The 57671-nt window shown below is 59.7% G+C and carries 49 protein-coding genes and 2 pseudogenes (1 of these 51 running past the window's edge); 29 read left to right on the top strand and 22 right to left on the bottom strand.

Annotated features, from left to right (window positions below; translation table 11 throughout):
• From J2X71_RS36420 to J2X71_RS36405, 4 genes and pseudogenes are all read left to right on the top strand, one after another.
• A protein-coding gene (locus tag J2X71_RS36420; protein WP_310390235.1) for a trifunctional glycosyltransferase/class I SAM-dependent methyltransferase/polysaccharide deacetylase crosses the window boundary here: on the top strand, positions 1 to 2306 show its 3' portion. Its footprint begins 706 nt before the window's first position; 2306 of the gene's 3012 nt are visible here — the last part of the coding sequence; its start codon lies off the left edge, out of view; it ends in the stop codon at positions 2304 to 2306.
• A gap of 6 nt (positions 2307 to 2312) precedes the next feature.
• The gene (locus J2X71_RS36415) at positions 2313 to 3398 is read left to right on the top strand and encodes a glycosyltransferase family 2 protein (protein ID WP_310390234.1); all 1086 of its coding nucleotides are present in this window, start codon (positions 2313 to 2315) and stop codon (positions 3396 to 3398) included.
• Positions 3395 to 5137, top strand: coding sequence for an ABC transporter ATP-binding protein (locus J2X71_RS36410; protein WP_310390232.1), 1743 nt, complete (start codon positions 3395 to 3397; stop codon positions 5135 to 5137). Before J2X71_RS36415 ends, J2X71_RS36410 begins: the two co-directional genes overlap by 4 nt.
• A 10-nt stretch (positions 5138 to 5147) precedes the next feature.
• Positions 5148 to 6292, top strand: a pseudogene (locus J2X71_RS36405) (glycosyltransferase family 2 protein).
• Here the strand turns inward: J2X71_RS36405 and J2X71_RS36400 are convergent.
• Entirely contained in the window at positions 6289 to 7203 is a 915-nt protein-coding gene (locus J2X71_RS36400; RefSeq protein ID WP_310390230.1) for a DMT family transporter, read from the bottom strand. The pseudogene J2X71_RS36405 and the gene J2X71_RS36400 overlap by 4 nt on opposite strands.
• 297 nt (positions 7204 to 7500) lie before the next feature.
• On the opposite strand from J2X71_RS36400, the gene J2X71_RS36395 reads away from it, so the two are divergent.
• Complete coding sequence (locus tag J2X71_RS36395) at positions 7501 to 8703, top strand: ROK family transcriptional regulator (RefSeq protein WP_310390228.1); 1203 nt, start codon at positions 7501 to 7503, stop codon at positions 8701 to 8703.
• Positions 8704 to 8803: 100 nt separating this feature from the next.
• On the opposite strand, the gene J2X71_RS36390 is transcribed toward J2X71_RS36395, so the two are convergent.
• On the bottom strand, positions 8804 to 9715 hold the full coding sequence (locus J2X71_RS36390; RefSeq protein WP_310390226.1) for a DMT family transporter: 912 nt from the start codon (positions 9713 to 9715) through the stop codon (positions 8804 to 8806).
• Positions 9716 to 9992: 277 nt separating this feature from the next.
• On the opposite strand from J2X71_RS36390, the gene J2X71_RS36385 reads away from it, so the two are divergent.
• A complete protein-coding gene (locus J2X71_RS36385) occupies positions 9993 to 10733 on the top strand; it encodes an AraC family transcriptional regulator (protein ID WP_310390255.1) in 741 nt (246 codons plus the stop codon).
• Between the two features lie 216 nt (positions 10734 to 10949).
• Here J2X71_RS36385 and J2X71_RS36380 read toward each other — a convergent pair whose 3' ends face one another.
• Together J2X71_RS36380 and J2X71_RS36375 are read right to left on the bottom strand one after the other, a co-directional pair.
• Positions 10950 to 11951, bottom strand: a complete 1002-nt coding sequence (locus tag J2X71_RS36380; RefSeq protein WP_310390224.1) for an NADP-dependent oxidoreductase — start codon at positions 11949 to 11951, stop codon at positions 10950 to 10952.
• A 49-nt stretch (positions 11952 to 12000) separates the two neighbouring features.
• Positions 12001 to 12816: an oxidoreductase gene (locus J2X71_RS36375; protein ID WP_310390222.1), complete on the bottom strand. Its 816-nt coding sequence runs from the start codon at positions 12814 to 12816 to the stop codon at positions 12001 to 12003.
• An 85-nt stretch (positions 12817 to 12901) separates the two neighbouring features.
• Between J2X71_RS36375 and J2X71_RS36370 the strand changes: the two genes are divergently transcribed.
• Entirely contained in the window at positions 12902 to 13363 is a 462-nt protein-coding gene (locus J2X71_RS36370; protein WP_310390219.1) for a helix-turn-helix domain-containing protein, read from the top strand.
• Positions 13364 to 13489: 126 nt separating this feature from the next.
• Here the strand turns inward: J2X71_RS36370 and J2X71_RS36365 are convergent, their stop codons facing one another.
• The 8 genes from J2X71_RS36365 to J2X71_RS36330 form a co-directional block, all read right to left on the bottom strand.
• Entirely contained in the window at positions 13490 to 15511 is a 2022-nt protein-coding gene (locus J2X71_RS36365; RefSeq protein ID WP_310390216.1) for a beta-N-acetylhexosaminidase, read from the bottom strand.
• Positions 15512 to 15541: 30 nt separating this feature from the next.
• Positions 15542 to 16012 carry a GNAT family N-acetyltransferase gene (locus J2X71_RS36360; protein ID WP_310390215.1) on the bottom strand — a complete coding sequence of 157 codons (471 nt, stop codon included), beginning with the start codon at positions 16010 to 16012 and terminating at the stop codon, positions 15542 to 15544.
• A 14-nt stretch (positions 16013 to 16026) separates the two neighbouring features.
• Positions 16027 to 16953 carry an ABC transporter ATP-binding protein gene (locus J2X71_RS36355; RefSeq protein ID WP_310390213.1) on the bottom strand — a complete coding sequence of 309 codons (927 nt, stop codon included), beginning with the start codon at positions 16951 to 16953 and terminating at the stop codon, positions 16027 to 16029.
• Positions 16950 to 17765, bottom strand: coding sequence for an ABC transporter ATP-binding protein (locus J2X71_RS36350; RefSeq protein WP_310390211.1), 816 nt, complete (start codon positions 17763 to 17765; stop codon positions 16950 to 16952). Before J2X71_RS36350 ends, J2X71_RS36355 begins: the two co-directional genes overlap by 4 nt.
• Positions 17762 to 18664: an ABC transporter permease gene (locus J2X71_RS36345; protein WP_310390209.1), complete on the bottom strand. Its 903-nt coding sequence runs from the start codon at positions 18662 to 18664 to the stop codon at positions 17762 to 17764. Before J2X71_RS36345 ends, J2X71_RS36350 begins: the two co-directional genes overlap by 4 nt.
• Complete coding sequence (locus tag J2X71_RS36340) at positions 18664 to 19644, bottom strand: ABC transporter permease (RefSeq protein WP_310390206.1); 981 nt, start codon at positions 19642 to 19644, stop codon at positions 18664 to 18666. The genes J2X71_RS36345 and J2X71_RS36340 overlap by 1 nt, the downstream gene beginning before the upstream one ends.
• A gap of 19 nt (positions 19645 to 19663) precedes the next feature.
• Positions 19664 to 21358, bottom strand: a complete 1695-nt coding sequence (locus J2X71_RS36335) for an ABC transporter substrate-binding protein (RefSeq protein WP_310390204.1) — start codon at positions 21356 to 21358, stop codon at positions 19664 to 19666.
• 368 nt (positions 21359 to 21726) lie between these two features.
• Positions 21727 to 22194, bottom strand: coding sequence for an Lrp/AsnC family transcriptional regulator (locus tag J2X71_RS36330; RefSeq protein ID WP_007823392.1), 468 nt, complete (start codon positions 22192 to 22194; stop codon positions 21727 to 21729).
• Between the two features lie 132 nt (positions 22195 to 22326).
• Here J2X71_RS36330 and J2X71_RS36325 point away from each other — a divergent pair, with 132 nt between their 5' ends.
• The 6 genes from J2X71_RS36325 (at position 22327) to J2X71_RS36300 (ending at position 26333) form a co-directional block, all read left to right on the top strand.
• Positions 22327 to 22743 (top strand): DUF2000 domain-containing protein, encoded by a 417-nt coding sequence (locus J2X71_RS36325; RefSeq protein ID WP_310390200.1) that lies wholly within the window; start codon positions 22327 to 22329, stop codon positions 22741 to 22743.
• Positions 22744 to 22849: 106 nt separating this feature from the next.
• On the top strand, positions 22850 to 23479 hold the full coding sequence (locus tag J2X71_RS36320; protein ID WP_310390198.1) for a glutathione S-transferase family protein: 630 nt from the start codon (positions 22850 to 22852) through the stop codon (positions 23477 to 23479).
• Positions 23480 to 23588: 109 nt separating this feature from the next.
• Positions 23589 to 24176, top strand: a complete 588-nt coding sequence (locus J2X71_RS36315; protein WP_405049796.1) for a GXWXG domain-containing protein — start codon at positions 23589 to 23591, stop codon at positions 24174 to 24176.
• Positions 24177 to 24180: 4 nt separating this feature from the next.
• Positions 24181 to 24549, top strand: coding sequence for a cytochrome c family protein (locus J2X71_RS36310; RefSeq protein WP_310390196.1), 369 nt, complete (start codon positions 24181 to 24183; stop codon positions 24547 to 24549).
• 190 nt (positions 24550 to 24739) lie between these two features.
• Entirely contained in the window at positions 24740 to 25186 is a 447-nt protein-coding gene (locus tag J2X71_RS36305) for an SRPBCC domain-containing protein (RefSeq protein WP_113320024.1), read from the top strand.
• Between the two features lie 88 nt (positions 25187 to 25274).
• Positions 25275 to 26333, top strand: coding sequence for an adenylate/guanylate cyclase domain-containing protein (locus J2X71_RS36300; RefSeq protein ID WP_310390193.1), 1059 nt, complete (start codon positions 25275 to 25277; stop codon positions 26331 to 26333).
• Between the two features lie 66 nt (positions 26334 to 26399).
• Here the strand turns inward: J2X71_RS36300 and J2X71_RS36295 are convergent, their stop codons facing one another.
• The 3 genes from J2X71_RS36295 to J2X71_RS36285 all read right to left on the bottom strand — a co-directional run bounded on the left by J2X71_RS36295 (position 26400) and on the right by J2X71_RS36285 (position 37133).
• Positions 26400 to 34895 carry a GH36-type glycosyl hydrolase domain-containing protein gene (locus J2X71_RS36295; protein WP_310390192.1) on the bottom strand — a complete coding sequence of 2832 codons (8496 nt, stop codon included), beginning with the start codon at positions 34893 to 34895 and terminating at the stop codon, positions 26400 to 26402.
• Between the two features lie 341 nt (positions 34896 to 35236).
• Complete coding sequence (gene hmpA / locus J2X71_RS36290; RefSeq protein ID WP_310390190.1) at positions 35237 to 36451, bottom strand: NO-inducible flavohemoprotein; 1215 nt, start codon at positions 36449 to 36451, stop codon at positions 35237 to 35239.
• Positions 36444 to 37133: a DUF1971 domain-containing protein gene (locus J2X71_RS36285; protein WP_310390188.1), complete on the bottom strand. Its 690-nt coding sequence runs from the start codon at positions 37131 to 37133 to the stop codon at positions 36444 to 36446. Before J2X71_RS36285 ends, hmpA begins: the two co-directional genes overlap by 8 nt.
• A gap of 103 nt (positions 37134 to 37236) precedes the next feature.
• Between J2X71_RS36285 and J2X71_RS36280 the strand changes: the two genes are divergently transcribed.
• Positions 37237 to 37656, top strand: a complete 420-nt coding sequence (locus J2X71_RS36280) for an Rrf2 family transcriptional regulator (RefSeq protein ID WP_310390186.1) — start codon at positions 37237 to 37239, stop codon at positions 37654 to 37656.
• A gap of 29 nt (positions 37657 to 37685) precedes the next feature.
• On the opposite strand, the gene J2X71_RS36275 is transcribed toward J2X71_RS36280, so the two are convergent.
• Positions 37686 to 38705 carry a LacI family DNA-binding transcriptional regulator gene (locus J2X71_RS36275; RefSeq protein WP_310390185.1) on the bottom strand — a complete coding sequence of 340 codons (1020 nt, stop codon included), beginning with the start codon at positions 38703 to 38705 and terminating at the stop codon, positions 37686 to 37688.
• Between the two features lie 142 nt (positions 38706 to 38847).
• On the opposite strand from J2X71_RS36275, the gene J2X71_RS36270 reads away from it, so the two are divergent.
• The 5 genes from J2X71_RS36270 to J2X71_RS36250 all read left to right on the top strand — a co-directional run bounded on the left by J2X71_RS36270 (position 38848) and on the right by J2X71_RS36250 (position 45263).
• On the top strand, positions 38848 to 41181 hold the full coding sequence (locus tag J2X71_RS36270) for a family 78 glycoside hydrolase catalytic domain (RefSeq protein WP_405049795.1): 2334 nt from the start codon (positions 38848 to 38850) through the stop codon (positions 41179 to 41181).
• Between the two features lie 69 nt (positions 41182 to 41250).
• Positions 41251 to 42531 carry an ABC transporter substrate-binding protein gene (locus J2X71_RS36265; protein WP_405049794.1) on the top strand — a complete coding sequence of 427 codons (1281 nt, stop codon included), beginning with the start codon at positions 41251 to 41253 and terminating at the stop codon, positions 42529 to 42531.
• Between the two features lie 63 nt (positions 42532 to 42594).
• Positions 42595 to 43458: a carbohydrate ABC transporter permease gene (locus J2X71_RS36260; protein ID WP_007823368.1), complete on the top strand. Its 864-nt coding sequence runs from the start codon at positions 42595 to 42597 to the stop codon at positions 43456 to 43458.
• Positions 43455 to 44279, top strand: a complete 825-nt coding sequence (locus J2X71_RS36255; RefSeq protein ID WP_310390181.1) for a carbohydrate ABC transporter permease — start codon at positions 43455 to 43457, stop codon at positions 44277 to 44279. Before J2X71_RS36260 ends, J2X71_RS36255 begins: the two co-directional genes overlap by 4 nt.
• 3 nt (positions 44280 to 44282) lie before the next feature.
• Positions 44283 to 45263: an ABC transporter ATP-binding protein gene (locus J2X71_RS36250; protein WP_007823364.1), complete on the top strand. Its 981-nt coding sequence runs from the start codon at positions 44283 to 44285 to the stop codon at positions 45261 to 45263.
• A gap of 3 nt (positions 45264 to 45266) precedes the next feature.
• Here J2X71_RS36250 and J2X71_RS36245 read toward each other — a convergent pair whose 3' ends face one another.
• Both J2X71_RS36245 and J2X71_RS36240 read right to left on the bottom strand, forming a co-directional pair.
• Entirely contained in the window at positions 45267 to 45551 is a 285-nt protein-coding gene (locus tag J2X71_RS36245; RefSeq protein WP_310390178.1) for an acylphosphatase, read from the bottom strand.
• Positions 45552 to 45756: 205 nt separating this feature from the next.
• Positions 45757 to 46665 (bottom strand): helix-turn-helix domain-containing protein, encoded by a 909-nt coding sequence (locus tag J2X71_RS36240; protein ID WP_310390249.1) that lies wholly within the window; start codon positions 46663 to 46665, stop codon positions 45757 to 45759.
• Positions 46666 to 46755: 90 nt separating this feature from the next.
• Between J2X71_RS36240 and J2X71_RS36235 the strand changes: the two genes are divergently transcribed.
• The 7 genes from J2X71_RS36235 (at position 46756) to J2X71_RS36205 (ending at position 53768) form a co-directional block, all read left to right on the top strand.
• Positions 46756 to 48030, top strand: a complete 1275-nt coding sequence (locus tag J2X71_RS36235) for an ABC transporter substrate-binding protein (RefSeq protein ID WP_310390176.1) — start codon at positions 46756 to 46758, stop codon at positions 48028 to 48030.
• Positions 48031 to 48110: 80 nt separating this feature from the next.
• Positions 48111 to 48971 carry a sugar ABC transporter permease gene (locus tag J2X71_RS36230; protein WP_310390174.1) on the top strand — a complete coding sequence of 287 codons (861 nt, stop codon included), beginning with the start codon at positions 48111 to 48113 and terminating at the stop codon, positions 48969 to 48971.
• Positions 48968 to 49804: a carbohydrate ABC transporter permease gene (locus J2X71_RS36225; protein WP_310390172.1), complete on the top strand. Its 837-nt coding sequence runs from the start codon at positions 48968 to 48970 to the stop codon at positions 49802 to 49804. Before J2X71_RS36230 ends, J2X71_RS36225 begins: the two co-directional genes overlap by 4 nt.
• Before the next feature lie 11 nt (positions 49805 to 49815).
• Positions 49816 to 50898 (top strand): sn-glycerol-3-phosphate ABC transporter ATP-binding protein UgpC, encoded by a 1083-nt coding sequence (locus tag J2X71_RS36220; protein WP_310390170.1) that lies wholly within the window; start codon positions 49816 to 49818, stop codon positions 50896 to 50898.
• 36 nt (positions 50899 to 50934) lie between these two features.
• Complete coding sequence (locus J2X71_RS36215; RefSeq protein ID WP_310390168.1) at positions 50935 to 52938, top strand: aldo/keto reductase; 2004 nt, start codon at positions 50935 to 50937, stop codon at positions 52936 to 52938.
• A gap of 170 nt (positions 52939 to 53108) precedes the next feature.
• Positions 53109 to 53327 carry a hypothetical protein gene (locus tag J2X71_RS36210; protein ID WP_310390166.1) on the top strand — a complete coding sequence of 73 codons (219 nt, stop codon included), beginning with the start codon at positions 53109 to 53111 and terminating at the stop codon, positions 53325 to 53327.
• A 66-nt stretch (positions 53328 to 53393) separates the two neighbouring features.
• Complete coding sequence (locus tag J2X71_RS36205; RefSeq protein WP_310390164.1) at positions 53394 to 53768, top strand: hypothetical protein; 375 nt, start codon at positions 53394 to 53396, stop codon at positions 53766 to 53768.
• 33 nt (positions 53769 to 53801) lie between these two features.
• Here the strand turns inward: J2X71_RS36205 and J2X71_RS36200 are convergent.
• The 3 genes and pseudogenes from J2X71_RS36200 to J2X71_RS36190 form a co-directional block, all read right to left on the bottom strand.
• Positions 53802 to 54011: pseudogene (locus J2X71_RS36200) on the bottom strand (DUF2934 domain-containing protein); the annotation flags it as partial.
• Between the two features lie 42 nt (positions 54012 to 54053).
• A complete protein-coding gene (locus J2X71_RS36195; protein WP_310390161.1) occupies positions 54054 to 54236 on the bottom strand; it encodes a hypothetical protein in 183 nt (60 codons plus the stop codon).
• A gap of 133 nt (positions 54237 to 54369) precedes the next feature.
• Positions 54370 to 55140: a siderophore-interacting protein gene (locus tag J2X71_RS36190; RefSeq protein ID WP_310390247.1), complete on the bottom strand. Its 771-nt coding sequence runs from the start codon at positions 55138 to 55140 to the stop codon at positions 54370 to 54372.
• A 317-nt stretch (positions 55141 to 55457) separates the two neighbouring features.
• Between J2X71_RS36190 and J2X71_RS36185 the strand changes: the two genes are divergently transcribed.
• From J2X71_RS36185 to J2X71_RS36175, 3 genes are all read left to right on the top strand, one after another.
• Positions 55458 to 55721, top strand: a complete 264-nt coding sequence (locus tag J2X71_RS36185) for a DUF982 domain-containing protein (protein ID WP_310390159.1) — start codon at positions 55458 to 55460, stop codon at positions 55719 to 55721.
• Positions 55722 to 55815: 94 nt separating this feature from the next.
• On the top strand, positions 55816 to 56745 hold the full coding sequence (locus J2X71_RS36180) for a lytic transglycosylase domain-containing protein (protein ID WP_310390245.1): 930 nt from the start codon (positions 55816 to 55818) through the stop codon (positions 56743 to 56745).
• A gap of 96 nt (positions 56746 to 56841) precedes the next feature.
• Positions 56842 to 57009: a hypothetical protein gene (locus tag J2X71_RS36175; RefSeq protein ID WP_310390157.1), complete on the top strand. Its 168-nt coding sequence runs from the start codon at positions 56842 to 56844 to the stop codon at positions 57007 to 57009.
• Between the two features lie 30 nt (positions 57010 to 57039).
• Here the strand turns inward: J2X71_RS36175 and J2X71_RS36170 are convergent.
• A partial coding sequence (locus J2X71_RS36170) for a siderophore-interacting protein (RefSeq protein ID WP_310390154.1) occupies positions 57040 to 57671 on the bottom strand: 632 nt, incomplete at its 5' end.

Here is a 57671-nt window from a genome sequence, read left to right as displayed (position 1 = left end):
TGCGCATGAACGGGAATCGGTCGGCGAACGATGAGCATGCACTGTGGATGGCGCCGGCTATCGCGCAATTGCGAATGCTCGCCTGGGCCGCTTCAGCAAACCTATGTGTGGGAGCCGATTTAGCCGCGCTAGCAGAGCTTCTTCCGGAATTTCCCAACGCCGCGGGTTATGAAAGCTTACTAGCCGCGGTGATATTGCATGGATTGCAAACAGGGCTGGCAGTTGCGCATGCCGCCGATCTTCTTGATGTGCAGGAGCGCTGGAAACCAGCATTTTTCGACATTGTCCGACTGATTGAGCAGCACTCGCTGGCCGGGACCGGGCGGCGGCTGAAAGAACTCGTTGTCTGGTCGGTCTCGGCGGCGGATATGTCGCGCTCCTTCGTACTTGAGCATCTGCAAGTGGCTGTCGTCGATACGGACAAGCTGATGCCTGTAGCCAAGGTGGACGAGGCCGATACGCTGTTGCTGCGGGTCTTTTCCGCAGGGCGACATGTCGGGACCTATGTCGGCCCCCTGTGGGGAGACCTCTCTGTTCGCGCTCAACTTAGGCTCATCATCGATGAGCTGGGGGCCGGAGATCACGTGCTCGCGCCTTCGACCTTTTCTTATGCCAGCTCCTGGGCAGTCGAAGCCGTTCGCAACGCCAGGGCTTTGGGCAAAATCGTCTGGCAGCGGCGGGGGCGCCGGCGGCAGCTCAATCAGCTCTCCTACGCGATACGCCGGAACGTGCTCATCAACTCTGCGGCGAAGGTGTCTGGCGACAATGACGCGCGCTTCTTGGAGGTGCATTCATTCTATAAGCGGAAATTCGCCGGGCCAGTTGCCAAGACGCGCGACGCGCCTCCCGAAACGGCAGACACGCTGCCGGTTCTGCCGGAAGTCGCAACGAAAGAGGAATATTGGGAACGCGTTTTTGAACGCCCGGACCCGTGGAACTATCTCTCTGTCTACGAGCAGGTTAAATATGAGCAGACACTGAGCCTTGTTCCCGAGGGGGTTGGTAGAGCGCTCGAGCTCGCCTGCGCGGAAGGGATATTCACAGCAAAGCTTGCACACAAGGTCGGTTTGCTGACGGCAACGGATATTTCCCGTCGCGCCATTGAAAGGGCATCCGAGAGATGTCGGGACTGCCAGAACGTGGAGTTTCGCGTTCTGGATTTCGTTGAGAGCGAACTTCCGCCCGAGCAGGATTTGATCGTCTGCTCGGAAGTCCTGTACTACATGGACGATGAGAGGATCCTGGAACAGGTCTGCCGGAAGATTGCGGCGGCCCTGAAACCGGGCGGCGGCCTTGTCACCGCGCATGCGCATATCCGTCGCGACGAACCCGACCGAACCGGTTTCGACTGGAATAACCCGTTTGGCGTGGGCACGATCAGGAAGGTTCTGTCGAACCTGCCTGATCTGGTGCTAGAAGAAACGATCGAGACCGAACTCTACGCGGTCCATCGGTTCGCAAAGCGCAAGATCGCAATACCGACCCTGCGGATCGAAACCCATGGCGTCCCTCTCGATGCCGATGTGGCCAAGCACATCATCTGGGGGCCGGCCGGCGTCGATCGCGGGGCGGCATGGACGAACGAGGTCACGACTTCGGTTCCTGTACTCATGTATCATAGAATTGCGCTCGACGGGCCGGACGCACTCCGTCGATTTCGAGTCGCGCCGGAGGTCTTCCGCAAGCAGATGCAGTTTCTCCGGCGGGAAGGCTATTATACTCTGACGGCTCAGGGCCTGGCAGCACTGTTGCGCGATGGAAAACCCATCCAGGGACGTCCCGTCGTCCTGACCTTTGACGACGCCTATCTGGATTTTCTCACCGACGCCTTCCCTATTCTGGCTGAGAATGGGTTCGGCGCGGACGTTTTCGTGGTGACAGACAAGGTCGGCGGCCGGTCGGATTGGGATGCCGCCTACGGCGAACCAGCCCCGCTGATGTCCTGGGCCGATATCCGAATCCTGCACCGGGAAGGAATTTGCTTCGGATCTCATCTGGCGTCGCACAGGCCCGCAAGCTCGCTCGACAACGCTACATTGCTGGGCGAAGCCGCTGTATCGCGTAATACGCTCGAAAACCAGCTGAAAGAGGCTGTCACGTCCATCGCCCTACCCTTCGGCTGCACCGATTTCCGCGTCCCCAGCATCCTTGCTCACACCGGTTACGAGATCGGCTTTTCGACAAAGGCTTCAAGGGTGAGCTCCGCCGACCCTGCACTTTTCCTGCCGCGCCTTGAAGTTCGCGGCGACCTTCCGCTTACGGCCTTTGCCGAACTGATGGGCCAACCCGATGCGTTCATTGGATAGCAAGCGATGAGCGCGTCCTTCCTCCCTTTGGTCACGGTCGTCATTCCGGCTTATAATGCCGAGAAAACGCTTATTGACACGCTTGAGAGTGTATCGAACCAGACCTATGAACGCCTAGAAATCCTCGTAGTGGATGATGGCTCACGTGACAAGACCTGCGAGCTGGCAAGTGAATATCGCTTCAGGGATCCGCGTGTCAGGGTTCTGCGTCAGGAAAATGGAGGCGTTGCGCGTGCCCGCAACCACGGGATCCGAAAGGCGACCGGAAGCTATATTGCTCCGATCGACGCTGACGATCTCTGGCACCCCCGCAAGATCGAACTGCAGGTCCAAGCATTGGGAAATTTTCCGGAAGGACGAGCGGTCGCCTACAACTGGTATGCGGCAATCGACGCTGATGATGTGATATTCAGCCATTCGAAACCCGTGCTGTACAAAGGCGACGTGTTCGAAATCATGGTTTTGGAAAACTTTATCGGCAACGGCAGTACGCCGCTCATGCCTCGTGCGGATGTCCTGGCATGCGGTGGCTATGATCCGGCACTGCGTGATCAAAAGGCGGAGGGATGCGAAGATCTGAAGCTTTATCTCGCACTCGCCGAGAAGCTGCCCTTCGCTGTGGTTCCTGATTTTCTGACCGGATACCGGTTCAGTCAGGGGAACATGTCGAGCAATGCGTATTGCATGTTGAAATCTCATGCCCTGGTGATGGCAGAGGTCAAGACACGCTACCCACACCTTGCCGCCACCGCCAGCGCTGCGGAATTCAACACGGCGCGATGGTATTTCAACAGGACAATTGCTAGCGGAGACCAAGACCAGGTCAGAAAACTGGCGCCGATGATTGCCAGACGGTTCCCTCTAAAACTCGCTGTCCATGCTGCTCGCCTCCTCTGGCGCGCGGCTAAACGTCGAGCGCGGCGATTAGCAAATCGATTGCCAAGGCGTCCAACACCGTCTGCCCGGCCGATAACAGACGGGACTATGAAGATCGCATTTCCTGAAAATGGTACATCGTTCCATGATCATGTTGAAGGAGTTGCTGCCGGACGAGCTGGTGGGTTCACCACGCCGCGGGCGGGTGATGCGTGACGACTATGCGAAGATCCGTTTCCGGCAGGCCGACAGGCGCCTTCGACCAGGTCGTCGCGGCCCGTTTCCGAGAGCTTCTACAACTCGTTCCAGCGCTTCGGATGAAGACCGCGGTGATGATCGTGATCGGCATCCTGAGCGGCCTAATGGAAATGGTCGGAATCACCCTTCTTGTCAGCCTCGTTTTCCTTCTTGGCCAGCAGAGTCCTGCTTCCGAAGTGGCAGTCAGTTGGCTTCCCGCATTTTTTGGTAAGTTCGATTCCGCGATCTCGAAGCCGATGTTGGTCACCATCCTCGTCTGTGCCATTGTCCTCAGGATCGTGCTGGGCTTTGCCAACTCCATTATCGCGGGGACCGTCAGCCATCAGATCAGCAATCGCATCCGGCACCGTCTTTATTCAAAAATCCTGACGATCCCGTTCCAGCGCTTTCAGGATTACGAGCGTAGCGACGTGATGAATGTAATCGCCGCTGAATCCTATTCCGTCGCTTCGGCGCATGCGAGCTTGGTTCGCGTCGGGATCAATCTCGGGACCATCATTATCTTCGGCGCTGGAATGTTGGTCATGGCATGGCCGATTGCGCTGCTCGGACTCGTCTTCGGAATTGTCCACAACCTGACGCTCGGCCTGTTTGCCAATGCTTATCGGCGTGTCGGCGAGACCGCTCTTTCGGCAGTGGAGGATTTGGCGCAATTAACATGGACCACCCTGCAGACGTTAAAGGCGGTTAAAAGCTTCGGCCTGGAAACACGCTACGAGAGGATTTTTGAATCCCTTTCCAAAGATGTCGGGCAAGCTATGTCCCGCTCCGACCGTTTGGACGCGGCAACGTCGCTACTGAGCGAGGCGCTGACATTCGGTGTGATTGTAACAATCATTCTGTCTTCGCAGTTTCTTCCGGTGGATTTCCGCGCAGCATTATCGGCCACCGTCCTTCTCTACAGGCTTCAGCCGCATATCAAGGAGTTCGACTCCCAGATTCTTCGCCTTCATGCCATGGAAGCCTCCTTGCAAAACGTTCTCAAGATAATTTCCGAAGCGGACGATGCCCGACAAGCTTCTGACGGGGAAGAGTTGCGACATCTGCAAGGCGAGATTGCTTTCCACGATGTTTCCTTCTTTTATGAGCCCAGTAGCGTTCCCGCTGTCAGCCATGTCAGCTTCTCGATTAAAGTCGGCGAGACGACCGCGCTGATCGGCCCAAGCGGCTCTGGCAAGACGACGATCCTCAACATGGTTCTCGACCTCATCCAGCCGACGGAGGGTCGCATCACTCTCGACGGCAAGGATCTTTCGACCATCGAACGATCAAGTTGGTTGCGGCAGTTGGCCGTGTCGGGCCAGGATGTTGAACTTATGGAGGGCTCGGTCCTCGACAATATCCGCTTCCGTCGCGAGATTTCCGAAGAAGATGTTCGTTGGGCAGCCGATATGGCCTGCGCGACTGAGTTTATAGAGAAATTACCTTATGGCTACGACGAATGGCTGGGCGATGAAGCAATAAGACTTTCGGGTGGCCAGCGGCAGCGCATCGGACTGGCGCGGGCGCTTGCCGGCCGACCTGAAATCCTGCTCCTGGACGAAGCCACCAACGCGCTTGACGAGGCGACCGAGGCGCGGGTGCTCTCCCTTCTGCTCAAGGAGTATCAGAGCCGGACACTGATTATCGTCAGCCATAGATCGTCCGTTGCTAGCCTGATGAAGCGTCAGATCTGTCTCGTCCCGCCAGCAGCATAAGGAATAATCAATGGATCGAGGAGACGCTTTTTATTCCACCCAGCCCTTGGTTTCGGTGGTCATTCCGGCCTTCAACGCTTCCGCGTATATTGAGCGCACGCTTCGATCCGCTGCACGCCAGACCTATACCGCCCTGGAGATCATTGTCGTCAATGACGGCTCCACGGATGACACGGCACAACTGGTCGAGCAGATAGCCATCACGGATTCACGCATCCGCCTCCTGTCCACACCAAACCGCGGTGTCGCTGCCGCAAGGAATACCGGAATCGAAGCATCATCAGGTCGATTTGTAGCATTCCTCGACGCCGACGATCTCTGGCACCCGACGAAAATCGAGAAGCAGGTCAACGCTCTCAATCGCTTATCGCCGCGATGGGCTGCGGTCTATGTGCTGCGTTATATCATCGATCAGGACGACGAGATCATTGGGCTCGGCGGATCCAAAATCGCAAGGGGTTATATCTATGCCCGGCATCTGAATTTCAAATATATAGGTAACGGAAGCGCGCTGCTCGTCCGACGGGACGTTACGCCTGAGATCGGTGGGTTTGATAGCTCATACGCAGCAGCAGGTATTGGAGGCTGCGAAGACGTCGATTTCGAACTCAGGCTTGCCGCACGTTATTGCATGGAAGTCGTTCCCGAACGCCTTGTGGGATACAGAAAATATCCCGGCAACATGTCGTCAAATTACACGCGAATGGCTCAAGGTCTTTTGGAAGTAATCAAGCGCTCGATCGCCGCAATCCGCGGCTTCCCAGATACGCAGCCAGAAGCGCTATCGCGCTCACTCAAAAATATGCATTCCGGCAGTACAGAAAGGCGGGGAATCTGCATCTGTCAATGGTGACCGCTTGGGCGATTTTTCAAAACCCGCGTTTTATGCTCAGTTTCGTAAGGCAAGCCATCCTACTTGTCATGAAGCAGCGCCATGCTCCCAAGCCAGGAATGGCGCGTGGTATGTTGAACAAATTAAAATTCGACGAACAAATCATCCTTTCGCCTGTTGAGGGCGCGGAAGAGACCCCCTCCTCACGACGTCATCTGATGCGACTGACTGCTGTGGATGCCAGGCTGAGTTCAATCCGTGAGAGCGATGAGCGGGCAGATTTCCCCAGCGGTGAAATCACCACAAGACCGTGTGACCCCTAATGGCCATCGGGTGGAACGTCGGCTTTGGGCGTGACGTCCACGATGTTCTTGCGATGGAAGATGAAGAGGCCTGCGAGAACGATGATGACGGAGCCGATCAAAATCTGGCTGTCCGGCAGCTCGCCGAAGAAAATATAGCCAAGCACGATTGCCCATAAGAGCAGGCTGTATTGCAGCGGTGCAAGCAGGGAGGCTGGGGCAAGCTTCAGCGCGCGCGTGATCATCATATGGGCGCTGCCCGCGACGATGCCTAGCGCCAGCATCGCTACGAAGTCGAGGATGGACATGGCCCGCCAGTCACCCACGCTTAGAACTAGACCCGTGACGAGGGCGCCGACCGTCTGCCATGTCACAAGCGTGGCGTCACCAGTTTGGCGCAGCCGACGGCCGAGGATCAGCGTCAGCGCGAAGGAAAGGCTGCCGATCAGGCCGAAGATCGACGGCCAGGATAACATGGCCGTCGAAGGTCTCAGCGCTATCACGACGCCGATGAAGCCTATGATGACGGCGAGCCAGCGGCGCCAGCCGATCGTTTCACCGAGGAAGAAGTGCGAAAGGGCGGCTACATAGATGGGGCCGGCCATGTAGAAGGTCATGACGTCGGCGAGCGGAAGGTAGGCGACCGCGGCATAGAAAAATGCGACATCCCCCGTCGTCAGGATCACCCGCAGGATCTGCAAGGGCACACGCTCGACCTGAAATAGCGAGCGAGGTCCTTGCCCGGCAATCATCGGTGCAAGGATCAGAAAGGAGCCGAGCGAACGGATCACCAGGACCTGACCGACCGCAAAGCTCGCCACCAGCCATTTGCCCATGGCATCATTGAGCGAAAACAGGAAATCGCCGAGAAGCATCAGCAGCACGCCAAGGAGTACCGTGTTTCCTGCGGTGCGGCTGATGCGCAAATTCATGATTCGTCCCAATTGGTTAGGCTTTCCACCTGCCATAGAACTTCATCCTGGCGCCGTCGATTGCTGGCAGGCGACTTTCATGACCGATCTCCTATCATGCCGGGGAATTCGACACCTGTCCGACGCCGTCAACAGCATCGATCTCCGCGACACAGCCGTTAAAGTGATACTTTAAGAACCGGCGAAACAATCGGTATCAATTGTCGGCGCGATCACATTGAAAAGACTGGACACTTCTCCCCTTCCCCACATGGTCGTCTTGTGGCAATGGTGATACTCAACCTCCATAAAGACATCATGAAAGCGATTTCAGGCACCAATCTCGAGCAGGCCAAGTCACACAACAGGCGTGTCGTGATTGAGGCTATCCGTACCAACGGTCCGCTGTCGCGCGCCGCGATCGCCCGTATGACCGCGCTGACGGCGCAGACAGTCTCGAACATCGTCGAGGAATTGCAGCGTTCTCACCTGCTCGTGCCAGCAAAAGCGCAGAAGCTTGCGCGTGGTCAGCCGATCATTCCCTACTCGATCAACCCGCACGGTGCCTATTCGGTCGGCCTCGAACTTGGCCGCCAGCGTGCCAGCGGTGTGCTGACCGATCTCTCGGGCGCCGTCTGTGCGCGCATCGAGCGTCACGTCGAACATCCCGATCCCGAACAGGCGATGCCTGTCCTCGGTTCTATTGTCGAGGATCTGCAGCAAGCTTTCTCCTTCGATCGCAACAGGCTGCTCGGTGTCGGCATGGCCCTACCCGGCCGCTATGCGGAAGGAGGGGTCACATCGCTCAGCCCGCAGAACCTGCCCGGTTGGCAGGACTTCCCAGTCGGTTATGAGCTGGAACGGCGCGTCAAAGTGCCGGTGCTTGTCGAGAATGACGCAACGGCGGCTGCCATCGGCGAGCGCCTGCATGGTGTTGCCCGCGGCTTCAGCAGCTTCGTCTATCTTTTTCTTGCCGGCGGCGGCGGCATCGGCGCCGGCATGTTTCTCGATGGGCACCTCTACAAAGGCAGCCGGCAGAATGCCGGCGAGATTGGCCACATCATCGTTGAGCCGCATGGCCGGCTCTGCAGCTGCGGCAAGCGCGGGTGCCTCGATCGCTACGTATCGCCGACTGTCGCATATGAATTCATGGGCATTGCGAATGCTGAAGAGCTTTTGCCAGATGAACTCGATGCGCTGATCGCCAAAGGCGGCGACGGTCTGGATGCCTGGCTGGACCAGGCCGTCCAGCCGCTGCGGCAGACCGTCGATTTTCTGGAACTGGCCTTTGATCCGCAGACCATCGTGCTGGGGGGCAGCATATCGACATCGCTGATGCAGCGGCTCGCCGAGCGGCTGGAGCCGCTGCACATTCCGATCGACCCCAGCCAGAAGCGGACCATTCCTCGCGTCATGATCGGCATGACCGGCAAGGATACGGCAATTCTCGGCGCCGCCGCCCTGCCGATATTTTCCGAAACCAATCCGCGCTTCGATGTTCTGCAAAAGCCCCTCGGCTGAGCCGAGGCTCATTGGTCAGGTCACCGCCACAGCTCCGTTCGAAAAGAAGATGTTTACGCGGCGGTCATCGAAAGTATCGATGACCGCCCTATCGGCGCCCTCAGGAGGCAGACGGCCTCGCATCGGCTTGGTGCGGGGGACGGGCCAGAGGTCGCGCAAAGATGACCACGTTCCCGAGAAGCGTCAGCGCCAGGCCGATGAGGCCTAGACCGCTCCAGTGGTAACCCTCGAAAACAGTCGATAGCGACAGGGCGACGATTGGGAACAGGACGGTGGCATAGGCAGCGCGTGAGGAGCCGATGCGCGATACCAGCATGAGATAGGTGGTGAAGCCGATCACCGATCCGATCGCCGCGAGATAGAGCAGTGCGGCAAGATAGGTGATGTTGGGCGGCGCCACGATCGGCGTTTTCGTCACGGCAATGAGGAAGAGGAGGATGATCGCGCCATAGGTCATGCCCCAGGTATTGGCGATAAGCGGTGAGATTCCGGCAGCACTGTTTCGACGCGATGCCATATTGCCCAGCGAGAAGAACAGCGTGCCAAGCGCCGCGAGCCCGATCCCTTTCAACGTACCCATATCGAAATCGACGACAACGTCCTGTCCGAAAAGGAGGAGAAGGCCGATTGCTCCGAGCGCGGCTGCGAGAAGCGTGCGGCCTGTAATGCGGTCGCCGAAGAAGAGGCGCGCATTGACGGCATTGTAGATCGTTGCGAGCGAGAAGATCACGGAGATTAGCCCGGACGGGATCGAGGCGGCTGCGCTGTAGAAGCATATGAAATTGAGGCTGAACAGGCAGAGCGCTTGCGCAAGAATGAAAGGCTGATCGCGCAAGGCAGGGAGCCTGAGCCGCCGCATGACAGCCAGGATGGTGACAAGGATCACTGCTGCGACCGCAAATCTGTAAAAGACCGAGACCAAGACCGACACGGGGCCGACCTGCATCGCAATGGCGATCCATGTCGTCCCCCATATAAGGACGGTCGCGATGAAGAGAGCGGCATTTGCCATGGAGTGATCCTCGTTTTCCCGACCGATAGGCGAACCGCGAGCAGGCCTCTTGCAGATTCTTGCTATGAAATCGATCTGCCTAGACTTCCGGCTCGCCATGCGGGTCGTCCGCCGGTATTATTCACACGGCATGGTCAGGTGTGGGGAAGAATTGGTGAAATATAATCACCCCTCGGTTTTCAGGTTTTTGTCCGCATCTCCCACTGCGCGGATGTCACAGTCTATCGATTTGGGGTTCGGGCGATCAGCTGCCATCTGGAGCAATGCACACGACAGGATGAGCTATCAGCGGCCGAACGGTCATACGTTCAGTCTTTATCTGAGGGGTGGCGCGGGAACGCGTCGCCTGGATGGCAGCCCCACCGCGCGCGGTCGGCCGGGAGTCCTGTGCATCATGCCACAGGAGCACTCGTCCGAATGGGAAATCTCCGACTTCTCCCAATTCGTCCATCTGTATGTTCCCGATGATCAGATGCGCCGGATGTTTGCGGAGACGTTTGACCGCGATGCTCGGCTTATGGCCCTTCCCGAAGTGACCTTCGCAGATGCACCCGCCTTGGCGCGTACGCTTCTTCAGATGACGAAAGCGATGGTGGCGGGCAGTCATCTGCAGGCTGAAGAAGCGATGACACAGACGATCAACGATTTCTTCGTTGATCCGCGTTATGGAGGGATGCGTCCCTGCACGATCAGCGGTGGGCTCGCTCCTCATGTGCGGCGCCGGAGTCTGGAGTACATCGAGGCCCATCTCGATGAGGCAATCCGCTTGCAGGATCTGGCGGCGATCGGGCAGCTCAGCGCCTTTCATTTTCAGCGGATGTTCCGAGCAAGTTATGGTGTGTCCCCGCATGGCTGGGTGGCCCACCGGCGTGTCGAGCGCGCCAAATCGATGCTGTGCGGCACGGACCCAATCGTGCAGATCGCTTCGGCCTGCGGTTTCAGCAGCCAGAGCCACATGACACGGGCATTTAAGCTGGGCACAGGCGTCACACCCTCTGCCTACCGGCAACGACAGTGAAGTCCCTTCGCTTGACAAGTGTTTGTTCGTTGTGGCGAGACGGCAGCCTTGATCTCTGACGGATAACGCCGGCGCTGGTACTTCCGCTGTTTTCGGCCGGGTACCCATAGCTATCGACGCGGATGCCTGCGCACTTCTTTTTTCCGAAACCAATCCGCGCCTCGACGCCTGCAAAAGCCGCTCGGCTAAACCGAGCGCTCTTCGGCCTTCCAGACCTCACTTCACCGCGATTACGACCTTGCCTTTCGCGCGGCCCGTTTCCACATAGTCCAGCGCCTCGTTGGTCTTCTCGAACTCGAAGGCCCGGTCGATGACGGGGCGGATGGCGCCTGCCTCGATCAGCGAGGTGATCTTGCCGAGCTGAGCGCCGTTTGCGGTCATGAAGAGGAAAGAATAGCCGATCCCCCGGTGTTTTGCTTTCCGCCTGATGCCGAAGCTCAAAAGGCGCATGACTTGCCGCAGCAGCCAGCCCGAGCCGTTCTCCTTGGCGAAATCGGGATCGGGCGGACCTGATATCGAGATCAGCCTGCCGCCCGGCTTCAGAACGGCGAGCGATTTTTCCAGCGTATTCTTGCCGAGGCTGTTCAGCACGACGTCATAGCCCGTCAGCACCTTTTCGAAGTCGTCCTTCTTGTAATCGACCACCACGTCAGCGCCGAGGCTTTTCACCAGATCGATGTTTGCCGTGCTAGTGGTCGTCGCAACATGGGCGCCGAGATGTTTGGCAAGCTGGATGGCAACCGTGCCGACGCCGCCGGAGCCCGCATGGATCAGTATTCTCTGTCCCTTCTGCAGTTTGGCACGCTCGACCAGAACCTGCCATGCGGTCAGCGCCACCAGCGGAATCGACGCGGCCTCTTCCATGTTGAGATTGGCAGGCTTCAGCGCGACATCGGCCGCATCGATGGCGATATACTCGGCAAACGTCCCGATGCGATCCTGGCCAGGCCGCGCATAGACCTCGTCGCCCGGCTTGAACTGCCGGACATTCGCCCCGACCCGGACCACGACGCCCGCGACATCATTGCCGAGCACCAGCGGAAGCCGATAGGGCAGGATGAGCTTGAATTCCCCGTCCCGGATCTTGGCATCCAGCAGGTTCACGCTGGCAGCATGGATCTCGACCATCACGTCGTTTTCACCCAGTTGCGGTTCGGGGCTGTGGCCGAGCCTGAGGGCGCCGCCTTTCTTGTAGCGATCGATCAGCAATGCTTTCATTGGACGAACTTTCGTTTCTGTGGTGAGCCGGCACAGCGACAAGGCAGGCTCAGTCGGGAAGCTTGTTGAATTTCCGGAGGTTCCTGTCGACGAAGGACTCGGGCAGAAAGCGGCGGATAAAGCGCACCTGTCCCGCGGCCTTTCCGGCCGTGTAGCGTCTCTTTGGCGATGGCGCATTGGCGGCTCGGACGACAGTTGCGGCCACCACCTCGGGTGCATCGCCCTTCGAGATGATTTCGCGCATCAGCTTTTCGGCGTCGGCGCGTACCGCATCATAGATGGCAAGCGGCCGGTCCGGCCGCGTGATGTTCTCCTCGAAGGAGGTACGGGTGACGCCCGGTTCGACGAGCACCACACGGATGCCTTGCGTGCGCACCTCGTGGTCGAGGGATTCCGAGTAGCCTTCGACCGCGTGCTTGGTCGCCGCGTAGAGCGCGTTAAAGGGAGCCGGGATCAGCCCGAGGATCGAGCTTAGGTTGACGATCCGGCCGCTGCGTTGCCGCCGCATCACCGGCAGTACCGCATTCGTCATCCGTATGGTGCCGAAGACGTTGACGTCGAATACGGATTTCGCCTGTGCCGTCGTCGATTCCTCGGCGCCACCAAGCAGGCCGATCCCGGCATTGTTGACGAGAAGATCGATCCGCCCTGCCCGGCTCAGAACCTCGTCAACGACGCCCTGCACGGATTGATCGTCGATGACATCGCAGATCAGCATCGTGATCCCGTCGGCGGTATCGGGCATCGACCTTCGGCTGGTGCCGAACACACGGTAACCGTCGCGCCGCAGCGCTTTCGCCGTCACCAGCCCGATGCCGGAGGACGCCCCGGTGACCAGGGCAATGCCGCGTTCTCTCTTGCTCATCTCTGCCTTTGTTTTGTCATGGAACATCGATACGCATTCTGTTACTATTAAATTGATAGCAAGTCACTACTAAAAAGATATCGACATGAAAAAACTCTCGGATCAGCCCTGCCTTATCGCCCGCAGCCTGGCGCTCGTGGGCGATGCGTGGAGCATGCTGATCATGCGCGACGCCCATGCCGGGTTGACCCGCTTTGATGATTTTCGAAAAAGCCTCGGCATTGCCCCGACGATGCTGACGGGGCGGCTGTCATCGCTGACGGAGGAAGGGCTGCTGGAAAAACGTCGCTATTCCGAGCGCCCGCCGCGCGACGAATATGTGCTGACAGAGGCCGGCCGCGACTTTTTACCAGTTCTGTTTGCGATCGGCGCATGGGGCCGCAAGCACCGCGGCGGCGGCGAAGTCACCCGCTTCTTCGATGCTGAAACCGGAACCGAGATCGATCCCGTCACCATCGATCGCGCAACCGGCGCTCCTGTTGGAACCCGCCCCATTCGCATTGCCGAACCCGGTTTCGCCGCTCCACCGCAGGATCAACAGGACTGACTGCCGGCGCAGGCTTGCTTCGGTGGGTCTGCGACGCTCAAGCTCGCAGCTTGAGAGCAATGTCCGTATCCATTGCCATCACCGTCTCCGGTGATGGCAAAAATGATCCTCAATCCTAACCCGAGCTTACGACTGCTGCAGCCCGTAGAGCAGCGGCATCAGCCCAGCGAGCGCCCTGAAACGCTCCCACGACTTGGACGACGGTTTCGTCCAGCCCGTTTCGGCAAGCGCGGACAGGCGCGGAAAGACCAGCCGATCGAAGACGGCGCGATCGGTCATCGGTTCGGACCAGATGCAGGCCTGAATGCCGCGAAGTTTCTGCTTCTGGGTTTCCGTCCAGCCGCCGACCGGGTCGAACGTGTAGATCTTCTCAGCATCCGACGTGCCGGCCCAACTGGCGCCCGGCTCATCCCAGTCGGGCCGCAGCGCCATGTCGAGATAATAGACCTGCCCCGGGCAGACGACGATCTCATAGCCACGATTGGCAAGTTCGGCCGCGACTTCGACATTGCGCCAGCTGCAAAGATAGCTCTTCGATTTGTCGATGACGTCGCCATGCGCCGCTTCTTCCCAGCCGCCGGTAATGCAGCCCTTGGAGGCGAGGAAGTTCTGAATGCGCTTCAGGAACTCTGCCTGCAGGAAGGCCGCACCCGAACCATGGATATCATCAGCGCCATGCGTATTGGTGATGACGTTCAGGCGCTTGGCATGCACATCGGCAACCTCATCACCGGCGAGGGAACGCAGCTCCAAGAGCGCCTCCGGCGAGCCCGACCATGCGCCGAGCGGTACTTCGTCGGCGCCGATGTGGATGGTCTTGAAGGGGAAAAGCTCTATGAGTTCCGAAAAGATCGTTTCGATGACCTCATAGGTCTTTTCGCGGGCGGGATTGATGCAATTGTCCGGAAAGCCCTGAACCGAATAGTAGCTGCCGGCCTCTTGCGGATCGCGCAGTTCCGGTATGGCCTGCAGCATGGCGTAGCAATGGCCGGGTATGTCGATCTCCGGCACGATTTCGATGCCGAACCCTTGTGCGTAGGCGACAATCTCGCGAATGGCAGCCTTGGTATAGTAGCCGCCGGTGCGGGCCGGGCTGGAGCCGAGCAGCGGCGGCAGGGCAAGACCGTGACCGCGCCACGCACCGATTTCGGTCAGTGCCGGATAGGCATCGATCTCGACGCGCCAGGCTTCGTCATCGGAGAGGTGCCAATGGAAACGGTTGAGCTTGTTCCAAGCTAGCACCGCCATCAACTTCTTGATTTCTGCCTCGCTATAGAACTGGCGGGCAACATCGAGATGCAGCCCGCGCCAGCCCATCGACGGCTCATCCACAATCTCGCCCGAGGCGGGGAACTGGAAGGTTCTCGGATGCAGGCGCGCACCGCGCCAGATCTGCCCGAGCGTCACAAGGCCGTAGAGAAAGCCGGCGCGACTGCTCGCCTCGATGGTGATCGCCTCGCCTTCGAAGCTCAGCCGATAGGCTTCGGGGCCGAAACCGGCAGTCTTCTTCAAGCTGACGCTTGAAGCGCCTTCCGCGGCAGTGCGGATGATGCCTTCGACAGCGAAGAGATGGTCGACCAGCGCCTTGAAGCTGTCGGCAGCCGCTTTTGCGTCCGGATCGTCGGCCTGCAGCGAAAACCCGGCCGGCAAGGGCTGGCGCGAGCCGACGGCGACGTGGTTCGGCCAGGGAATGATTGAAACCTGAACGGGCACAGTGGCAGGTACCGGAAAGATCTCCGCGCCACGCTTCAATGGTGCATTGCTGTTGGAAGACCGCGTCGGCTCGAGCCCAAGCGAAACTGTGCTGCCGTCGGCAAAGGCCAGATAGGCGCTCGTTGCACCATCCGTCCAATGACGGAACTGCCAGCTCAATGCATGGACGGAAATCGTCCAGGTCTCGCCCCTATCGAGAACGAAGCCTTCCGGAGGATGAAATTCGGTGAAATTTGACAGCCTTTTTGAAACCGTCGCACCCTCGACGCGACCGGCGGGATCGACCCGCCCGGGGCCGCTGACGCAGAGTGAGAAGCCGGATAGCGGCTCGGCGTTGAGGTTCTTGAGCTGCAGGACATAGGAAAAATCCTTGCCCTCGGCCGGCGGATTCCAGACTGTTTCGAGCCGCAGGGCCTGAGGTCGCGGTGTGGACATGATCGTTTCTTTCTATTCGTATTGTCGAAATCAGGACTTCAGCATGCCGGCATAGATGCCGGGAGCGGAATCGGGGATCGCAGTTGCGCCGACGGCTTTTTCGTAGAAGGTGGACGGGCCGACATCCCCGATGATCGCGTAGCCATAGCCCATGGTTTTCAGGTCATTGAGGCTCGCAAAGAGCAGCGCCCTGCCGATGCCAAGCCCGCGCAGGCTCTCGTCGACACCGGTCGGTCCGAAGAAGTCGGGTGCGGTCGCCTCGTGGCAGGAAAAGCCGACGAGCTTGCCTTCGCGCGTGGCGATGAAACAGGTCGGCGGTTGGCGCGTCATCGCAACCGTTGCCTCGCTTGCCCAGGCTTCGCCGAAATGCTCGTCGATCCAGCGGACAATCAGCTTCAGTTCGGGCGGCAGTGCCCGGCGGATGGTGACACCTGCCTTTGCCATGGCGTCGGGTGACTTTGTGTCCTGCGGAAGGGTCGACAGGTTGACGAGATAATCCATGAAAAGACGTCCTGTTAGCTCTGCGCGCCGAGCGCGCGCATGAAATGATTGGGACCGATTTGCTCGATCACGGTGGATTCCGGGCGGCTGAGTGACCGGACGCGCTCTGCCTGTTCAAGGAAGCGCGCGCTGCCGCCGGTTACGAAGGGCCGTCCGCCGTCAGGCACTGCGGAGAGCAGCAGCTGGGTATAGGGATGACGCGGACTGGAGAGCACCGTTTCGGTGTCGCCCCATTCGACCATTTGACCGGCAAACATCACAACAATTTCCTCGGCCACGTGGGCCGCCGTCGCGATATCATGGGTGATATAGAGCATCGCCAGCTCGTTCTCCTGCTTCACCCGGGCGAGCAGATCGAGAATATCCTTGCGGATGGAAACATCGAGCATCGAGGTCGGCTCGTCGGCGACAAGCACGCTCGGCGACACCGCAAGCGCCCGGGCAATGTTGACGCGCTGCCGCTGGCCGCCCGACAGCTCATGCGGAAACTTCTGTTTCGACACGGCCGGGTCTAGGCCGACGCTTTCCAGCAATCCCGTAATGCCATTCTCAAGGGCGGTCCGCCACGTGTTCTGGCTGTGAAGCTGCAGCGGCCGGGAAAGATGATGGCTGACGGTGAAGGCGGGGTTGAGCGAGGAGAACGGATCCTGAAAGACCATCTGCACGTCCCTGCGATAAAGACGCTCATCTTTTGCCGTTCCCTGAGCGGTCAGATCCTGCCCGTGAAAGAACAGCTTGCCGCCGGTCGGCCGATCGAGACGCGCGATGATGCGGGCGCAGGTCGTCTTGCCGCAGCCGGATTCGCCAACAAGTGCCAGCGCGCGGCCGGGAAAGAGCGAGAAGGAGACGCCCTTCAGCGCATGCACCGGGCCGAACTGGCACCTGATCTCCTCAAGCCGTATGACGGCTCCGGCCGGGGACAGGTGTGCCTCGGACTTCATGCCAATGCTCCTGAAAGATGGGGCTTGCTCGGAAGCTGGGGAATGGCGTTCCAGAGCTTGCGCGTATAGTCGTGTAGCGGCGCCTGGCTGACCTGCCTGACATCGCCGACTTCGACCAGTTCGCCCTTCAGCATGATGCCGATACGCTGGCAAAGCTGCGCCATCAGATGCAGGTCGTGGGTGATGAACAGTACCGAGAAACCGTAAGTCCGCTGCAGATCGACGACCTGTTCGAGGATCTCGCGCTGCACGACGACATCGAGTGCCGTCGTCGGCTCGTCCATGATGATGAGCTCCGGCCTCAGCGCCAGGCAGATGGCGATGACGATGCGCTGGCGCATGCCGCCGGAAAACTGGTGCGGATAATCGCTGATGCGCTGCGGCGGTATGCCGACGAGCCGGAACATCTCCTCGCCGCGCGCCCGTGACTCCTGGCGCGAGCAGCCGGTGTGCCGGTAGAGCACATCGTGGAACTGTGCCTCAACGCGCATCAAAGGATTGAGCGAGTTCATGGCGCTCTGAAAGACCATGCCGATGCGCTTCCAGCGGATTCTCTGCAGCTCCCGCTCCGGCATTTTGAGAAGATCGCGCCCGTCCATCCGGATGCTGCCGCCGCTGATCCAGGCCGGGGCCTTGGAAAGCCGCGTGATGGCATAGGCGATGGTGCTCTTACCGCAGCCGGATTCACCCGCCAGCCCGAAGATCTCGCCTCGACCGATACTGAACGACACGTCCTTGACGGCGCGGAACTCGCCCTTGTCGAGCAGGTAGTCGACGTTGAGCTTTTCGATTTCCAGCAGATTGTCGCTCATCGGCCGGCCCCCAGTTGACGGTTGCGGGCACGGGTCAGGCGGAACCAGCGCGACAGCGCCGGCCCAGAGCGAAGCTGCGGATTGGCGATCTCGTCGAAGGTGAAATTGAGGAGTGCGAGGCCAAGGCCCGTCACGGCAATGCCGACCGCCGGGACACCGACATCCCACCAGGCGCCGACCATGATCGCCGAAGCGTTCTGGGCATTATAGAGCATGGTGCCCCAGGACACTTTCAGCGGATCGCCGAAGCCGAGATATTCGAGCGTCGTCTGCGCGACGATCGCATAGATGATGCTGCCGACGAGGTTGATACCGATCAGCGGTGCGAGGTTCGGCAGGATCTCCACGAAGATGATCCGCCAGGCGGGCTCGCCGATCATTTTCGACGCTGTGACGAAATCGCGATTGCGCAGCGCCATCGTCTGCGACCGTGTCATACGGGCACCCCATGGCCACGAGGTCAGGGCGATGATCGTCATGATTGTCATCGGCCCGACCGTGCCGGCAAAAGAAGCAAGCAGGATCAAGAGCGGCATATTCGGAACAACGAGCACCGCGTTCGTTGCGAGATCGAGGGCGGCATCCGTCTTGCCGCCGAAATAGCCCGCGACGAGGCCGATGGCGGTGCCGATTACGGTGATTGCGATGCCCGTTGCAAAACCGACGGTGAGCGAACTGCGCGCACCCCAGACGAACTGGCGATAGACGTCGCGGCCCATCTTCGTCGTGCCGAGCACATGCTCGATGGACGGAGGCTGGTGAGAGCGGCCGACACGGGCGCCGGGTTCGCCGGGCGCAATGATCGGTGCAGATAGCGCCATGAGCCAGAGAGCGACTACAATGATGAGGCCGGCGACGGCCTTCTTCTGGCGAAGGATGGATCTCAGCGTGAAGCCCATTACACAGCATCCCGCAGTCGGGGGTCGATAAACCCGTAAATGATGTCGACGAGGAAGTTGGCCCCGAGCGTTGCGAGCGTCATCAGAAGCAGCTGCCCCTGGATGACCGGATAATCGCGGGCAATGCTCGCCGTATAGAGCGTCAGGCCGAGCCCCGGATAATTGAAGACGATCTCGGTCACGATCGAACCGCCGAAAACAGCGCCAAGCATGAGGGCGAGGTTTGTCAGGACAGGAAGCATGGCGTTGCGCGCGCCATAGCCGAACATCACGTTAAGATGACTGAGACCCTTGGCGCGGGCCATCGTTACATAGTCCTCGCCGAGGATCGAGATCATCGACGAACGCATGGTCGTCTGGAATTCACCGATCAGGAAAGGCGACAGCGTCAGTACCGGCAGGATGGCATGCATGAAGACGCTGCCGGCAAAGGTGAAGTTGAACGCAGGATCGAGATTCGGGTCATAGGCGTAACCGACCGGAAACCAGCGCAGCGAGACGCCGAAGACGAAAAGCGTCGTCAGCGCGATGATGACAGGCGGCACCGAGATCATGATGACCGATAGCGGCGAGACGATCGTGTCGAAGCGGCCACCGCGGCGCCATGCCGAGACCGCGCCAAGCACGACGCCGATGCAGAGCGAAAAGATGATGGCGGTCACGACGAGGAAAATGGTCCAGATCGTCGAGCGGGCAAGAACCTGAACGACGGTCTGGGGATAGTATTTGACCGAGACGCCGAGATCGAAACTCGCAAGCCCCTTCAGATAATCGACGAATTGCAGAAGCATCGGCTGATCGACGGCACCGAAGCGAACCTTGATCGCCTCGACGGCTGCGGGTGTGGCCCGCGGGCCGAGCTGAGCGACCATCGCATCGACGGGTGTCCCCGGCATGAGCCGGGGAAGAATGAAATTCATCACGATGGCGAACGCCAGGGCGACCGCATAGACGCCGAGGCGCCGTCCGGAAACACGCATATCCCTTCCCTCGCCGGTCTTATTGGACCGGCTTCAGGCGCAGGAGATGCATAAGGCGCATCCGGTTGTTGTCATGATCTTCCGGGTTCATGACCGGATCCTTGTCGGTCACCCAGCCGGTGAAACGCTTGCTCGAAAACTGATACCAGGTCGGACCGTTGAAGACAGGCACGACTGGGAAGTCATCGGCAACCAGCAGCTGGATATCGTTGAAGATCTTCTTGTGATCATCTTCCGACGTCGCCTTCAGATACTGATCGAAAAGCGCATCGAGTTTCGGGTTCGAGTAGCGCGAGGGAGCACCAGTGATGCGCCCGCCATAGGCGGTCGAGAGGTTCTGGTAATAGCCGCGGAAAGGTGTGGCGCCATCGGCGCGCGAGTTCATGACGACCTCGAAGCTGCCATCGAGAATCTGCTTGCGCCATTGTTCGTATTCGGGAGTGGCAACCGAGGCATCGATGCCGGCCGCGCGCAGGCCTTCAACGGCGATCTGCACGGCGTCGATCCAGTCCGTCCAGCCGTTTGGGACGATGATCGGAAAAGTGATCGGCTTGCCGCTGGGGCTCGTGCGGAAACCGTCCGCACCCTTCTTGTAACCGGCATCGTCGAGGATCTTGTTGGCCTTGTCGGTATCCAGGCCCATGAAGGCATCCTTGTCGCCTTCAGCCGCCTTGTTGCTCCAGCCTTCAAAACGCGGCGGCAGACCGGAGGCGTGCTCGTTGACAACCGGATAACCGAAGCCCGCAATATCGACCATCGACTTGCGGTCCATGGCAAGGCTGAAGGCGTGGCGGAAGTTGAGGTCCTTATAGGCTTCCAGATTGCCCTCATCCTTGGTCTTGAAGTTCATCTGGAAGGCAACGGTCTCGGCCGGAGGCTGCCAATAGCCGTTATGTTCGGCGTCGAGCGCCACGAATGTCTTGTCGATCTCGGGAATGAAGGAGCCGATCCAGTCCATATTGCCCTCGGGCAGGATCGCGAGCATCTGGTCGTTGCCGGAAATCTGCGGCAGGCGCAGGCAATCGACATGCAAAGAGGCTGCATCCCAATAGTTCGGGTTGCGGCACTGCTCATAAACCTGCGGTGTGAAGCGGCGCACTTCCGTCATCGGACCGGAGCCAACCGGCTTCTCGTTTTTGAATGCCACGGGATCGGAAACATCCTTCCAGACATGCTCGGGAACGACGGCGAGGTCGGCCAGCGATTCCGGGAAGTCGGAATTGACGGCCTTGAGCTTGATCGTCACCTCAGTCGGCGAAGGCGCCTCGACGGATGCCACGGTTTCGCCGACACCAACGGTATCGAGCGCGGCATTCTTCAGCATCAGATCGATCGTATATTTGACGTCCGCCGATGTCAGCGGCTGGCCGTCCGACCATTTCACGCCCGGGCGCAGTTCATAGGTGATCGACTTCATGTCGTCGGAAAACTTGTAGTTCGTGGCAAGGCGCCAGACCGGCTTGCCACCGTCCTGTGCGTTGAAGATGACGAGCGGCTCATAGATGAAATCCATGGTGCTCTGCCGGCGGCCGGCAAGATCGAACGGATTGAAGTTCTGCACCCAACTCGTCTGCTCTTCGATATGCATCGTCAGTACGGCTTCGGCGGCCGAAACAGCCGATGCACCAAACGCCATCACCACCGTCAAGGCGGTCGCCGCCGCCCAGCCGGCACGCGCGGAAACATTGCGGATTACGCTCTTATCCAGTCCCATTTTACGTTCCCTTGCTTGTTATTTTTTAGATTCAATCAAATTGATTTAATCAAGCTAACGCGAGATTTCCGATCCGGTCAATCGGGTGGAAACTAAAATTTCGGCTCCAGCATCTGAACTTGATCGCGTCGACGCAGATGCCGACAGATTGCTTGCCAACCGCGGCTTTGTCGGGAAAACTGAATTGTCATACTTATTGTGCGTCGCGAAAAGCCTGGCGCAAGCGCCGTCCGCCAGACTGAATTCGTTAAGGCGTGACTATTTGATCCAGCCTATGTTGAAGCCATGACGGCCTACTTTTCAGCACGATCAGCCGTCCAGCATCTGCTGGGCGGCTATTTCACCGATTATCGGTTCAGGTAAACCTCTTAAAGACCTACCGGAAAACCTTCGAACGGCTTGATTTCCTTGAGAACGAAGGTGGTCTGCATTTCCTTGATACGCGGCAGACGGCGCACGACGGACATCGCGAAATCGGCATAGGAATCGAGATCGGGAGAGACGACCTGCAACAGAAAATCTGAGTCTCCGGCAATGCTGTAGCAGGCAACAACCTCCCGCAGCCGTGCAACTTCGGCGGCAAAGGCGTCCGCCTCCGCCTCGTTATGGCCATCGATCTTCACTCGGATGAAGGCAAGGACCCCAAGCCCGAGTTTGCGCCGATTGAGATCGGCCCGGTAACCCCGGATCACACCCGTCTCTTCGAGCTGACGTACCTTTCGCCAACAAGGAGACGTCGACATGCCGACGCGCTCGGACAGTTCCTGATTTGTCAGCCGCCCCTCAGCCTGTAGGCTTGAAAGAATTTTCAGCTCAACTGGCTCAAATGTCGTCATCGGTAATATCTACCCAAAAATCACATCAACCGGGTGAAACCTACCAAATATCCACGCCGAACGGCAATAGTAGATAGGATCCTTCTGCCGGGATCGCTTAGGCTGTGGCCATCGCAATCTCAGGTCTTTTCCATGCTCTCAGATATCCGCATTGCCATTGTCGTCGATCCCAAACTCCCGCCAGCTCTTATTGCAAATACCGTCAGCGCCATCGGCATAGGCATGGGCGCCAAGATGCCCCTTCTCGGCGCCGAAAGGCTTAGCGACCACACCGGAAGGACCACCGATATCATCTCCAACCGACCAGTGCCGATTCTGCAGGCCGACGGACAGACGATCCACCAGATCATGTTGAAGGCGCTGAACCAGCCGGAGGAACATGCCATCGTACCGTTTCCCGCTTTTGCGCGGTCACTGCATGATTATGCTGATTATCAGCGCAGTTTCCCGGACAGGGACTTGAGCGAAGAAGAGATCGATGGATTAGGCCTTGCAGGGCCAGCGAAATGGGTGAGGTCGCTGACCGGTTCCCTTAAATTACTGCGCTAGATCGGCGAGCAAGCACAACAAAGGGCTTTGTTGTCGCCGGGACATGTTTGGTGGTGCAAAGTGACGTCTTAATCGATACCCAAGGCCGACTGGTTTGGAGTAGATCATGAGCGTCCTTCGAGTTCTTGGCAGGCAATCATCCATCAACGTTCGCAAGGTGCTCTGGACCTGCGAAGAGATCGGCATCGATTACGTGCAGGAGGATTGGGGAACGGGGTTTGCCTCGACCAGGACACCGGAATTCCTCGCACTCAATCCGAATGGTCTCGTGCCGGTCATCGAAAGCGATGACGGCATCTTGTGGGAATCCAACACGATCTGCCGTTATCTCGCGTCCAGACACAGCCGCGACGATCTCCTACCGTCGTCCCCCTGGAGGCGGGCACTGGCCGAGCGATGGATGGATTGGCAGGCAACAGAGCTGAACAGTGCCTGGCGCGGCGCGTTCCAGGGTCTTGTGCGCAAAGACGCCGCCTATGCGGCCCCCTCAATCATTGCCGCTAGCGCCAGGGATTGGAACGGTACGATGGAAGTCCTGGAAAATACCCTCTCGACGGGCGGACCTTTCGTGACGGGAGATCACTTCACGCTGGCCGATATTTTGATCGGCCTGTCGGTCAATCGCTGGCTTCGCACACCGATCGAACGACCCGCGCTGTCGGCGGTCACAGCCTATTTCGATCGCCTCAAGGAACGACCGTCCTTCCGGCGAGGCGGTTACGATGCGCTGCCGTGAACTCTGGTGTTTAACCGCATGCTCGCAGTGTCGGCGTTAGTGGCGAGCCACGGCGGTTAAGAGCAGATATCCAGCATCGACTTTGAAGGTTCCGCACAGAGATATCCAATTGGGTCTCGGAATCTTCGCCGGCAATCGCTACTTCATTCCTGATGTGATCGTGGGAGAAGGTGAACCCGTGCAAGCGGACCTGCAAAAAGATATGACGGCCTGGTTCCAGTCGCTGGAGCCCGTCAAGCCCGTTGAGATGGTCGGATTGTGGCGAGGCGGCGGCGTTCCATCGGGGCATCCGCTCGATGGCGTCCTCGAAAACCTGCGATGGTTCGGCAAACGCTTTCATCCTGACATGCGGGCCGACGCCCTACTCTTCCAGTGGCATCCGGGACGGCTCGTGGCCATCGATCCGCGCTTCGTCCCTATCGGGCTTGCGATCAAGCTGGCGCCATTCGGACGGACCGCCCTCGCCCAAACCACGTTTTCGTATTTTCATAAGGTATTCCGCGCGCGAGGCACGACAGCCGCACTGGAGGTTCGGACATTCGAGCACATCGCAAGCGCTGCAATGGTCTACAACGAGCAGCCGATCGTCGACCACTTCAGACGGGTGGATGAAAATACGCTGGCTGGGATGATGTGCCTGCGCGGCGACGAAAGGCGGTTTTTCTTCAAACTCACGAAGATGGACGCGCAAGGTTAGCGCGATGTTGAGAACAATCGCATGGGCAATTACGGCAGCTTCGGTTGCGGGCAACGGTTTCGCGGCTGATGCGGATCGTGGCGCGAGAATTTACCGGGCCTGTTCTTCATGTCACATTATCGATGACACCAGGAGTACATTCGGCCCCTCCCTGAAGGGTGTTGTGGGACGGCGGGCAGCTATCATAGACGATTATGCCTACTCTCCCGCCCTGAAGAAAGCCGGCGAAGACGGGCTTGTGTGGAACGAGCATGAACTTGCGGAATTTCTGACAAGCCCGAGCAGAAAAATCCCCGGCACAAAGATGCGCTTCTGGGGACTCTGGAGCTTCGAAATCGACGACCTTATCGCCTTCCTGAAGGCAAATCCGTAGTAGCGCGGCGGCGGAAGGCGGTAGGCATATATGAGCTCTGTCGCCTCCTCCACGTGAATTCGCAGGATGAGCGCCCTTCGCAATTCAAGCGCTCGTAACACATGACACCCTTGCTGCGGGTGATCTTCCCTCTAGTTCAGTATACCGCGCCGCGCGCTCGGTCGGCGCGGACCAAACTTGGGAGAAAGCGATGCAAGAGGCCCTCGTCGTTCGCCGCGAAACGCATCTTTCAGCGCCGCCCGCGGCCGTGTTCGCCCTGCTGACGGATCCGGAAAAGATCCTCCGCTGGATGGGCACGGAAGCAGAGATCGAGCCGCAGCCCGGAGGGCTCTATCTCGTCAACGTTACCGGCGCACGTTTCGCTCGCGGCTCTTTCCGCGAAGTGGTGCCGGTCCACCGCCTGGCCTATAGTTTCGGCTGGGATGGGAGCGAAGTGGTGCCGCCGGGCTCCAGCCTAGTCGAGATTGATCTGATCGAACAGCCTGATGGAACGCTCCTGCGTCTGACGCATACCGGCTTGCCCAATGCCGAGCAATGCGCCGGCCATGCCGAGGGCTGGGCTCACTACCTTGGTCGGCTGAGCACCGTGGCGGCCGGACGCGACCCGGGACCCGATCCCTTCTATGGCAGGAAATGACCAAGATTCTCATTTGAAAGAGAAGCCGAATTCACGAGGAAGGCTACGTCTGGCTGACATCAGGTGACCGCTATGGCATGATCGAGGCATGGATTTGCCCGCCCACCTCGCCTGGCTGATCGATGAGGCCGGCGCCTCGTCCGGTCCCGAACACTTCATAGCCGAGCTTGGCCGCCAGTTGCTTGCCGATGGCCTGCCGCTCGCCGGCGGAGCCCTCACCCTTGCCGTTCCACATCCGATCATTGCGCGTCGCACCTGGTTGTGGCGGGCCGAGAGCGGCACCGTCATCGAGGCGCTCGACTTTGCCGGCAGCTCGCTCAACAAGGCTGCGGGCGACTGGCTTGCCGGGCTTGGGCCAGTATATGAAGGAAAGATCGGCAGAGGCTCCGACAGTCCGATATTGGGCTGGGCTGGATCCCGCTCGTTCGATCCGAACGAGGCGGACCGGCTGCACCAGGCAGCGCGCTTTGCATTAGCACCCTTGGCGGCTCTGACCGCACGAACCGCGCTAACAACCCTTCTAGAGGCCTACCTCGGTAAACGCAGTGCCGCGCAGGTGCAGGCCGGAGCACTCGGCCGCAGCAGCGGTGAAACCATTCGCGCCGCTTTGCTCTGTGCTGACCTGCGCGATTTCACGGCCCTCTCCGAAGAAACCGAGCCCTCTCTCATGATCACCACCCTCGATGCCTGGTTCGATCGTGTTGCAGGCGCGGTACACGCTTTTGGGGGTGAGGTGCTGAAGTTCATTGGTGACGGTGTTCTGGCGATCTTTCCCGTTACCGGAACGCCTGGTGAAGCTTGCGAAGCGTCGCTACGCGCCGTCGCGGCCGCCCGTGCCGGCATGGCCCATCTCGACATCGCGCGGCAGGCACAAGGCCTGCCGCCGCTACCCTTCGGCGTGGCGCTGCATTTCGGCGAAATGCTCTGGGGCAATATCGGTGCGGCCGACCGGCTGGACTTCACCGCCATCGGCCCCGCGGTCAATCTGGTCAGCCGGCTGGAAGGGCTCTGCAAGTCCCTTGGTCATCGTGTGCTGATATCAGGTACGCTCGCTGCGGAGGTTTCGACGCAACTGGTTCCCCTGGGTGAACACCGGTTGCGAGGCATCGCCGACCCCTGCGCGGTCTTCACTCTGCCAACGGATTGAACGACGCGCAGATCGGGGCAATCGCCGGGGCAGTGACACCAGTCAATCTGCCCCGGCAGTGAGTTCTCATTTGGCCGCCAACAAATATCCCTCGCTCAAATCATCGAGCGCCGTGCCGTTGATCGTCACAGAGCAGCGGTCCGCATCCACCTTCGAAACGGAAACCTGATATTTCCCGCTCGGCAGATCGAGCTCAGCGGAGAACCCGTTCCATCCGGCCGGCAGGGCCGGCTTGACATGCAGGCGGCCGTTCTCCGAGCGGATGCCGAGGATGCCCTCGACTGCCACACGGTAGAGCCAGCCGGCCGAACCGGTGTACCAGCTCCAGCCGCCGCGGCCCTTGAGCGCACCCTCGCCATAGACGTCGCCGGCGATCACATAGGGCTCGATGCGATAGACGTCCGCAGACGATTTATCGAGCGAATGGTTGATCGGATTCAGCATTTCGAAGGCGCGCCAAGCGTCTTCGGCCCGACCCATGCGGGCGAGAGCCAGCACTGCCCAAGTGGCAGCATGGGTATACTGGCCGCCGTTTTCGCGAACGCCAGGCGGATAGGCCTTGATCACACCAGGATCGTTGACCGACTTGACGAAGGGCGGCGTCAAGAGACGGATGAACTTGCCCTCTTCATCGACGAGCTTGCCAAGGACCGCCGTCATCGCCATGTCGCTGCGTTCCGGATTGCCCTCGCCCGAAAGTACGCTCCAGGATTGGGCGATCGAGTCGATCTTGTCCTCTTCGGACTGGCTGGAGCCGAGTGGCGCACCGTTATCATAGTAGCCACGGCGATAATATTCGCCGTCCCAGCCGGCCGTTTCGATCGCTTCCTTGAGCTTGCCAAGATGCGTCGTCCAGTGGCTGACACGTTTAGTATCTCCGCGCGCCTCGGCATAGGCGATGAAGCGGCGCAGTGCGCCGGCCAGGAACCAGCCGAGCCAGACGCTCTCGCCGCGGCCGGCCATACCGACCCGATCCATCTTGTCACACCAGTCACCGCTCATCATCAGCGGCAGGCCGTTGACCCCGGTACGCTTGATCGCGAGATCGAGGCCGAGGGCGGCATGCTCGTAGAGCGATGCGGTCGTGTCCGAGATACGCGGCTGCAGGAATGCGTCGTACTGACCAGGGCTGAGCTGCGCGCCTTCGACGAAGGGCAGCATCTCGTCCATGATCGCAGCATCACCAGTCGCCGTGCAATATTGATCGACCGCATAGGCGAGCCAGACCGGATCGTCGGAGATGTTCGTGCGCACACCGGCGCCGCTGTCAGCCAGCCACCAGTGCTGGAAGTCGCCTTCCGGGAACTGGCGTCGGCCGGTATTGAGGATCTGCTTGCGGGCGATCTCCGGTGAGTGCAGCAGGAAGGCCAGCGAATCCTGCAGCTGGTCGCGCAGGTTCCACGCGCCGCTCGACTGGTAGAAGGCGGTGCGGGCCATGATACGGCAGCCATAGGTCTGATAAGGCAGCCAGCTGTTGACCATGAAGTCGAGGCGCTGATCCGGCGTAGAAACACGCGTCTTGCCGGTAAAGTTCTTCCAGAAGTCGCGGGTCTGACCAAGAACAGCTTCGAAGCTGACCGAGCGGATCTCAGCAATCAGAGCAGCGGCGTCTTCTTGCGAGGCAGCATCGCCCATATAGAAGCAGATGTCGCGTACCTCGCCAGGCCCGATCGTCAGATCGAAGGCCATGGCGGCTGCCGGATCGCCATCGAGATCCAACGCGTTGGAGAGACGCGAGCCCGCCGAGACGGTGCGCGGCTGCTGGATCGTTCCGTGCCGGCCGATGAATTCGCGACGGCTGGTGGAAACGCTCGACGGCGTTTCGCTTGCCGCAAAGGCTGCGACACGCGTCCCGAAGCTCACGCTGAACGGATTGCTCGCGAAGACCGCCCCACTCGCGCTGTCATAGCTGGAGATGATGAAGGGCTTGCTCTTCGTCGGGTTGTTGCCGAGGATCCATTCGGCATAGCCATAAAGGCGCAGCTTGCGTGCCTCGCCCGCATCGTTGCGGATGCGCAGCTGCGTCAGCTTGACCGACTTTTCCATATGCAGGGTCTGCGTGACCTCCAGGGCGATGTCATCCTGGACCGTCGAGAAGACCGAGTAGCCGAGGCCATGGCGGGCTTCGAAGCGCGTGTCGGAGCGCTGCGCCAGAGACGCATAGGGCACGATGACCGAGCCGCGATCGAGGTCCTTCAGGTAGAAGGCTTCGCCCGGCCGGTTGGTGACCATGTCATTGGTCCAGGGCGTCAGCTGGTGATCGCGGGAGTTCTGGCTCCAGGTAAAGGCGACACCTTCGGCCGAAACATGGAAGCCGAAACTATCATTGGCCATGATGTTGATCCACGGCTGCGGCGTCTGCTCGCCGCCCGACAGGCGCACGACATATTCGCTGCCCTCGGCCGCAAAGCCGCCATAGCCGTTCCAGAAGGCGAGATCGGTGCCATCGGCCTCTACCGGCTCAGCAGTACCGCGGACCATCCTCGGCACCAGGGTCGAATCGCCCCACTGGCCGAGCAGCGCCGGTGATCCGGCAACGGAACGAGCCTTCTGCAGCTGGTCGATGAGACTGCCGTCGCGGCCACGCAGAACAACGCGCGAGGCAGCGATGATGGCGCCATATGCTTCCGGTGTCGTCAGGTCCTTGCGCAGTACATAGATGTTGCGCTGGATGCCGGCAATTTCGCTTGCATGGCGCGCCGCATCGCAGAGCTGGTCGATCGTGCGCTGCATTTCCGCAGCCGCCTCGCCGGCACGCTCGTTGAAGATCACGAGATCGACCTCGACGCCGCGCGATTGCAGGAGACCCTGAGCCCGCAGCAGTTCCTTGACGAGATCGGTGCCGAGTTCGTCGGTGATGCGCAGCGTCATCAGCGGCGCATCGCCTGATAGCGTTGTACCCCAGAGAACGGACTGCGACTTAAGACCCTCGCGAACCGCCTTGCTGTCGGCGCGCAGCGCCATGTCGGGATAGATGATGTAGCGCGCGAACCGTTGATAGGCGGCGGCCTCCTTCGAGTTGACGCCGATCTGGCGCAGCTGGCTCTGCGTCCTCGTCCAGGCCTGAACGAGGCCCTGGGCAAAGCTTTCCGGCTGGCGATAGTGCTCCAGCGCCGTTTCGAGTTCGGCGCGTTCGGCGGCCGCAATGGTCCAGAAAGTCACGCTGACCTTTTCGCCGGCCGGCACGCGAAGCGTACGGCGCAGCGACACACAGGCATCCATGGTGAAGCCGTCCGTGCCCGACAGCTTGGCATCCGGATCGAACGCAGCGGCTTCGGTCAGGGTACGGCCCCGGCCGAGGAAGCGCATACGGTCAGTCTCATATTGCGTCGGGGCATTTTCGCCTGACGTATCGACGATAAGCTGCGCGATGGTGACATCGGGATCGGTCAGGCCGCGTTTCTGGCGTTCGACGACGATCGCGTCGCCGGCAGCGGCAATCTCGGTCTTCAGGAACATGCGGGCAAAGACCGGATGGCCGGTATCGACGACATCGAGTGTCGCGACCGGTTCCATATAGGAGGTCACTTCGATGACGCGATCTTCAGTGCCGGTATTGGTGATCGTCAGACGGCGGCCTTCCGCATCGTGATCGCTCGCGACGAAGACTTCCATCTCGCTCGTCAGCTCACCGACGGTCTTGACGAATTCGGCCTTGTCGTCGCTGAAGCTGACGCGCACGTGTTCGTTGGCGATCGAGCGCGGCTCAGCCGTCGCAGACCACCATTCGTTGGATTCTGTATCCCGCAGGAAGATGAAGGAACCCCAGCGATCCTCGGTCGGATCGGCCCGCCACCGGTTGACGGAAAGGTTCTTCCAGCGGCTGTAGCCGGAACCCGTCGCCGTCAGCATGGTCGAATAGCGACCGTTGGACAGCAGCAGCAATTCGCGTTCGCGCGATGCCGGGTCTTCCAGGCGACGCACTTCCGGACGCATGAGGTCGCCCTGGATGGTGGCAGGCGCATCGGTTTCATGCTTGGCCGCCATGACAGGGATGTCGCGCGGTGCCTTTTCCTGCAGCAGCAGCTCGGCTGCCTCGATGACAGGATCAGCATGGAAAAGCTCACGCAGCATTCCATCGAAGGCGACGTTGGCGACGGCTGCGATCGACATGCCGTGATGGTGCGCATAGTAGTTATAGACCACGGCGCACTGCTTGCCCTCAGGCACGCGGTTCGGCGTGAAGTCGACGGCATCATGGAAGCCATACATGCCAAGCGCGCCGACAGCCCTCAGCCTGTTGAGGTTTTCGAGTGCGGCGACCGGGTGATACTGGCTCGCCAGCAGCGAAGCGTAAGGCGCAATGACGGCGTTCTGACCGAGACCGCGCTTCAGGCCGAGCGTCGGCACGCCAAAATTGCTGTACTGATAGTTCATCTGGTGGTCGCGGGCATTGAAGGCCGCTTCCGAAATGCCCCACGGCGTGCCGAGCTTGCGGGCATAGTTCATCTGTTCGAGAACGATCAGGTTGTTTGTCTGGTTGAGAATACCTCCGCTGCGCTCCTGCATGACGAGCGGCGGCATCAGATATTCGAACATCGAACCGGACCAGGAAACCAGCGCCCCGCGCGGGCCAACCGGGACGACGTGACGACCAAGCTTGTACCAATGCTCCGTCGGCAGGTCGCCCTTGGCGATGGAAAACAGGCTGGTCAGGCGTGCTTCCGAGGCAAGCAGGTCGTAGCAGGCCGCATCGACTTCTTCCGTCTCGACCCGGAAGCCGATCGACAGTAGCCGGCGCTCGGGCCGATAGAGGAAACTGAAATCCATGTCGAAAGCGATTTCGCGGGCGCGATTGCCGACGTGGATCAGCCGTTCGCTGATGGCATCCACCTGCGAAGGATCGAAAGCCTTGTCGGTGAGATGAAGCTCGCAGGTTGCCACGAGCTTTTCCGCCCATTGGACGATCTCGTCGCTTTGCGCCGTCTTGACCTCTCGGTCGAGGCTGCCGGCAAGTTCGCGGATTTCGCGGGCCTGTCCGGCAAATCGCTCGATCAGGCCTGAGGAGAATTCCTTCTCCCGCTTGCCGGTGGCAACCGCTGTTTCGAGATCGGCGATCCGGCCATCGAGCCGATCGTGAAGGGATAGGACAGACTTGTCTTCTTCCCGAAGCTCGTTCAGCACCTCGCGAAGAATGGCCGCGACATCGCCAATGCCATCGAGATCGGTGTGAATGTGGGCAAGCGGAGCCTGCGCCCAGATCCGGCAGGCTGACGATACCGCAATCAGATGGCCGGCAAAATTACCGCTGTCGACCGATGACACATATCGGCGACCGAGCGGCTTCAGCGTATCGGTATGATACCAGTTGAAGAGATGGCCGCGATATTTCTCGAGCCTGTCGACGGTTTCGATCGTCTGCTCGATGCGCTTGACCGCATCCTCGAAGGAAATCCAACCGAAGCGGCGCGCCGAAATCACCGACAGAAGGTAGACGCCGATATTGGTCGGCGAGGTACGCATGGCGACGACGGCATGCGGCGTCTGCTGGACATTGTCCGGCGGCAGGTAATGCTGACCGGGAACCACGAAGTGGTCGAAATAGCGCCATGTACGCCTTGCGATCTTGCGCAATTCGTTGCGGACATTGTCGGGCACATCGAGCCGGTCCTCGGTTTCCGCCGTCTGGCTGACCGTCCAGGCGATAGCCGGCGAGAGGACCCACAAAATAACGAAGGGAAGGCCGACCATCCAGGCGCTGTCGCCGGAGGAAATGACGAAAAGCAATGCCAGGACGGCGAGCACCGGAGCCCGCCACATGACTTTGTAATGGCCGAGGATGGTCGTCTGAGCCATGGCCTGGGCGCTTGCGGCGGTGCGCCACTGCAGCATCAGCTTGCGGCTGACGAACAGGCGGTAGAGCGAGCGGATAATGGCGTCAGCCATGACGCAGGCGGTGTCGGCGATGAAGACGATGCGCATCGCCACCTGGGCGTTGGCATTCTCGATATCTTTCCAGACAGTATGCAGATGGGCCTGCAGGATAATATCGCTGGTGCGCGGGATGATGCCGTTGATCAGCGACAGGGTCGGTGCGACGAACAGGCTGAAGATCAAGAGGATCTGCCAGATGAGCGCACCGAGCGGGTCCATCCAGTACCAGCCGAGCACGGATGCCAGGAACCAGGCGATCGGCGTCAGCGAGCGACGCAGGTTGTCGAACATCTTCCAGCAGCCGAGCGCAGTGACGCCACGGCGATCGTCGAAGATGTAAGGCAGAAGCTGCCAGTCGCCACGCGCCCAGCGATGCTGGCGCGAGACTTCCACTTCGTAGCGGATCGGAAAGTCCTCGACCAGTTCACAGTCCGTCACCAGTGCGCAACGCGCCATCGAGCCTTCAAGCAGGTCGTGGCTGAGAACCGAGTTTTCCTTGATCCGTCCCTTCAGCGACGCTTCGAAGGCATCGACGTGATAGAGACCTTTGCCGGTGAAGGTGCCTTCGCCGGTAATGTCCTGATAGACGTCGGAGACGGCAAAGACATAGGGGTCGAGGCCGCGGTTGACCGAGAAGACGCGCTGGAAGGTCGATGCATCCTTGCCTGTCGTCAGCGACGGCGTCACACGGGGCTGAAGCACGCCGTAGCCATCGACCACCCGCTGTTTCCTGGCGTCGAAGACCGGGCGATTGATCGGATGATGCAGCTTGCCGACAAGCTTGGTCACGGTGTCTCGGACGACGCGCGTGTCGCTGTCGAGCGTCATGACATATTTCACGTCCTGCGGCACGACATCGGCGCCTGGCAGGAAACTCGTGTTCGGCTCGCCGCGCAGCAGCATGTTGAGCTCATGCAGCTTGCCGCGCTTGCGCTCCCAGCCCATCCAGGCGCCTTCGGCGGGATTATACTGGCGGCGGCGATGCAGCAGATAGAAGCGCTGCTTGCCGTCCTCGGCGTAACGTGCCTCCAGATTGGCGATCTTGCTCAGCGCATAGTCGAGCACTTCGAGATCGCGGGCATTCTGTTCTTCCTGCGCGTCCGGCCAATCGCTCAAAAGCGCGTAGTAGATTTCGCCGCGCGCATTGGCGAGATAATGGACCTCAAGATTGCGAACGAGTTCATCGACATGTTCGCGCTTGCCGATCAGGCAAGGGATGGTGACGAGCGTGCGGGCTTCCGCAGGCAGTCCCTTCTTGAATTCATAGCCGACAAGACGGTCGGGCGTGATGAAGAAGGTGGCGAAGAAGTTGAAGAGGCCCGTCGCGCCTTCGGATGCTGGAAGCGCGAACATCAGCAACAGCACGATCGTCGCAAAAAGCGGCATGCCGGCATCGACAAAAATCGCATCGGTGATGACCAGCGCCAGCAGCGTCAGCAAGAGAACAGGCACGGCGATCGCCAGCCAGTTCAGCTCGCGGATTACGCGCATGAACCGCAGGCCAAGCGTCGGCCGGAAGCCGATCTCAGACTCCAGCGCCGGACGCCCGTTGCCGACGAAATAATAGCCGACATTGCCGGCAGAGGAAGATGGATCCTGGCTTCCTGCCTTTGCGCGGTCAGCCAGGCGCACGGCCGCCTCGGCGATATCCATTTCCGTCTTGTCGGAGCGCTTGGCAAGCTTTTCGATCTGGCGGCGGTAGCTGTTGCGGGAGCCGGAATCGAGCTCGGCATAATCCGTCTGCTGCCAGAGCAGCTTGTCGATCGTGCTGACCTCTTCGACCCATTCGGACCAGTCGGTGTCGTTGATCTCACGCAGGCTCTTGATGATGCTGCCCATCAGCGTATTGGCCGCGCCAAGACGCACCTGCTCGGCCGACATCACCGTTTCGGCATCGGTCCCCTTTGCCGCGAGCTTGGCCTCGAGCCAGCTCAGCGCAGCTTCGGTCGGCTCCAGCGCGTTACGCAGGCGATAATGCAGCTGGGTGACGAAGGTCGTATCATCGAGATTGGCAACCAGCGTCTCCAGGAAACCGGCGGACCCGGCATCACCGAGCGCAATCGCCTGGGTGGCCGCTGCATTGGCGCTGGTGCGCATTTCGCGGCTCTTGTCGACATGCGTCGCAACATGGCGAAGGTTGTCGATGAGCACGTAACGGACGAGCGATGGCAGCGCCCAGAGTTCGCCGATGCGCAGCGTCTCCCTGTCCTGGAAGCCTTCCGTGACCGCGGCCATACCAGAATTGCTGATATTGCTATGCGCATGCGCCATGTAGAGCCAGGCAAGCGCCAGCGTGCGCGGCACTTCCGTTCCGTCAAGCTTGATCTTGCGCAGTTCGCGATAGAATTTCTTCGGAAAGTCACGACGGACTTCCTGGATGGCTTCCTCGACGATGTAGTGGTTGTCGAGCAGCCATTCGGTCGCCGGTGTGATGCTCTCGCCCGCATCGACATCCGCTGCAGCAGCGCGATAGACCCTAAGGATCTCGGCTTCGTTCTCCCGGTGACGCTGGAAGAAATCGAAATTCTTAAAGCTCGCCACGTCAAGGGCGCGGTTTTCCGCAAACTGCGCGGCCTTTACCCTCAACTGATCATTCGACAGGAGAGCGGCGCGGATACCGAAATCGGGATCGGCGGCAGTTGCATGAACATTCGCGCCCGAAGCGCCCGTAATATTTTGAGAGGACATAGTGTTTTCTCTTCTACTGGGTTCGTGTCCAGCCGATGCATTCTTGCGGAACTGGATGCGAGAAGGGGCACGAGCGTTTCGAATTGGGCATCTTCATTGCTTTTGAGCGGGAGTTTACATTCAAACGTGGATTGTTCGAAATGGCGGATAGTGGTCAATAGCGGCCGCAAAATGAACGGACGATTAATCGAACCGTTGGCCGGGTAAAATGAACCCCTATCGCCATGCCGCCGCGTCCATCACCGCCTCCGAAAAATGCAATCGACCAGGCGGAGCCACGGTGGCTTCGCCTGGTCGAATATCTGTTCGTGCTGTGGATTTAGGCTGGCAGCCGGACGCTTCTAGGCCGCCAGCGATTCATCGGCCGGGCCGAAGAACTCATAGTGGATGCGATCGCTGGAAACGCCAAGCGCCCGCAGGTTACTGACCATCGATCGCAAGAAGGGCTTTGGACCGCAAATGTAGAAGTTTGCCGTATCGATCGGCGTATTTGCTTCCAGCCATCCTCTGGTGATGAAACCATCCTCGTCGTGAGAAAAACCGGCAACATCCCTGGCTGCGGGCTCGCTGTAGAAGGTGCTGACCGATACCCTACCGTGCCGCTGGGCAAGCGAGCGGACATGCTTGTCCATCGCATGCGTCGAGCTGTTCATGGCTCCGTGAACGAAATGGGCATCGACGTCAGGATAATCGCCAGCAATCGCTTCCAGCATGCTGACCATCGGCGTGAGGCCTACGCCGCCTGACAACAGGACCATTTCGCTGGTCGGCTCCTCAGGCAGGTAGAAGTCTCCGGCAGGCGGCGTGACCTTCAACACCGTGCCGACCGCGACGTGATCGTGCAGATAGCGCGAGGCGCCCTTGCCGTTCTCCTCCCGCTTGACCGAGATGCGATAGAAGCCCTGGTTCGGGCCGGACGAGATCGAATAATTCCGCTTCATCCGGTTGCCATCGGGCAGGCTGAGATCGAAAGTCAGATACTGGCCGGCACGATGAAGCGCGACGCCTTGCCCGTCGACCGGACGCAGGACAAACGATGTCACCACATCGCTTTCCTTGATTTTTTCGGCAACCCTGAATTCGCGCCAGCCGTTCCAGCCCCCTGCCCGCTTTTCAAGCTCGGCTCGTATCTGCTCCTCTCTTTCGATCAGGGTGTCAGCAAGGAACCAGTAGGCTTCTCCCCAGGCATTGATCAGCTCCTCAGACACCGCCTCACCCAATACCTCGCGGATTGCTGCCAGCAGTGATTTGGCGACGTAGGGATAATGTTCGGAGAGGATATGAAAACCGATGTGCTTATGCGCGATCCTTTCGATGACGGGTAAAAGAGGCGCGAGGTTATCGATGTTCTGCGCATAGCCGACGATTGCCGCCGCCAGCGCGTGAACTTGAGAGCCATTTTCGCCGTGGTTCGCCTGATTGAAGAGCGCCTTGATGTGCTCGTCCTTGAAGAGCAGCCCGTACATCGTCTTCGTTATGTCGCTCGCATGGGCGGCAACCGCCGGAGCACTCTGCTTCACCAGTTCGATGGTGCGTGCCGAAAGTGGATTAGGCATGTTCTTTCCTTTCAATGCTATCAATATGGAGAGGGTCCCGATCGAAGAATTCGATCTGAAATCGAACAGGGCCGTGGAGCTCCAGGTGATGCTCCACCTCCGGCAGGACCCGGCCGATGTGATCGGGGCTTAAGGGGCTCACCGTCCGCCCTGTCACCAGGCGGATGCTGCCCGTCAGAACGCGGATGAGTGCCCAGGCGCCGGATTTGACCCGATGATTTTCGAGAAGTGCATTTGGCACAGTCGTTTCATCGAAGATCTTTGTCGTCTTGTATGGCTTCAGAGGTGGCGGTGCAGACTTTTCGGCCCGTAACTCAAGCATCTTCCCGGTCAGCGCCAGGTTCAGCCGCGAGGCAATCCGCCCCGCCTTGATCTGCATTTCCTGCGCGACCGCGAGCGGCAGCATCTCGTCTGTCGTCTCGCGCCAGATCGCAAGCCAGCGCTCAAACATGGCAGGTTCTATCTTGTCCGAATGGATCAGGTGGATCGCGACCGGATTGCCCTTGTATTTGCCAGTCGTGAGCATTAGCGAAGACCAGAATTCAGTCAGTCGCTGCAAATGCTCCGGCCAATCCGCCACGACGGTGAAAACCGGGCCAAGCATCGGATCGCGCCGGACTTTCTCATAGAACCGCTCCAACACCGGCAGAATTTGGCTCTCTTCCAACTCGGCCGCATCCATCGCGTCACTCCATAATCATGCATCTCGAATGCATGTATACGCAGCCAATAAAAGATGCTATTGAAATGCATCATTTCTTTTTGGGCGTTTTGACGCAGGTGCCATGAAGCTTACACGGTACACCGACTATGCGATCCGCGTGATGATTTACCTCGGATCACACGAGGGAGAAATCTGTTCGATCAAGGAGGTCGCTGAGGCCTATGAAATTTCCCAGAACCATCTGATGAAGGTGGTTCAGGATTTGGCAAAAGCCGGTTTCGTGGAATCGATCAGGGGTAGAAACGGCGGAATCCGGCTCGGCCGTCCGGCCGCCTCCATCAATCTTGGTCGCCTGCTCAGACATACTGAGGGCCTTGACGATATTCTCGAATGCTCTTCCTGTTCCATCAGAGCCGGCTGCGGCATGCCGCCCATCCTGCGAGAGGCGACGGCCGCTTTTGTCGGCGTCTTCGATCGGTATAGCGTCGCCGACATCATAGAACGGAAAGACGTGCTGAGAACTCTCTTTGCCGCAGCATAGGCTGTAGACTGCCGAAAGGCTGTCAGCTTTCAGGTGCTTCCGCGCATCTCGACATGCGGCTCGATCAACAGATGACGAGCCTCTTCGCGGCCATCAATCCTGCCGAGCAGCGTCTCTGCCGCGGTTCTGCCGAGTGCCGCGGCGTTCTGGTCCACGCTGGTCAGGCCGACGAGCGGAATGGCCGCCATCGGCGAATTGTCGTAGCCGATGATGGCGAGGTCCTCCGGAACCCGGATGCCGCTCATACGCGCCGCATTGATGAGGGGCACGGCATCGAGATCGGACCAGACGAAGACCGCACGGGGGCGGTCCTCTAAGGCCAGGAAATCATTGATTGCCACCCGACGGTCAGCGCCTACCAACGGCAGGCGGATGATGCGGCCCTCCAGCCCCTCCGCCTTCATGCCATCCAGATAACCCTTCTCGCGCTGAAGAGCGACGATGGTCGGCGGCGAGTCGCCGAGGTCGTAGCCGAGCATTGCGATGTCTCGATAACCCCGCTGTAAGGCGGCTTGGACTGCCAGATAGGCGCCTCTGTGGTCATCGGAATTGACCGTGTCGTAGGTCTGGGCATGCGGCTCATGATGGGCAATCACCACAATCGGGATTTGCCGCGCATAGAGCTCAAGGATTTTGCCCGATATTCGCGGAGCGATGATCAACACGCCATCCATGCGGTTATCGATCATCGATTCGATCATCGATGCCTCGATCGGACTTGTAGAGCGGCCGATCCCGATCAGCGCCTTGAAGCCGCTCTCGGACAAGGTCGCATTGGCCTCCTCGATAACACCCGCCAGGAATGGGTTCGACAATTCGATGACCAGCATACCCACCGTTTGCGTGCGGCCGCGCATAGCCCGCGCCGCGACAGAGGGCCGGTAATTCAGCTTTTCAATCGAGGTCTCGACCTTTGTCCGCAAGATGTCGCTGACGCCGTAAGCGTTGCGAAGGACCTTCGATACCGCAGCAACGGAGACACCGGCATCTTGTGCCACATCGCGGATCGTTATCCGGTCCCTTGTCGCGTTAACGGTCTGATTTTTCATTCCAAATTGCCTCACTCTCAAGTGTTGGGAAATTATAGGCACAAAACCTCTTGCGCGGCAATTGATAATGTAGAATGATATACATAGAACGATACACACTGAGCGACCGCTTGAGGAGATTGGCGGTTGAGGGAGGCTCTAAATGAAGACTGTTTCGGCCCACGGCATCGCCGGAGAAGACGGCCTCGCCGGTTCTGCTTTCCAGTTTACAGCGTCGATGATCGGCCCCTCCTGTGACGGCGGCCAGGCAACCGCAGGCACTTTCGTGTCGCGCGAATTCGCGCTCGATGCCATCCCCGCCGAGGCGACACTGCGCATCTCGGCACTCGGCCTCTACCGCGCCTTCATCAACGGCAACCGCGTCGGCACCGACCTCCTGACGCCCGGCTGGACCTGCTACGACGACCGGATCGCCTATCAGGCCTATGATGTGGCGAAGCTCTTGCAGCCCGGCAACAACCGTATCGAAATCTGGCTCGGCGACGGCTGGTATCGCAGCCAGCTGATGTGGGCTTCCAATCCAATCATCAATTGCTGGGGCGACCGGACGGCGGCAATCGCAGAATTGCGCGCCGGCGGTGAAACGCTTCTGAAGACGGATGACAGCTGGAAGAGCGGCTTCACCCCCGTTGTTCGCAACGGGATCTATTATGGCGAGGATTACGACGCTCGCATCCGTCCACAGGATAGTCACGGCGTCGATGTCCTCTCCTTCGACAAGGCTTTGCTCGTTCCGCATGAGACCGGCGCAGTCAAGGAACTGGCCAAGCTCTCTCCCATTGATCGCTGGACGGAGGCCGATGGCCGGGTTGTCTATGATTTCGGACAGAATGCCGGAGCCTATATCCGCCTGCGCCTTAAGGGTGCAGCCGGAGCACAGGTGCGCGTCGAACATTCCGAAGTGCTCGGCCCTGACCGCTTCTTCGACAACCGCAATTATCGCAGCGCGCGTGCGGAGCTGATCTATACGCTCTCTGGACAAGCCGAAGAGGAATACGCGCCTCTCTTCACCTTCATGGGCTTCCGCTATGCGCGCATCACCCTGACAGGCCAGGCCGAGCTGATCGCTATTACTATGGTGCCGATTACCTCGGTGCCAGCAAGTGCCGGCGGCTTCACGTCAGGTGTTGCGGCCGTCAACCGGCTCGTCGACAATACCATTTGGTCGCAGCGCTCCAACTTCATCGAAGTGCCGACGGATTGTCCGCAGCGCGATGAACGCCTCGGCTGGACCGGCGATGCCCAGGTCTTTGCCGGCACGGCCTGCTGGCTTGCCGACAGCCAGTCCTTCCTCAGGAAGTATCTTCGTGATGTGATCCACGACCAGCGTGCCGATGGCGCAGTCCCGCATTTTTCACCTGATCCGACGCGGCTTCACCCGGTCGACGGGCGCGGCGATTGGGCAGGATCAACCGGCTGGGGTGATGCGATCACCATCATTCCCTGGCAGCTTTACCTGCATTACGGCGACAGCGCCGTATTGGAAGAATGCTTCCCTGCAATGCTTCGCTGGCTCGATTACCTCTGGGGTATCTCGGATGGACCGATTATCCGTCCGCCGGCAGTCTGGGGCGCGCATGGCTTCACTTTTGGCGACTGGTTGCAGCCGGTCGGAGACAACCGGAAGCCGCGCCCGACCGTGGCAGACGATTGCGCAGCGACCCTTTATCATTTCATTTCCACCCAGCTGACGGCAAAGATCGCGCGCATTCTGGGTGAGACTGTCGAAGCAGCAAGGCTCGACAAGCGTGCTGATGAAATCGAGGCCGCGTTCAAGCACGAATTCTTTTCGCCCTCCGGCCGCATTGCCCATAACGACCAGACGTCCTGGTCTTTGGCGTTTCTCTATGGCCTCGTGCCGCCGGAATATGAACCGGCTGCTCGTGACTATTTCCGCCGGGTGGCGGAAGAAACAGACGGCGTTATCGGCACAGGTTTCATCGGCACCCCTGCCCTGCTGCCGGCGCTGACCCGGCTCGGCATGCTGGACCTTGCCGAGAAGATGTTCCTAAACCGGAAGGTTCCGGGATGGCTGTATCAAGTCGAGCGCGGCGCGACATCGATCTGGGAGCGATGGGATGCGCTCGCCGAGGACGGCACGATCTATGATCCCGACATGAACAGCTACAACCACTATGCCTATGGCGCGGTATGCCAGTGGCTCTTCGAAGATGTCGCCGGCATCAAGCCGCTGGAAGACAAGCCAGGCTTCGAGGAAGTCGCCTTCGATCCCGCCATCCTGCCCGCCCTCTCGCCGGTTGCGGCCTGGCATGACACCCGCTTTGGCCGTATCGAAGCTGGCTGGACACTGGAGGGGGGGACCGTCACGTGCCGCTTGGTGCTGCCGCAGGGCGTGACTGCGCGGCTGCAAGGCAGGGGCCACCGCAAGTCACTGAAGGCAAATGGCACCCTGATCGAGCAAGGTGAGGAGACCAAGCTCGGTGCGGGAGAACATACGATTACGTTTTCTATCTGATGCGGTTGCTCGCGGGTTTTCGATCCGCGGGCAAGCAGCCCAACGCATTCCGGTCTTCAAGAGGAGGAAATGACTATGCGAATGACGAAGTGCAGCATCCTTGCAGCCAGTATCATGGCTCTTGCCGCTGGAGTGGCGCATGCAGATGCGACCCTCAGCGTCCTGATTGACACCAATCCCGAGACGATTGCCTCGTTCGATGCCGTTTCCAAAGCCTATATGGAAAAGCATCCCGACGTCACATTTGATGTCGAGCAGCGTGCCGGAGGCTCGGAGGGCGATAACATCATCAAGACCCGGCTCGCCACCGGCGAAATGGCCGATATTTTCCTGTATAACGGCGGCTCCCTCTTCCAGGCTTTGAAGCCGCAGGAAACGATCGCAGATCTTTCCGATCTTCCGTCGGAAGCCGGGATTCTCGACAGCTTCAAGAAGGTCGTCACCAGCCCGGACGGCCATGTCCGCGGCCTTCCTTTTGGTCCCGCCATGGGCGGCGGCATCTTCTACAACAGAAAGATCTACGCCGATCTCGGGCTGACCCCGCCGAAGACATGGGCGGAGTTCATGAGCAACAACGAGAAGATCAAGGCGGCCGGCAAGGTTGCCGTGGCGCAGACCTATGGCACGACCTGGACCTCGCAGCTCTTCGTGCTTGCCGACTTCTATAACGTCCAGACCGAGGTCCCGAATTTCGCAGCCGACTATACCGCCAACAAGATCAAATATGCCAATACGCCAGCTGCCCTGCGCGGCTTCGAACATCTTGAGGAGGTCGCGAAAGGCGGTTTCCTCAACGCGGACTTCGGCGCGGCAACCTTTGACGACGGCATGCGGATGGTGGCCACAGGCGAAGCCGCGCACTATCCAAACCTCACCTTCGGTATCGGCAACATCCAGCAGAATTTCCCTGACAACCTGAAGGATCTGGGCTTCTTCGCTCAGCCTGGAACGGACGCTGCCAAGAACGGCCTGACCGTCTGGATGCCTTCCGCGCTCTATGCTTCCGCAAAGTCCGAAAACCTGGAAGAGGCCAAGAAATTTCTTGATTTCGTCGGCTCCAAGGAGGCGTGCGACCTGATGGCCAAGGCTGTTCCGTCGGGTCCCTACCTCGTCAAGGGATGCGAACTTCCCAAGGACATTCCGCCGGTCGTTTCCGACATGCTGCCCTATTTCGATACCGAGGGACGCAACGGTCCGGCGCTCGAATTCCTCTCGCCCGTCAAGGGACCGGCGCTTGAGCAGATCACGGTCGAGGTCGGAACCGGCATACGCTCCGCCAAGGATGCGGCAGCCCTCTACGACCAGGATGTCGAGAAGCAGGCCAAGCAGCTCGGCCTGCCGAACTGGTAACCTTCCAGCCGATCCCTCACTCACCTCTTTGAGCCTGGGTGGGGGACGCTTCACGGTGTCCGTATGATAAAACGCAAGTCACCCTATCCCTACTGGTTCGTCCTGCCGGCGGCGGTGATATTCACCGTCCTCTTTCTGGCTCCGACGGTCGCCTCCTTCTGGTTCAGCCTCACGCGCTGGGACCTGTTCACCACGCAGTTCATCGGCCTGGAAAACTACCGGCAATTCTTCCGCGAACCCTTTCTGATCCAGGGCCTGGTCAACACGGTCATCTATGCGGTGCTGACCTCAGGCACGAAAACCGTTCTCGGTCTCCTGCTCGCGGTGCTGTTGACCTCCGGCCTCTGGGGACAAGGCCTGCTGCGCACCGTGATCTTCTTTCCGGTTCTGGTATCGACGATCGGCGTCGGTATCACTTTCTCGGTGCTCATGCATCCGACACGCGGGCTGATCAATGTGGCGCTCGCCGCCATTGGCATCCACGGCCCTGGCTGGCTGACCGATCCGGCTCTTGCGCTCTACTCCATCGTCTTCGTCGACCTGTGGAAGGGCATCGGGCTTGCGACCGTGATCTATATCGCCGGGCTCGCATCGATCAGCCCCGACTATTATGAGGCCGCCCGCATCGATGGCGCGACCCGCACCCAGATGTTCTTCCGCGTGACTGTCCCATTGGTCAAGCCCGCGACGGTGACGGTCGTGACGCTCTCGTTGATCGGTGGCCTCAGAAGCTTCGACTTGATCTGGGCAATGACACGCGGCGGCCCCGGTTTTTCCTCGGATGTGCTCGCAAGCGTCATCTACAAGCAGTACCAGGCGGGCTTCTACGGCCTTTCGACGGCTGGGAATGTCATCCTCTTCCTGCTCATCGGCCTCATTGTCCTGCCGCTGACGGCCTGGTTCAATCGCAAGGAGGTGGATCTATGAGCCGCCGCCAGCTCTATACCGGGATTGCGGCATTGGCTGCGTGCGGCGTGATCTTCGTGCTGCCTTTCATCTTCATTTTCATCACGGCCGCCAAGACGAAACAGGATGCGGCAACGCTGAGATTCAGCTGGCCGGTCGAGTGGCAGCTTTGGCAGAATTTCATGGAGGTCGTGCAGACCCGCAACTACATGCTGCTGCTGGCCTACTTCAACTCGACCGTCATCACGGTGGCCGCCGTCACCCTGCTGGTGCTATTCGGTGCCATGGTCGGCTACGTTCTGCAGCGCCGCCCCTCACGCTGGAATACTATCATTTATGGCTGCGTGCTCGCCGGCTTGATGATCCCGCCGGCCATTGTTCCGACCATTTGGGTGCTGCAACTCCTCGGCCTTTTCAAGACCTTGTCCGGCATGGTGCTGATCCAGGTCGCCTATGGCCTCGGCTTCACGGTTCTCCTGTTTCGCAGCTTCATCGCAACGATCCCACGGGATCTCGACGAAGCTGCTATCATCGACGGGGCCAAGCCATTCCAGATCTTCTTTCGCGTCATCCTGCCGCTCTTAAAGCCGGTCACGGTTACTGTTATCGTCGTCCAGTCGATCGCCATCTTCAACGATTTCACCAACCCGCTCTACTACCTGCCGGGCCGGGAAAACGTGACGGTGCAGCTGACGCTCTATAATTTTCAGGGCCAGTTCCAGACCCAGTTCAACCTGCTGTTCATGAACATCCTTCTGGTGACTATTCCGCCCCTGATCGTCTTCATCTTCTTCAACCGGCAGATCGTGGCAGGCATGACCGCCGGTGCAGTCAAGGGATAAGCCATGACATCAGTTGTTCTCGAAAGTGTCCGCAAGAGCTTCGGCAGCCTGGAGGTCATGAAGGGCGTCGATCTCACTGTAGAGCCGGGCGAATTCTGCGTCTTCGTAGGCCCGTCCGGCTGCGGGAAATCGACCCTGTTGCGCATCATCTCGGGGCTGGAAACACAGACCTCGGGCAAGGTCTTCATCGACAGCAAGGACGTGACCTATGCCGAGCCATCCGAGCGCGGGATCGCCATGGTGTTTCAGTCCTATGCGCTCTATCCGCATCTGACCGTCGCAGAAAACATCGGCTTCGGCCTGTCGCTCGCCAGGCGACCCAAGGCGGAAATCGCCGAAAGGGTGAAACAGACCGCCGATATCCTGCAGCTGTCGCACCTGCTCGATCGCAAGCCGAAGGCACTGTCGGGCGGGCAGCGGCAGCGCGTGGCGATCGGGCGGGCGATTATCCGCAATCCAAAAGTCTTCCTGTTTGATGAGCCGCTGTCAAATCTCGACGCGTCGCTGCGCTCGCAGATGCGCATCGAACTGACCGAACTTCATGCCAAGCTCGGCGCCACCATGATCTACGTCACCCACGATCAGGTCGAGGCGATGACGATGGCCGACAAGATCGTTGTTCTGAATGGCGGACAGATCGAGCAGGTCGGAACGCCGATGACGCTCTACAACAATCCGGCCAGCCCCTTCGTGGCCGGCTTTATCGGCTCGCCGAAGATGAACCTGTTCGAGGGAGAGATCGCCGCACAGGAGGGATGCCGGACCTACGGTATCCGGCCCGAACATATCACACTCTCGCCGACGGAAGGCAAATGGCAGGGCAAGGTGCGCCATATCGAGCGGCTCGGCGCAGATACTGTCGTCTACCTCGATGTGCCGGAATTGCAGACACTTGTCGTGCGTACGGATGGCGACCGGCCGGTGACAACCGGTGAAACGCAGTTTGCCTCACCGCTCGCCGGGAAAGAACACAGGTTCTCCTGATCTCTATCGTACGATGCGGAAGTCGCTCGGTATCTCATCGAGATTTGCCGGCTCCGCTTTCACGTCTGCCACGGAGGAGCCGGCGGGACCGCTCCAGAAACGCTCGAGCATGGAGCCGGTGGCGCCTTGAGAACCGACGATCAAAGCGCTGACCGAGCCGTCGGCCTCGTTCCTCACCCAGCCCGTCAGGCCGAGTTGGAGGGCCTGGCCGCGAGTCCAGGCGCGATAGCCGACGCCTTGCACCCCGCCGGTGATGTACACACGAAAAGCATCCTGGGTCGCGGTCATCTGGGTTCCTCTCCGACATGATGTCGCTCCCGGCGCTCTTTGCAAGGGCCATGTTTCCGTCGGCGGAAGATGCACCCCGTTCAACACGTCTTCTTGCGGGGCAGATCTTGACGATCGGCAGTCGACCTAGCGCCCGGGCGCGACTGGACCGACCCTATCCATGCCCGCGATCGAGATCGGTCTTCGAAGGCAAACTCAGGGCGTCTCAACCAGCAGCCGAGATAGCGCCGATCATCGAACGCATGTCCCGCCGAAAATCAGATGGAGACATGCCGGCAATATTGCGGAAGGACTTGTTGAAGGCGCTGATCGAGCCGAAACCGCTATCCATCGCGATCTGGAGAACGTTCGCGCCTTCGCCCATCAGTTGCGCCTGGGCATGCGAAAGGCGCAGCAAATTAACGTATTTGCTGATCGTCATGCCTGTCGTCTTCTTGAACAGGTTCATCGCATATTTCGGATGAAGATCGACCGTGCGAGCAATTTCGACCGTATCGATGTCCTGCAGGAAATTGCTCGCTATGAAATCGCACATACGCGCGACGCTGCGGGAAAGATGCGAATTGGGCTGCTCAAGCTCGTCTGTGCTGGTGCCTGGAACCATCAGATATGATTCCAGGGCAATCCGCTCGATGCGCAGAAGCAATTCATCGACGGCGTGCTGCGTCTTCCTGACATCATTGGATCTCGCATAGTCATACCAGCGCGGGAAATTTGCCTCATCCGCCGCATCGGTCGCCGATGTCAGCAGGATTTCCCCCTTCATCAGACGGGTACCTATGGTCGGAGGCAGGCGCAGCCTGAAGAAATAGACGAGTGGCAGATGCGCGCCCGCATAAAGGGAATCATCTGAGGACTCATCCATCTGATGCGGCTGCCCGCCCCAGAAAAGGCACATCTGGCCGGCTTTGAGCGTGATGTCATGGTCGCTCATGCGATAATGGACGCTGCCGCGCATGATGTAATTGACCTCGACCTGGGCATGCCAATGCGGCATCGCCATGACAGGCGGATGAGCATAAAACATCTGCAGCGCCATCGGCATGCCTTCAATCGTGCTGGCACCAGGCTGGTAAACAGGTTTGCCAACGACCTTACTTTCCGCCAATTCTATATTCCCTTTTTATGAGACAGCCGCTCCCGCCGCGCTAGATTAGCCACGTTCGCTCAGCGACGGCAAGGCAATTGAAAAGGGAGGATTTTCATGCGCTCTAAACTCATCACTGCAACGACAGCGCTTGTGCTGCTTGCATCCGGATCTGCTTATGCGCAGTCCGCTACACTTACCATCTGGAGCTGGAATGTCGCAGCTTCCGCTCTCAAATCGACGGTCGAAGGCTTCAACAAGCAGTTTCCCGACATCAAGGTCGATGTCCAGGATCTCGGCAACCAGCAGGTCTTCGACAAGACGCTTGCCGCCTGCGCGGCCGGCGGCGACGGCCTTCCCGATATCGTCACGATAGAGAATTTCGAGGCGGAAATCTTCTGGAGCCGCTTCCCGGATTGCTTCGCTAATCTGAAGGACCTCGGTTACAACGCCGACATGCAGGCGAAATTCCCCGAGTTCAAGCGTACAGAGCTTGAAATCGGTGATGTCGCCTATGCCATGCCGTGGGATTCCGGTCCAGTCACCGTCTTCTATCGTCGCGACTATTACGAAAAGGCCGGTGTCGATCCGAAGTCGATCGCAACCTGGGACGATTTCATTGCCGCCGGCAAGAAGGTCTCGGCAGCCAATCCCGGCGTCGTCATGGGCCAGGGCGATTTCAACGGCGACAGCGAATGGTTCCGCATGCTCGCCAACGAACAGGGCTGCGGTTATTTCTCGACCGACGGCCAATCGATCACCATCAATAAGCCCGCTTGCGTGCAGACGCTGGAAAAAGTCAAGGCGATGAAGGATGCCGGCACGCTGACGGCGGCGAACTGGGATGAGAAGATCTCCTCCAACACCGCCGGCAAAGTGGCAAGCCAGGTCTTCGGCGGCTGGTACGAAGGCACGATCCGTTCCGGCTCTCCCGATCTGTCAGGTAAGTGGGGCGTTTACGCCATGCCGGGCATGACCGCAGACAGCCCCCATGCTGCCAACCTCGGCGGCTCCTCGCTCGCCATCAATGCCAACTCGCAGAACAAGGAAGCAGCCTTCAAATATCTGACCTATGCGCTCACCACCAATGAGGGCCAGGTCACCATGCTGAAGTCGTTCGGTCTCGTGCCGTCGCTGCTGTCGGCCGTTCAGGATCCCTTCGTCAACGAGCCGCAGCCCTATTGGGGCGGCCAGAAGATCTGGGCCGACATCCTGGCTACCCTGCCGAAGATCGTGCCGAGCCGCGGTACGGCCTTCCAGACGGATGCAGATGCCATCTACAAGACGACGCAGACGAAGTATTTCGCCGGCGGTTATCCCGATGCGAAGGCTGCCCTCGACGATGCCGCCAAGCAGATTGCATCGGCGACCGGTCTTCCGATCGCACAATGAATGGCAAGCCGGGCGCCGAAGCGCCCGGCCTCGCCTGCCGCGGGAGGCGGTCGGCACATTCGTTTCGGTAAGGAGGATTCATGCCGATCAGAAACCGCAGCGCCTATGCGTTCCTCGCGCCCTATCTTCTGGTCTTTGCCGCCTTCTGGGTCTGGCCGATCATCAATTCGTTCCTGATCTCGTTCCAGAACACGCGCATCAATCCGTGGAAATTCAGCCTTCAGGCCAATTGGGGGCGCCTCTTCGCCGACCCGGCCTTCTACAACGCCGTCTATAACACGCTCATCATCCTGGTCATCCAGGTGCCTGTCATGATCGCCCTTGCGACCATCATGGCCGTGCTGCTCAATTCGCCGCTTCTGAAAGCACGCGTCCTGTTTCGTTTCGCATTTTTCGCGCCAGTCGTGGTTGGCGAGGTCGCCTATGCGGCTGTCTTCCGGCTGATGTTCAATCTCGATTTCGGCATCATCAACAAGCTGATCGGCGCAGCAGGCCTCACCCCGGTTTCCTGGTTCGACAACGCCAATGCCGCCATGGTCGTCATTATCATTGCCGTCACCTGGCGATGGGCGGGCTACAATGCCATCATCATCCTGGCCGGCCTGCAATCGATCCCGGAAGATGTCTACGAGGCGGCTACGCTCGACCGCGTCAGCAAGCTGCAACAGTTCTTCCACATCACCCTGCCGCTTCTGAAGCCGATCATTCTTTTCTGCGTGGTTCTGTCCGTCATCGGTACGATGCAGCTCTTCGCCGAACCTTTCCTCATTACCAACAGAGGCGGACCTGGCGGTGGCACGGAGACACTTGGTCTGCTGCTCTATCGCCAAGGCTTTACATCGCTGAACTTCGGTTATGCCTCGGCGATCGCCTATACGATGGCAGCGCTCGCAGTCGCGATCTCGTTGCTCAACCTTTGGGTTGGGAGGGAGCCGAAATGAGATCCAAGTCACAATCCCTTCTCATCCGCCAGATCGCCCTGCACGCTTTCCTGCTGCCGCTCGCGATCATCTGGCTCTTTCCGCTCTGGATGATGTTCGTTTTCTCGACCATGCCTGACTACGGCATCTTCAGCCCGCAGATCGTGCTCTGGCCCTCGACCAATTTCGTCGCAAACTTCCAGAACCTGCAGGCAGACACGAATTTCATCGGCGCAATGGTGATCTCCATCGTTGTTGCCACCGTCTATACCGTGCTTTCCGTGCTCCTGACATCCATGGCGGGCTGGGCGCTCGCCCGCTACCGCTTCGTCGGCCGTTCGCTGGTCATCGCCATCATCCTCGGCACGATCACCCTGCCCTATTTCGTGGTCGTCATTCCGCAATTCATCATGGTGGCGCGCGAATTCAAGCTCGCCAATACCTGGATCGCCCTCATCGTGCCGCCGCTCTTCAACTCGCTCGGCGTGCTCTTCATGCGGCAGTCCTTCTCCATGATGCCGAATGATCTCTTCGACGCAGCCCGCGTCGAGGGCGTCAAGGAATGGCAGATCTTCCTGCGCATTGCGCTACCGCTTGCCCGGCCGACCATGGCCGCACTGGCGATCATCCTCTTCCTCGCCTCCTGGAACAATTATCTCTGGCCGCTGCTGATCAATTCGAAGCCCGGCATGATGACGGCTCCGGTGGCGCTCGGCGTGCTGATCGGCCTCACCAAGGTTTCCTGGGGCGGCATCATGGCGGGTGCGGTACTTTTGACGGCGCCGATCCTCGTCGTCTTCGTGGCTCTGCAGCGTCACTTCATCGCCGGCATTGCGGCCGGCGCAATCAAATAATCGAGGGGCCTATGGCAGAGCTTTCACTCAACAATATCGTCAAGCGCTACGGCGCGCTTGAAATCATTCATGGTGCCGATCTGGACGTGAAGGACGGCGAGTTCGTCGTTTTCGTCGGCCCCTCCGGCTGCGGCAAGTCCACGCTGCTGCGCATGATCGCCGGCCTTGAGGATATCACCGGCGGTGAGCTGAAGATCGGCGGCCGCCTCGTCAATGATGTCGAGCCGGCCGACCGTGGTATTGCCATGGTTTTCCAATCCTACGCGCTCTACCCGCACCTGACTGTCGAGGAGAACCTGAGCTTCGGCCTGCGCATGAATGGCAACCCGAAGGACGATACCGAACGGCGCGTGCGCCATGTCGCGGAGATCTTGCAGATCACGGAATTGATGAAGCGCCGGCCAAAGCAGCTTTCCGGCGGCCAGCGCCAGCGCGTCGCAATCGGCCGCGCCATCGTGCGCGAACCGCAGGTCTTCCTGTTCGACGAGCCACTGTCGAACCTCGATGCGGAACTGCGCGTGCAGATGCGCGTCGAGATCTCCAGGCTGCACAAGCAGCTCGGCACGACGATGATTTATGTGACACACGACCAGACGGAGGCGATGACACTTGCCGACAAGATTGTCGTTCTGCGCGCCGGCAATATCGAACAGATCGGCGCGCCGCTCGATCTCTATGACGATCCGGCCAACCAGTTCGTCGCAGGCTTTGTCGGTTCGCCGAAAATGAACTTCCTCAAGGCCGAGGTGGCCGAGGTACAGGCGGGCAAGGCGACAGTCGCGCTCGCGAACGACAGAACGGTGCGCCTCGCGGTACCATTGCACGACCCCATCACATCGGGCACGCCCGTCACGCTCGGCATCCGGCCAGAGCATTTCGGCGAGGCGGGTCAGGGCGAAGCGGATCTGACGGTTGCCGTCGATGTCGCCGAGCACCTCGGCAATACCAGTTACATCTACGCAAACTTTGGCGGTGAGCAGCTCATCATCGAACAGCCAGAATCTCGCAGCCTCGGCAAAACCGAGCGGCTGATGGTGTCGCTGTCCGCCGCCCGCACCTTCCTGTTCGATGCGGCCGGCAAGCGGCTCCGATAACGCAATCCCAAGACCGAAAGACGAAAGAGGATAGTCATGACTTCAGATAATCCGATCCGCTGGGGCATTATCGGCCCCGGCACCATCGCCCGCACCTTTGCCGATGGCGTCGCGCATTCGCGCACCGGCAAGCTGGTGGCGATCGCCACCCGTAATCCAGACAAGCCAGGCCTTGCCGATGGCTTTCCGGGTGCGCGTATCGTCAATGGTTATGAGGCGCTGTTGGCCGACAAGGAGGTCGACGCGATCTATATCGCCACGCCCCATACCGGGCATGCCGAATGGGCCATCAAGGCAATCCGCGCCGGCAAACATGTGCTCGTCGAAAAGCCGATCGCTCTCTCGGCCTATGATGCCGAGGCGATCTATTACGAGGCGAAGAAGGCTGGCGTTTTTGCTGGGGAAGCCTTCATGTATCGTGTGCATCCGCAGACCGAAAAGCTGGTCGAGCTGATCAAGAGCGGCACGATCGGCGAAATCCGCATCATCCGCTCCAGCTTCGGCTTCAGCATGGGCAGCTACAAGCCGGAACACCGCCTGTTTGCCAATGAAACGGCTGGCGGCGGCATTCTCGATGTCGGCGGCTATCCCGTTTCCATGGCCCGGCTGATCGCGGGTGCAGCGGCCGGCAAGCCGTTCCTGGACCCGGAAAAGGTCTCTGGTGTGGCCCATCTCGGCCAGTCCGGCGTCGATGAATGGGCGTCTGCCGTGCTCAAATTCCCGAACGACATCATCGCCGAAGTTTCGTGCTCGATCATGGCGCAGCAGGACAATGTGCTGCGCATCATCGGGTCTGCAGGCCGCATCGAAGTCAAGGATTTCTGGTTTGCCTCCGGCCACAAGGGCGGCGTCGGCAAGATCGAGATCTTCAGGAACGACGAGCAGGAGACGATCGAAGTCAAGGAAGATCGCTGGCTCTACTCGTTCGAAGCGGACGCTGCCGGTGACGCAATCCGCGCCGGCGAACAGGAATTCCGCTCACCGGGCATGAGCTGGGCGGATTCGATTAACAATCTCAAGGTGCTCGACCAGTGGCGCGCTTCGGTTGGTCTCGAATATAGCGTCGAGAAAGCAGCCAAGCGTACCCTGAACATTGCCGGCGGTGCTGTCCGGCGCGGCAACTCGATTCCGCAGCGCCAGATCCCCGGCATTTCCAAGCCGGCCTCGGTCGTCACCCTCGGCTTCGAATTCTTCCCGAGTTTCGCTGCCGCCTCGCTGACGCTCGACACCTTCTATGAAGCCGGAGGCAATGTCTTCGACACGGCCTTCGTCTATGGCGGTGGCAAGACGGAGAGCATCTTCGGCGATTGGCACACGAGCCGCCAGGTTCCACGCGAGGAGATCGTGCTGATCGGCAAGGGTGCCCACTCGCCGCTCTGCTATCCCGATGTCATCAGCAAACAGCTCGATCAGTCTCTCAACCGCCTGAAGACCGACTATGTCGATATCTACTTCATGCATCGCGACAATACCGACGTGCCGGTCGGCGAATTCGTCGATGCCATGGATGCCGAGGTCAAGCGCGGCCGCATCCGGGACATCTTCGGCGGCTCGAACTGGACGCGTGAGCGTTTCGACGAGGCGATCGCCTATGCGAAGAAGAACGGGAAGCAAGCGCCTGCCGCCCTTTCCAATAACTTCTCGCTCGCCGAAATGCTCGATCCGATCTGGGCCGGCTGCGTTGCCGCGTCGAACGATGAGTGGAAAAAGTGGCTGAACGAAAAGCAGATCCCGAACTTCGCCTGGTCGAGTCAGGGCCGCGGCTTCTTCACCGACCGCGCCGGCCGCGACAAACGGGACGACGAGGAAATCGTCCGTTGCTGGTATTCGGATCGCAATTTTGGGCGACGTGACCGGGCAATCGAACTCGCCAAACAACGTGGCCGGCATCCGATTCATATCGCGCTCGCCTATGTCATTGCCCAGCCGTTCCCGGTCATTCCGCTGATCGGACCGCGCACGATCGCCGAGCTGGAAGACAGCCTTTCGGCACTGAACATCACGCTGACGCCCGAACAGGTGAGGTGGCTGGAGGGCTGATTGCCTCGTCCAGAGAGCACGTGACGACAAGCGGCAGGCCTTAACGCCTGCCGCTTTTCTGTTGCGCGACGGCGCAGCCGCCAATGACAACTAATCGATCGGTGTTGCATTCTCGCCATTGCCCTCAACCATAGGTCATCTAGTGTAGGGCCGCACCAGGGAGCATGGCGATGACGCGAACGGTTTGGCCGAAGGAAGCGCTGACGTCGGAGACGATGAATTTTCTCGACGGCATTCACCAGGAATGGTGCTCGGCCGCGCGTTGCAGCCGTAGCGGCAATCTCGGAATGACAAAGGCGAGAGCGCTGGTCGACTGGTTCGAATTCGGGGTGCGGGATCGCGACGAATTGCTCGGCCTGCTGTCGGAAGATTTTTCCGACGCCGCCTGAGGCGCCCCACTTGTTTTTGCCGTATTGGCGCTACCTCACTCTGAACGATACCATGAGGAGACGCCTTTGCGTAAACATCTAGTATTATTTGGCATTATCCTGTTTCCAACGGCAGCTTTCGCGCAATCCCAGGATCTGGAGGCGACATGCCAATCAGTCGCCAAGGGCTTCTTAATGAGTGACCAGCTTTCGATCGGCACGGTTCAATCCTTCCCGGAACTCAAGCCACCGGGCGTTCGCATGACCTATTCGACGCGATCGGGAACCGCACCGGGTGAGATGACCGATACGTTCGAATGCGAATTCGACAAGGTCGACAAGCCGCATCATCTTGCGCGGTTCTGCGTGTCGAATACCTGTTATTCACCAGGTGAAGATGATGCCGATCGAAAACGCCGCTTCGAGGAAGCTCGAATTCTCCTGGAGCGAACCGAGAAATAATCTACCTATGCGCGACTAGTGTCGCGTGTGAATGTCTCCGCTCTCGCCGGCACCCTGCAGCAGAGCCGCATCGTCGCGATCGTCTTCATCGATCAATTCCTGCATCGTCTCGTGTTCGTCATCCTCGCTGAACTCGTCGGATGCTTGCAGCCAGTGCCGAAGCGCCGATCCGTCCGGGCGGCCCTCTTGCTCCCAGATCTCGTAGGCGCGCTGCCGAATTGCCTCTTCCTTGTCCCTGGCCATCCTGCTACATCCAATCGTCCCGAATCCGCCGGCGTTTTCTCGTCAGTGGGCGACGCCGGTGATCGGATCGACGATCGGCCGTTCGCTTTCATCCCAGGCGCCCGACGGCTGGACAGTCGGGGGAGCAATAGACTCCTTGTCCGCACGATCTGGCGCTTCGGCAATCGGTCCGACATCTCTGGGACGGCGTTGTTCGGCTTTGGCGTTGGTATCCTTCGTGCCCATGACGCATCTCCTTTTCTAGGAAACACCGGCATTCGTTCGAGGTTCCGCCACAGAGTTCAAATGAGAGCCTTGCCAAATCGCTCCAGCCGACTGGCAGGAGCGATTTGGCGGAGCAGAGGAATTTTCTCGGCTATCAGAACTTCTCGGTCGTATCGGCCTTGCCCTTGACCCAGTAACCCGAGGCCTTGATCCAGCTCAACGGATAGCCGCGTTCTTCGACGAGATAGGCACGGATTGCCCGCACCACCGACGCCTCGGCTGCAATCCAGACGAAGGTCTGGGGAACGATGTCGATCCCTGCCAAGGCAGCAATCAGCTGTTCGGCATTCGTCGCATCGGAGAGGGGACGGTAAACCCAACGCGTTGTGAGCGCTGCAGCTGTCTCGAAGGATTGCTCTTCTTCCGGGCCTGCGACTGCGGCGATTGCCACAATGGTCGTATCGGCCCCGCTCTCCTCGATGCGCCGCCCGATGGCGGGCAAAGCCGTCTCATCGCCGACCAAAAGCCATCTCTTCACGCTGCCGGCAACCACGGCTGAGCCGCGCGGGCCACCGATCTCAAGAGATGTGCCGGGCTGGGCGTCGATTGCCCATTGCGTGACCGGACCGGCCTCGTGCAGGGCGAAGTCGATCGTCAGGCTGCGGGCAGCATTATCATAGCGGCGCGGCGTGTAGTCCCGACGCTCCTCGGCGCCATCGGCGCCGGGCACGATGATCTTGATGTGATCGTCATGTGCAAGGCTGGTGAAATCTGCGAGATCTTCGCTCATCAGCACGATGCGCCGCATGCCGGGCGTGATATCGGCCACGCTTTCTACCGTCAGCAAACGGCGGCGCAATTCATGGCGGACCCGTTCGATAGCAGGTGCAGGGAACTGGGGATGTGTGGATTGCTTGTTATCCATCATGTCCTTCCGGGGCCTCGGGAAACGATCCGCAGGACACAGTCGCGCAGATCGAAGCCGCAGGGCCGTTCGATCATACGCGTTGAGTGACGTTAACGCTTACGTGGCGGAGCGTCTCCGGCCAATGACGATCCTTCTTTAGCCAGGGCCGGAACGAGACGCAATAAAAACTTGAGTTTTCGCCTCCATTTTAGAGCATTAACCGAACCTCAAAATCAGCCCGCAACGCTCAAGTTGTCGGATGCATGATTTTCACACGCGAGCGGTATGGTTCTTGCAGCGTTACCAATATCCTTACGTTGGGGAGACCAAGTGTAATGGAATGGAACACATACGAGCGCTTTCCCCCTCTGGTGCTGATGCTGGGTGGCCGGGAAAAATACAGGGTTCTCAGAACGTTGAGAGACGCCGCTGAGGTTTTGATAACGGACTGGCCGTCAGAAGACGGCGAGGAATATGTCGTGGCCGTCAAGGCCTGCGTCGATGCGATCAGCGGACACATCGATGTTGGCGAACTGCAGGACGCCATTCGCCGTGCGGCAGCTGAAGCCGGCATTGCGATCTTGACCGTTGTGCACTGAAGCCAGTCGCCCGCGGCCAGGGCCGCGGGACTGACGAAGGAAGCTTGCCGTCTTGCCTGAAAACCGCGACGATGTCGTCAGGCAAGGTTTGGCGATGATGAGATGCGGCATAGGCTTAATAGCTGCGGCGCTGGTTTCCGCAGCGTGGATTATCGTGGCGATGACGACCAGCGCTGCCGAGCCATCCGCTCCTGAAGCGGCGTGCCTCTACCAAGGGGACGCTGGTGACGGGCAAACGCTCTGCATTCGAAAAGATCACTTCAATGCCGATCTCTGCGCGGTCATGGACCGTTTCGCAGCGATCCATAACATTCCACCTGCCTTCTTCGCCCGCCTGATCTGGCGCGAAAGCCTGTTCCGTCCGGAAGCGGTCAGCCCGAAGGGCGCGGAGGGCATTGCCCAATTCATGCCGGGCACTGCCCGGCTGAGGGCATTGGAAAACAGCTTCGATGTCGTCCAGGCGCTCAAAGCGTCGTCGAGTTACCTCGACGAACTCAGGCTTCGTTTCGGCAATCTCGGACTTGCCGCCGCTGCCTATAATGCCGGTGAATCCGGCCTCAGCCGGTTTCTCTCCTCAGACCGCCTGCCGATCGAGACCCGCGACTATGTGTTCGCGATTACCGGGCAGACCGTCGAGACCTGGCGGGATAGCCCTCCGGAAACCGCTGCGCCGGAGCTGCGGGACGGCATGCCGTTCCGTGACGCATGTGTGGCGCTTGCCGAGACCCGACAAATGAATGAACCGGTCCTGACCGGATCGGCCGACTGGGTGCCGTGGGGCGTACAGCTTGCCGCCCACTACAATCCGTCCGTGGCCGACCGGCTCTTTACCATATCGCTCACAAAGCTTCCCGAACCGCTGAACGCCGAGCGCGCCCTGATCGTGCGTCAGAGGGGCGGAAACTTCGGCTATCGCCCGCGCTATGCCGCCAGAATCGGCCGGGAGACCCGCGCCGAAGCGACCAAGCTCTGCAGCACGATCCGCGCTGCCGGTGTTGCCTGCACGGTCTTCCGGAATCGCTGATCCGAAGCGCATCGCGGTTCGCCCTATCCGAGAGTTTAGTGCCGAAGTGCCGCCGGGCTTGCTACGTTCGCCAAGCCAAGCATCAAGGGTATTGAAATGATCGAAGTTGCCGAAGCCACCAACAAGCCTAACGAGACGGACACCTTCGAACAGGAGCAGGACGACTTTCTCGAGGAGTCGCTTGAGGAAACATTTCCGGCAAGCGATCCGATCGCGCCCGGCCGCCCGTCGCGGAAGCCGTCAAAGGATAGCCCTTCCACCTGACGGATCGTGATCGATGCCCGTCAGACCAGTCTAGTCCGGTTCACGCTCCCAATACCAGGCGACATACATGTTCTTCCTGTCGTGCCGACGCACCTTCAGGAAAGTCCGCATGGCGCGTACATCCTCCTTTTCGCAGGCAAACCAGACGAAGGTTTCGCCCTCGGTAGCGGCAACCGCCTGTTTGGCTTCTTCCAGCAGAACGCCCTTGGCGCCATTGGCGTAATGCCTTCGATGCAGCCAGCGCACATCGAGTGAACTGGCTGATGACAGTGGCTGCTCTTCCGTGTCGTCGGCGACCTCGATGATTGCCTGCAGCCGCGTCCCTGCAGGCATTTCCTCGGCGATGCGGGCAATGGCAGGAAGCGCGCTTTCATCGCCGGCGAGCAGGATGGACTGCGCCGCCGGAAGGTTGCCGCCGCCGGGACCGTGGAGCGCAACCCGCTGGCCGGGCTCGGCATCGCGGGCGAAATCGGCACCGGGCGTTTTGACGCCTGATGCCGGGTGCTGCAGGAAGTCGATCCACAGTTCACGCTTTTCGACGTCGACGGTACGGATCGTGTAGACGCGCACTAGACCGTATGTTCGTTGGTGAGGGCCGCCCACCCACGCTGTAGATTGTGTGGGCTCTGGAATTGGCCAGGGCGACCTACCGACCAGCGAGG

It is taken from the genome of Rhizobium sp. 1399 (assembly GCF_031455475.1).
Lineage (GTDB): Bacteria > Pseudomonadota > Alphaproteobacteria > Rhizobiales > Rhizobiaceae > Rhizobium.
The sequence above is the reverse complement of the archived record's forward strand: the minus strand, read 5'-3'. Positions and strand labels throughout refer to the sequence as shown.

Bases quoted from the DNA above. Each gene is read 5' to 3' on its own strand.
- J2X71_RS36295 (WP_310390192.1), bottom strand. From the start codon at position 34,895: ATGTCCTCTCAAAATATTACGGGCGCTTCGGGCGCGAATGTTCATGCA.
- J2X71_RS36245 (WP_310390178.1), bottom strand. From the start codon at position 45,551: ATGACCGCGACCCAGGATGCTTTTCGTGTGTACATCACCGGCGGGGTG.
- J2X71_RS36310 (WP_310390196.1), top strand. From the start codon at position 24,181: ATGTTGAGAACAATCGCATGGGCAATTACGGCAGCTTCGGTTGCGGGC.
- J2X71_RS36275 (WP_310390185.1), bottom strand. From the start codon at position 38,705: ATGAAAAATCAGACCGTTAACGCGACAAGGGACCGGATAACGATCCGC.
- J2X71_RS36320 (WP_310390198.1), top strand. From the start codon at position 22,850: ATGAGCGTCCTTCGAGTTCTTGGCAGGCAATCATCCATCAACGTTCGC.
- J2X71_RS36280 (WP_310390186.1), top strand. From the start codon at position 37,237: ATGAAGCTTACACGGTACACCGACTATGCGATCCGCGTGATGATTTAC.
- J2X71_RS36250 (WP_007823364.1), top strand. From the start codon at position 44,283: ATGACATCAGTTGTTCTCGAAAGTGTCCGCAAGAGCTTCGGCAGCCTG.
- J2X71_RS36255 (WP_310390181.1), top strand. From the start codon at position 43,455: ATGAGCCGCCGCCAGCTCTATACCGGGATTGCGGCATTGGCTGCGTGC.
- J2X71_RS36400 (WP_310390230.1), bottom strand. From the start codon at position 7,203: ATGAATTTGCGCATCAGCCGCACCGCAGGAAACACGGTACTCCTTGGC.
- J2X71_RS36325 (WP_310390200.1), top strand. From the start codon at position 22,327: ATGCTCTCAGATATCCGCATTGCCATTGTCGTCGATCCCAAACTCCCG.
- J2X71_RS36180 (WP_310390245.1), top strand. From the start codon at position 55,816: ATGATGAGATGCGGCATAGGCTTAATAGCTGCGGCGCTGGTTTCCGCA.
- J2X71_RS36300 (WP_310390193.1), top strand. From the start codon at position 25,275: ATGGATTTGCCCGCCCACCTCGCCTGGCTGATCGATGAGGCCGGCGCC.
- J2X71_RS36365 (WP_310390216.1), bottom strand. From the start codon at position 15,511: ATGTCCACACCGCGACCTCAGGCCCTGCGGCTCGAAACAGTCTGGAAT.
- J2X71_RS36215 (WP_310390168.1), top strand. From the start codon at position 50,935: ATGACTTCAGATAATCCGATCCGCTGGGGCATTATCGGCCCCGGCACC.
- J2X71_RS36395 (WP_310390228.1), top strand. From the start codon at position 7,501: ATGAAAGCGATTTCAGGCACCAATCTCGAGCAGGCCAAGTCACACAAC.
- J2X71_RS36265 (WP_405049794.1), top strand. From the start codon at position 41,251: ATGACTATGCGAATGACGAAGTGCAGCATCCTTGCAGCCAGTATCATG.
- J2X71_RS36390 (WP_310390226.1), bottom strand. From the start codon at position 9,715: ATGGCAAATGCCGCTCTCTTCATCGCGACCGTCCTTATATGGGGGACG.
- J2X71_RS36345 (WP_310390209.1), bottom strand. From the start codon at position 18,664: ATGGGCTTCACGCTGAGATCCATCCTTCGCCAGAAGAAGGCCGTCGCC.
- J2X71_RS36190 (WP_310390247.1), bottom strand. From the start codon at position 55,140: ATGGATAACAAGCAATCCACACATCCCCAGTTCCCTGCACCTGCTATC.
- J2X71_RS36270 (WP_405049795.1), top strand. From the start codon at position 38,848: ATGAAGACTGTTTCGGCCCACGGCATCGCCGGAGAAGACGGCCTCGCC.
- J2X71_RS36335 (WP_310390204.1), bottom strand. From the start codon at position 21,358: ATGGGACTGGATAAGAGCGTAATCCGCAATGTTTCCGCGCGTGCCGGC.
- J2X71_RS36220 (WP_310390170.1), top strand. From the start codon at position 49,816: ATGGCAGAGCTTTCACTCAACAATATCGTCAAGCGCTACGGCGCGCTT.
- J2X71_RS36415 (WP_310390234.1), top strand. From the start codon at position 2,313: ATGAGCGCGTCCTTCCTCCCTTTGGTCACGGTCGTCATTCCGGCTTAT.
- hmpA (WP_310390190.1), bottom strand. From the start codon at position 36,451: ATGCCTAATCCACTTTCGGCACGCACCATCGAACTGGTGAAGCAGAGT.
- J2X71_RS36330 (WP_007823392.1), bottom strand. From the start codon at position 22,194: ATGACGACATTTGAGCCAGTTGAGCTGAAAATTCTTTCAAGCCTACAG.
- J2X71_RS36305 (WP_113320024.1), top strand. From the start codon at position 24,740: ATGCAAGAGGCCCTCGTCGTTCGCCGCGAAACGCATCTTTCAGCGCCG.
- J2X71_RS36195 (WP_310390161.1), bottom strand. From the start codon at position 54,236: ATGGGCACGAAGGATACCAACGCCAAAGCCGAACAACGCCGTCCCAGA.
- J2X71_RS36375 (WP_310390222.1), bottom strand. From the start codon at position 12,816: ATGAGCAAGAGAGAACGCGGCATTGCCCTGGTCACCGGGGCGTCCTCC.
- J2X71_RS36235 (WP_310390176.1), top strand. From the start codon at position 46,756: ATGCGCTCTAAACTCATCACTGCAACGACAGCGCTTGTGCTGCTTGCA.
- J2X71_RS36225 (WP_310390172.1), top strand. From the start codon at position 48,968: ATGAGATCCAAGTCACAATCCCTTCTCATCCGCCAGATCGCCCTGCAC.
- J2X71_RS36175 (WP_310390157.1), top strand. From the start codon at position 56,842: ATGATCGAAGTTGCCGAAGCCACCAACAAGCCTAACGAGACGGACACC.
- J2X71_RS36355 (WP_310390213.1), bottom strand. From the start codon at position 16,953: ATGAAGTCCGAGGCACACCTGTCCCCGGCCGGAGCCGTCATACGGCTT.
- J2X71_RS36350 (WP_310390211.1), bottom strand. From the start codon at position 17,765: ATGAGCGACAATCTGCTGGAAATCGAAAAGCTCAACGTCGACTACCTG.
- J2X71_RS36340 (WP_310390206.1), bottom strand. From the start codon at position 19,644: ATGCGTGTTTCCGGACGGCGCCTCGGCGTCTATGCGGTCGCCCTGGCG.
- J2X71_RS36360 (WP_310390215.1), bottom strand. From the start codon at position 16,012: ATGGATTATCTCGTCAACCTGTCGACCCTTCCGCAGGACACAAAGTCA.
- J2X71_RS36185 (WP_310390159.1), top strand. From the start codon at position 55,458: ATGGAATGGAACACATACGAGCGCTTTCCCCCTCTGGTGCTGATGCTG.
- J2X71_RS36285 (WP_310390188.1), bottom strand. From the start codon at position 37,133: ATGGATGCGGCCGAGTTGGAAGAGAGCCAAATTCTGCCGGTGTTGGAG.
- J2X71_RS36370 (WP_310390219.1), top strand. From the start codon at position 12,902: ATGAAAAAACTCTCGGATCAGCCCTGCCTTATCGCCCGCAGCCTGGCG.
- J2X71_RS36260 (WP_007823368.1), top strand. From the start codon at position 42,595: ATGATAAAACGCAAGTCACCCTATCCCTACTGGTTCGTCCTGCCGGCG.
- J2X71_RS36230 (WP_310390174.1), top strand. From the start codon at position 48,111: ATGCCGATCAGAAACCGCAGCGCCTATGCGTTCCTCGCGCCCTATCTT.
- J2X71_RS36385 (WP_310390255.1), top strand. From the start codon at position 9,993: ATGAGCTATCAGCGGCCGAACGGTCATACGTTCAGTCTTTATCTGAGG.
- J2X71_RS36380 (WP_310390224.1), bottom strand. From the start codon at position 11,951: ATGAAAGCATTGCTGATCGATCGCTACAAGAAAGGCGGCGCCCTCAGG.
- J2X71_RS36210 (WP_310390166.1), top strand. From the start codon at position 53,109: ATGACGCGAACGGTTTGGCCGAAGGAAGCGCTGACGTCGGAGACGATG.